The 57,054-nt window shown below is 73.3% G+C and carries 50 protein-coding genes and 1 tRNA gene (1 of these 51 cut by a window edge); 31 read left to right on the forward strand and 20 right to left on the reverse strand.

Annotation, left to right across the window (positions count from 1 at the left end; translation table 11 throughout):
* From ACWD4A_RS07935 to ACWD4A_RS07955, 5 genes are all read left to right on the forward strand, one after another.
* Window positions 1-34 carry the final stretch of a hypothetical protein gene (locus tag ACWD4A_RS07935; protein WP_451190764.1) on the forward strand. Its footprint begins 329 nt before the window's first position, so 34 of the gene's 363 nt are visible here — the last part of the coding sequence; its start codon lies off the left edge, out of view; its stop codon occupies window positions 32-34.
* Window positions 35-132: 98 nt separating this feature from the next.
* On the forward strand, window positions 133-675 hold the full coding sequence (locus ACWD4A_RS07940) for a PH domain-containing protein (RefSeq protein ID WP_451190938.1): 543 nt from the start codon (window positions 133-135) through the stop codon (window positions 673-675).
* The gene (locus ACWD4A_RS07945; RefSeq protein WP_451190767.1) at window positions 672-2,138 is read left to right on the forward strand and encodes a PH domain-containing protein; all 1,467 of its coding nucleotides are present in this window, start codon (window positions 672-674) and stop codon (window positions 2,136-2,138) included. The genes ACWD4A_RS07940 and ACWD4A_RS07945 overlap by 4 nt, the downstream gene beginning before the upstream one ends.
* Window positions 2,139-2,229: 91 nt before the next feature.
* Window positions 2,230-3,945, forward strand: a complete 1,716-nt coding sequence (locus ACWD4A_RS07950) for a sigma-70 family RNA polymerase sigma factor (protein ID WP_451190769.1) — start codon at window positions 2,230-2,232, stop codon at window positions 3,943-3,945.
* A gap of 92 nt (window positions 3,946-4,037) precedes the next feature.
* Entirely contained in the window at window positions 4,038-4,931 is an 894-nt protein-coding gene (locus ACWD4A_RS07955) for a LysR family transcriptional regulator (protein WP_451190772.1), read from the forward strand.
* Between the two features lie 12 nt (window positions 4,932-4,943).
* Here the strand turns inward: ACWD4A_RS07955 and crcB are convergent, their stop codons facing one another.
* The 4 genes from crcB to ACWD4A_RS07975 all read right to left on the reverse strand — a co-directional run bounded on the left by crcB (window position 4,944) and on the right by ACWD4A_RS07975 (window position 7,531).
* Entirely contained in the window at window positions 4,944-5,303 is a 360-nt protein-coding gene (gene crcB, locus ACWD4A_RS07960) for a fluoride efflux transporter CrcB (RefSeq protein ID WP_451190775.1), read from the reverse strand.
* The gene (locus ACWD4A_RS07965; protein ID WP_451190777.1) at window positions 5,300-5,662 is read right to left on the reverse strand and encodes a DUF190 domain-containing protein; all 363 of its coding nucleotides are present in this window, start codon (window positions 5,660-5,662) and stop codon (window positions 5,300-5,302) included. Before ACWD4A_RS07965 ends, crcB begins: the two co-directional genes overlap by 4 nt.
* Window positions 5,659-6,129 (reverse strand): fluoride efflux transporter FluC, encoded by a 471-nt coding sequence (locus ACWD4A_RS07970; RefSeq protein ID WP_451190781.1) that lies wholly within the window; start codon window positions 6,127-6,129, stop codon window positions 5,659-5,661. The genes ACWD4A_RS07965 and ACWD4A_RS07970 overlap by 4 nt, the downstream gene beginning before the upstream one ends.
* Before the next feature lie 151 nt (window positions 6,130-6,280).
* Complete coding sequence (locus tag ACWD4A_RS07975; protein WP_451190785.1) at window positions 6,281-7,531, reverse strand: styrene monooxygenase/indole monooxygenase family protein; 1,251 nt, start codon at window positions 7,529-7,531, stop codon at window positions 6,281-6,283.
* Window positions 7,532-7,883: 352 nt separating this feature from the next.
* Between ACWD4A_RS07975 and ACWD4A_RS07980 the strand changes: the two genes are divergently transcribed.
* From ACWD4A_RS07980 to ACWD4A_RS07990, 3 genes are all read left to right on the forward strand, one after another.
* Window positions 7,884-8,861, forward strand: a complete 978-nt coding sequence (locus ACWD4A_RS07980) for a polyprenyl synthetase family protein (protein WP_451190788.1) — start codon at window positions 7,884-7,886, stop codon at window positions 8,859-8,861.
* A 235-nt stretch (window positions 8,862-9,096) separates the two neighbouring features.
* Window positions 9,097-9,342 (forward strand): chaplin, encoded by a 246-nt coding sequence (locus tag ACWD4A_RS07985; RefSeq protein WP_451190791.1) that lies wholly within the window; start codon window positions 9,097-9,099, stop codon window positions 9,340-9,342.
* A 176-nt stretch (window positions 9,343-9,518) separates the two neighbouring features.
* Entirely contained in the window at window positions 9,519-11,861 is a 2,343-nt protein-coding gene (locus ACWD4A_RS07990) for an XRE family transcriptional regulator (protein ID WP_451190793.1), read from the forward strand.
* On the opposite strand, the gene ACWD4A_RS07995 is transcribed toward ACWD4A_RS07990, so the two are convergent.
* From ACWD4A_RS07995 to ACWD4A_RS08015, 5 genes are all read right to left on the reverse strand, one after another.
* Window positions 11,855-13,315, reverse strand: a complete 1,461-nt coding sequence (locus ACWD4A_RS07995; RefSeq protein ID WP_451190796.1) for a hypothetical protein — start codon at window positions 13,313-13,315, stop codon at window positions 11,855-11,857. The genes ACWD4A_RS07990 and ACWD4A_RS07995 overlap by 7 nt on opposite strands.
* Before the next feature lie 62 nt (window positions 13,316-13,377).
* On the reverse strand, window positions 13,378-13,911 hold the full coding sequence (locus ACWD4A_RS08000; RefSeq protein WP_451190798.1) for a hypothetical protein: 534 nt from the start codon (window positions 13,909-13,911) through the stop codon (window positions 13,378-13,380).
* Between the two features lie 29 nt (window positions 13,912-13,940).
* Entirely contained in the window at window positions 13,941-14,690 is a 750-nt protein-coding gene (locus ACWD4A_RS08005) for a succinate dehydrogenase/fumarate reductase iron-sulfur subunit (protein ID WP_451190801.1), read from the reverse strand.
* Window positions 14,687-16,633, reverse strand: coding sequence for a fumarate reductase/succinate dehydrogenase flavoprotein subunit (locus ACWD4A_RS08010; RefSeq protein ID WP_451190803.1), 1,947 nt, complete (start codon window positions 16,631-16,633; stop codon window positions 14,687-14,689). The genes ACWD4A_RS08005 and ACWD4A_RS08010 overlap by 4 nt, the downstream gene beginning before the upstream one ends.
* A 1-nt stretch (window position 16,634) precedes the next feature.
* Window positions 16,635-17,342 carry a succinate dehydrogenase gene (locus ACWD4A_RS08015; protein ID WP_451190806.1) on the reverse strand — a complete coding sequence of 236 codons (708 nt, stop codon included), beginning with the start codon at window positions 17,340-17,342 and terminating at the stop codon, window positions 16,635-16,637.
* 72 nt (window positions 17,343-17,414) lie between these two features.
* Here ACWD4A_RS08015 and ACWD4A_RS08020 point away from each other — a divergent pair, with 72 nt between their 5' ends.
* Window positions 17,415-18,380 (forward strand): ornithine cyclodeaminase family protein, encoded by a 966-nt coding sequence (locus tag ACWD4A_RS08020; protein WP_451190808.1) that lies wholly within the window; start codon window positions 17,415-17,417, stop codon window positions 18,378-18,380.
* 292 nt (window positions 18,381-18,672) lie between these two features.
* Here ACWD4A_RS08020 and ACWD4A_RS08025 read toward each other — a convergent pair whose 3' ends face one another.
* Window positions 18,673-19,161 carry a hypothetical protein gene (locus ACWD4A_RS08025; protein WP_451190811.1) on the reverse strand — a complete coding sequence of 163 codons (489 nt, stop codon included), beginning with the start codon at window positions 19,159-19,161 and terminating at the stop codon, window positions 18,673-18,675.
* 169 nt (window positions 19,162-19,330) lie between these two features.
* Here ACWD4A_RS08025 and ACWD4A_RS08030 point away from each other — a divergent pair, with 169 nt between their 5' ends.
* The 14 genes from ACWD4A_RS08030 (at window position 19,331) to ACWD4A_RS08095 (ending at window position 34,720) form a co-directional block, all read left to right on the forward strand.
* Window positions 19,331-21,163, forward strand: coding sequence for a type IV secretory system conjugative DNA transfer family protein (locus ACWD4A_RS08030; RefSeq protein ID WP_451190813.1), 1,833 nt, complete (start codon window positions 19,331-19,333; stop codon window positions 21,161-21,163).
* Between the two features lie 14 nt (window positions 21,164-21,177).
* Window positions 21,178-22,209 (forward strand): hypothetical protein, encoded by a 1,032-nt coding sequence (locus ACWD4A_RS08035; RefSeq protein ID WP_451190816.1) that lies wholly within the window; start codon window positions 21,178-21,180, stop codon window positions 22,207-22,209.
* On the forward strand, window positions 22,206-22,919 hold the full coding sequence (locus tag ACWD4A_RS08040; RefSeq protein ID WP_451190818.1) for a hypothetical protein: 714 nt from the start codon (window positions 22,206-22,208) through the stop codon (window positions 22,917-22,919). Before ACWD4A_RS08035 ends, ACWD4A_RS08040 begins: the two co-directional genes overlap by 4 nt.
* Window positions 22,919-23,413 (forward strand): hypothetical protein, encoded by a 495-nt coding sequence (locus ACWD4A_RS08045; RefSeq protein WP_451190820.1) that lies wholly within the window; start codon window positions 22,919-22,921, stop codon window positions 23,411-23,413. Before ACWD4A_RS08040 ends, ACWD4A_RS08045 begins: the two co-directional genes overlap by 1 nt.
* Window positions 23,410-24,372, forward strand: coding sequence for a hypothetical protein (locus ACWD4A_RS08050; protein WP_451190823.1), 963 nt, complete (start codon window positions 23,410-23,412; stop codon window positions 24,370-24,372). The genes ACWD4A_RS08045 and ACWD4A_RS08050 overlap by 4 nt, the downstream gene beginning before the upstream one ends.
* Window positions 24,373-24,626: 254 nt before the next feature.
* A complete protein-coding gene (locus ACWD4A_RS08055; RefSeq protein WP_451190826.1) occupies window positions 24,627-25,784 on the forward strand; it encodes a hypothetical protein in 1,158 nt (385 codons plus the stop codon).
* Between the two features lie 86 nt (window positions 25,785-25,870).
* Entirely contained in the window at window positions 25,871-26,104 is a 234-nt protein-coding gene (locus ACWD4A_RS08060) for a hypothetical protein (protein WP_451190828.1), read from the forward strand.
* A complete protein-coding gene (locus tag ACWD4A_RS08065; RefSeq protein WP_451190831.1) occupies window positions 26,101-26,754 on the forward strand; it encodes a hypothetical protein in 654 nt (217 codons plus the stop codon). Before ACWD4A_RS08060 ends, ACWD4A_RS08065 begins: the two co-directional genes overlap by 4 nt.
* Window positions 26,755-26,765: 11 nt before the next feature.
* Window positions 26,766-29,327: an ATP-binding protein gene (locus ACWD4A_RS08070; RefSeq protein WP_451190834.1), complete on the forward strand. Its 2,562-nt coding sequence runs from the start codon at window positions 26,766-26,768 to the stop codon at window positions 29,325-29,327.
* Window positions 29,324-29,854: a hypothetical protein gene (locus tag ACWD4A_RS08075; RefSeq protein ID WP_451190837.1), complete on the forward strand. Its 531-nt coding sequence runs from the start codon at window positions 29,324-29,326 to the stop codon at window positions 29,852-29,854. The genes ACWD4A_RS08070 and ACWD4A_RS08075 overlap by 4 nt, the downstream gene beginning before the upstream one ends.
* An 8-nt stretch (window positions 29,855-29,862) precedes the next feature.
* Window positions 29,863-31,929 (forward strand): hypothetical protein, encoded by a 2,067-nt coding sequence (locus ACWD4A_RS08080; protein WP_451190840.1) that lies wholly within the window; start codon window positions 29,863-29,865, stop codon window positions 31,927-31,929.
* Window positions 31,926-32,714, forward strand: coding sequence for a hypothetical protein (locus ACWD4A_RS08085; RefSeq protein WP_451190844.1), 789 nt, complete (start codon window positions 31,926-31,928; stop codon window positions 32,712-32,714). The genes ACWD4A_RS08080 and ACWD4A_RS08085 overlap by 4 nt, the downstream gene beginning before the upstream one ends.
* Window positions 32,715-32,718: 4 nt before the next feature.
* Window positions 32,719-33,951: a peptidase M23 gene (locus ACWD4A_RS08090; protein WP_451190847.1), complete on the forward strand. Its 1,233-nt coding sequence runs from the start codon at window positions 32,719-32,721 to the stop codon at window positions 33,949-33,951.
* Between the two features lie 55 nt (window positions 33,952-34,006).
* Window positions 34,007-34,720 carry a hypothetical protein gene (locus ACWD4A_RS08095; RefSeq protein ID WP_451190850.1) on the forward strand — a complete coding sequence of 238 codons (714 nt, stop codon included), beginning with the start codon at window positions 34,007-34,009 and terminating at the stop codon, window positions 34,718-34,720.
* On the opposite strand, the gene ACWD4A_RS08100 is transcribed toward ACWD4A_RS08095, so the two are convergent.
* Together ACWD4A_RS08100 and ACWD4A_RS08105 are read right to left on the reverse strand one after the other, a co-directional pair.
* Window positions 34,701-35,570, reverse strand: coding sequence for a class I SAM-dependent methyltransferase (locus ACWD4A_RS08100; RefSeq protein ID WP_451190853.1), 870 nt, complete (start codon window positions 35,568-35,570; stop codon window positions 34,701-34,703). The two genes, ACWD4A_RS08095 and ACWD4A_RS08100, sit on opposite strands and share 20 nt — an antisense overlap.
* 121 nt (window positions 35,571-35,691) lie before the next feature.
* Window positions 35,692-35,764: transfer RNA gene (locus ACWD4A_RS08105), tRNA-Arg, on the reverse strand.
* A 303-nt stretch (window positions 35,765-36,067) separates the two neighbouring features.
* Between ACWD4A_RS08105 and ACWD4A_RS08110 the strand changes: the two genes are divergently transcribed.
* The 7 genes from ACWD4A_RS08110 (at window position 36,068) to ACWD4A_RS08140 (ending at window position 45,283) form a co-directional block, all read left to right on the forward strand.
* On the forward strand, window positions 36,068-37,846 hold the full coding sequence (locus ACWD4A_RS08110; RefSeq protein ID WP_451190941.1) for a dynamin family protein: 1,779 nt from the start codon (window positions 36,068-36,070) through the stop codon (window positions 37,844-37,846).
* A complete protein-coding gene (locus tag ACWD4A_RS08115) occupies window positions 37,815-39,719 on the forward strand; it encodes a YfjP family GTPase (protein ID WP_451190856.1) in 1,905 nt (634 codons plus the stop codon). The genes ACWD4A_RS08110 and ACWD4A_RS08115 overlap by 32 nt, the downstream gene beginning before the upstream one ends.
* Window positions 39,720-40,069: 350 nt before the next feature.
* On the forward strand, window positions 40,070-40,531 hold the full coding sequence (locus ACWD4A_RS08120) for a single-stranded DNA-binding protein (protein WP_451190859.1): 462 nt from the start codon (window positions 40,070-40,072) through the stop codon (window positions 40,529-40,531).
* Between the two features lie 308 nt (window positions 40,532-40,839).
* The gene (locus ACWD4A_RS08125) at window positions 40,840-42,198 is read left to right on the forward strand and encodes a Cys-Gln thioester bond-forming surface protein (RefSeq protein WP_451190862.1); all 1,359 of its coding nucleotides are present in this window, start codon (window positions 40,840-40,842) and stop codon (window positions 42,196-42,198) included.
* A 189-nt stretch (window positions 42,199-42,387) separates the two neighbouring features.
* Window positions 42,388-44,052 (forward strand): energy-dependent translational throttle protein EttA, encoded by a 1,665-nt coding sequence (gene ettA / locus ACWD4A_RS08130; RefSeq protein ID WP_451190864.1) that lies wholly within the window; start codon window positions 42,388-42,390, stop codon window positions 44,050-44,052.
* 2 nt (window positions 44,053-44,054) lie between these two features.
* Window positions 44,055-44,510 (forward strand): acyl-CoA thioesterase, encoded by a 456-nt coding sequence (locus tag ACWD4A_RS08135; RefSeq protein ID WP_451190867.1) that lies wholly within the window; start codon window positions 44,055-44,057, stop codon window positions 44,508-44,510.
* Complete coding sequence (locus ACWD4A_RS08140) at window positions 44,507-45,283, forward strand: hypothetical protein (protein ID WP_451190871.1); 777 nt, start codon at window positions 44,507-44,509, stop codon at window positions 45,281-45,283. The genes ACWD4A_RS08135 and ACWD4A_RS08140 overlap by 4 nt, the downstream gene beginning before the upstream one ends.
* Before the next feature lie 33 nt (window positions 45,284-45,316).
* Here ACWD4A_RS08140 and ACWD4A_RS08145 read toward each other — a convergent pair whose 3' ends face one another.
* A complete protein-coding gene (locus tag ACWD4A_RS08145) occupies window positions 45,317-45,721 on the reverse strand; it encodes a globin (protein ID WP_451190874.1) in 405 nt (134 codons plus the stop codon).
* 92 nt (window positions 45,722-45,813) lie between these two features.
* On the opposite strand from ACWD4A_RS08145, the gene ACWD4A_RS08150 reads away from it, so the two are divergent.
* On the forward strand, window positions 45,814-46,824 hold the full coding sequence (locus ACWD4A_RS08150; protein WP_451190877.1) for a methyltransferase domain-containing protein: 1,011 nt from the start codon (window positions 45,814-45,816) through the stop codon (window positions 46,822-46,824).
* Here ACWD4A_RS08150 and ACWD4A_RS08155 read toward each other — a convergent pair.
* From ACWD4A_RS08155 to ACWD4A_RS08185, 7 genes are all read right to left on the reverse strand, one after another.
* Window positions 46,805-47,758, reverse strand: coding sequence for an FHA domain-containing protein (locus ACWD4A_RS08155; RefSeq protein ID WP_451190880.1), 954 nt, complete (start codon window positions 47,756-47,758; stop codon window positions 46,805-46,807). The two genes, ACWD4A_RS08150 and ACWD4A_RS08155, sit on opposite strands and share 20 nt — an antisense overlap.
* A gap of 171 nt (window positions 47,759-47,929) precedes the next feature.
* Window positions 47,930-49,282, reverse strand: a complete 1,353-nt coding sequence (locus ACWD4A_RS08160; protein ID WP_451190883.1) for a vWA domain-containing protein — start codon at window positions 49,280-49,282, stop codon at window positions 47,930-47,932.
* A gap of 108 nt (window positions 49,283-49,390) precedes the next feature.
* Window positions 49,391-50,620, reverse strand: coding sequence for a protein phosphatase 2C domain-containing protein (locus tag ACWD4A_RS08165; protein WP_451190886.1), 1,230 nt, complete (start codon window positions 50,618-50,620; stop codon window positions 49,391-49,393).
* Window positions 50,621-50,623: 3 nt separating this feature from the next.
* Window positions 50,624-53,185, reverse strand: coding sequence for a tetratricopeptide repeat protein (locus ACWD4A_RS08170; protein ID WP_451190889.1), 2,562 nt, complete (start codon window positions 53,183-53,185; stop codon window positions 50,624-50,626).
* Window positions 53,182-54,498, reverse strand: a complete 1,317-nt coding sequence (locus ACWD4A_RS08175; protein ID WP_451190892.1) for a hypothetical protein — start codon at window positions 54,496-54,498, stop codon at window positions 53,182-53,184. The genes ACWD4A_RS08170 and ACWD4A_RS08175 overlap by 4 nt, the downstream gene beginning before the upstream one ends.
* Before the next feature lie 78 nt (window positions 54,499-54,576).
* On the reverse strand, window positions 54,577-55,539 hold the full coding sequence (locus ACWD4A_RS08180; RefSeq protein WP_451190895.1) for a glutamate ABC transporter substrate-binding protein: 963 nt from the start codon (window positions 55,537-55,539) through the stop codon (window positions 54,577-54,579).
* 17 nt (window positions 55,540-55,556) lie between these two features.
* Entirely contained in the window at window positions 55,557-56,927 is a 1,371-nt protein-coding gene (locus tag ACWD4A_RS08185) for a hypothetical protein (protein ID WP_451190899.1), read from the reverse strand.
* Window positions 56,928-57,054 lie beyond the last annotated feature (127 nt).

Consider the following 57,054-nt stretch of genomic DNA (forward strand, 5'->3'; position numbering starts at 1 on the left):
GGCGGAGGCGGAGGCTGTAACCCGGAGGCCGTGAGCCGGTCCGGCCGGGGGTAACCGCCGCCGTTTTGGGCCCTCATCGCGTGGTCTGCGACCCTGGGAGTGGAATCGAACGGGGAGCGGACGGGGGCGGACATGGCCGGGCAGGGGCGTTCACAGGTGCGGCTGCGGCCGCCGCGGAACGGGGTCGATCCGCGGGCGCGGCGGTGGTGGGCGGTGCAGGCGGCGCTGACGGTCGGCGGGCCGATGGTCGCGGTGGCCGTCGTGCTGCTGGTGCTGTCCCTGCTGTTCTTTCCCGGGGCGCTGGCCTGGCTCGGGCCGCTGCTGCTGGTCGTGCTGGTGCTGCCCGCGCTCGGCTACCAGCTCGTCATGCCGCGCCTGCGCTACCGCGTCCACGCGTGGGAGGTGGGGGAGAACGCCGTCTACGCGGCGAGCGGCTGGCTGTGGCAGAAGCGGCGGATCGCCCCGCTGGCCCGGGTGCAGACCGTCGACACCACGCGCGGCCCCGTCCAGCGGGCCTTCGGCCTCGCCACGGTCACCGTCACCACCGCGTCCACGGCGGGCGACGTCCGGATCGCCGGGCTGTCCGACGCCGACGCCGCGCACCTCGCGGAGCGCATCGCCGACGCCGCCCGTCCGGTACCCGAGGGCCCCGAGGTCTCCGAGGACGCGGCATGAGCGGTCGGGAGTGGCGCACCCTCGACCCGCGCATGCTGGCCGTCCACTGCACCTGGATGGGCGCGCCGCTCGGCTCGCTCGCCCTCACCGCGCTCGCCACCGGCGGCCGCCTGGACACCCGGGCCTGGATCACCCTCGCCGTCGTCGGCACGGTCTTCGGCGTGATCACCACGGCCGGGCTGATCACCTGGCGGCGCACCCGGTTCCGGGTCACCGCCGACGCCCTGGAAGTGCACACGGGCCTGTTCACCCGGAGCGTCCGGGCGATACCGCTGCACCGCATCCGCAACGTCGACCTCACCGCCGGCCCCGTGCAGCGCGTCCTCGGGCTCGTCGTGCTGCGCGCCGGGACCGGCGGCAACGGCAAGGGCCTGTCACTGGAGGGCCTCTCCCGCGCCGAGGCCGTACGGCTGCGGGCCGAACTCCTCGCCCGCGCCGGGACGCGGACCACCACCGACCCCGTGCTCGCCACCGCCGACCCCCGCTGGCTGCGCTACGCGCCGCTGACGTTCTGGGTGTTCGGCGGGGTCTTCGCCGTCGCCGGGACCGTCTGGCGGGTGCTGGACGGGATCGGCGTGGAGCCGTGGCGCATCGGCTTCGTGCGGCACGCGTTCAAGGAGTTCGGCAACAGCGTCCTGTGGCTGACCGTCCCGCTGGCGCTCCTCGCCGTCACCGCCCTCGGCAGCGTGGGCGCGGTCGTGCTCTACGTCGAGAACTGGTGGAACTTCCGCCTGGAATGGACTGATTCGAGCACCTTGCGGGTGCGCCGCGGCCTGTTCACGACCCGCTCCGTCTCCATCGAGCGCGCCCGCCTGCGCGGTGTGACCCTGCGCGAACCCCTCCTGCTGCGCGCCGGCGGCGGCGCGACCGTACGGGCGGTCGCGGGCGGCCTCGGCTCCCGCGAGGAGAACCGCAAGCGCAGCGTCGTGCTGCCGCCCGCGCCGCGCGCCGAGGCGGTGCGCGTGTGCGCGGGCGTGCTGGGCGGGCCCGTGGACACGGACGGGCTGACGCCGCATCCGCGCGTGGCCCTCCGCAGGCGGGTCGTCCGGGCGTTCGTCTGCTGCGTCCTGCCCCCGGCGGTCGCACTGGCCGTGCTCGGGCTGCTGCTCACGCCGGTGCTGCTGTACTGCGCGGCGGGCTACGCGCTGGTGGCCGCGCCGCTCGCGTACGGGCTGGCCCGCGGCGCGTACGAGGGGCTGGGGCACGCCGTCCGCGGCCGCCATCTGGTGGTGCGGTCGGGCACGTTCGCCCGGGACACCACGGTGCTGGACCGGCGGGCCGTGCTGGCGTGGACGTTCACGGACACCCCGTTCTCGCGGCGGGCCGGGGTGGTCGCGGTGACCGCGGCCGTCGCGGCGGGCGAACCCGGCTACCGCGTCCGGGACATGGCGGCGGCGGAAGCGGCCGGCTTCGCGGAGGAGGCGGCTCCCGGCATCCTCACGGAGTTCCTGGAACACGGCTGAGAAATTCTTTCTTCTTTTCTGTTATCCCGAACGGCGCCCCGCGTCTCCTATGTGTCGGACCGAACGGAAAAGCGAGAAGGGGTGGCGCGGCGTGAAGAGTGACAGCGTGGCCGTGGTCGAGGCGGCGCGGGCCGGGGACGCGGCAGCACAGGACGAGCTCGTCGCCGACTGCCTGCCGCTCGTCTACAACATCGTCGGCCGGGCCCTCGACGGCCACGCCGACGTCGACGACGTGGTCCAGGAGACCATGCTCCGGGTCATCAACGGCCTGGACGAGCTCCGGGACCCGGCCCGCTTCCGCTCCTGGCTCGTCGCGATCACGACCAACCAGATACGGAGCCACTGGCGGGGCCGCCCCGAGGCGCCCGTCAGTGGCTTGCAGGAAGTCGCCGAAGTCCCCGACCCCCGCGCGGACTTCGTCGACCTGACCATCGTGCGGCTGGGCCTGGAGGGCCAGCGCAAGGAGGTCGCCGAGGCCACCCGCTGGCTCGACGAGGGCGAGCAGACCGTGCTCTCCCTGTGGTGGCTGGAGGCGGCCGGCGAGCTGACCCGCCCCGAGGTCGCCGCCGCCCTGGAGCTGACGCCCGCGCACACGGCCGTCCGCGTCCAGCGCACCAAGGAGCAGCTGGAGACGGCCCGGGGCGTCGTACGGGCCCTGGGCGCGGCCCCCCGCTGCCGGGAGCTCGCCGAACTCGTCGCCCCCTGGGACGGCGTCCCGTCCGCGCTGTGGCGCAAGCGGATCGCCCGGCACGCACGGGCCTGCGGCGCCTGCGGCGGCGCCTGGTCGGCGCTGGTCCCGGCGGAGCGGCTGCTCGTCGGCCTCGGGCTGGTGCCGGTGGCGGGCACGCTGCTCGGCTGGTGGGGCGGCGGCGCGGTGCTCGACACCCAGGCGGCGTCGGCGACGACGGCGACTCCCGGTTCCGCTCCGGCCGCCTCCCACGCGGCTCCTTCACACGCGGCTCCTTCACATGCTGCCTCTTCGCACGGTGCCTCTTCGCACGCCGCCCGGCACTGTGGCGGCGGCGGCCGCGCGTCGCACGGTCACCGCGCCGCCCGGCCCCGCGCCGTGAAGCGGGCCGCCGCCGGGGCCGCGGCCCTGGCCGTCGTCGCGGGCGGCGTCCTGGGCGGTCTCCACTTCTTCGCCGACTCCTCGGACGGTACGGACCGGCCCGTCTCGGCGGGCGAGGAGATACCCGCCAAGGTGAAGGCACTGGACGCCTCCACCGCCGCGCTGCCGCCGAGCGCCGCGCCGTCCTCCTCCCCCTCCCCGTCCGCTTCGGCGAGCACCTCGCCCAAGGCGAGCGCGTCCGCCTCGGCCTCCGCACCCGCGCCGAGCGGCAGCGGCGACGCACCGGAGCCGAAGCCGGACCCCACCGTCGCCCGCCCCGCCCCGAAGGCCCCCAAGGCACCCACCGGCTCCGGCGGCGGTTCGCTGGGCGCGCAGGTCACCGCCCTCGTCAACGCCGAGCGCGCGAAGGCGGGATGCTCACCCGTCACCGAGAACGCCACCCTGGACCGGGCCGCGCAGGGCCACTCCGACGACATGGCCGCCCGTAGCTTCTTCGACCACACCAACCCCGACGGCGCCGGCCCCGGCGAGCGCATCACCGCCGCCGGGTACCGGTGGAGCACCTACGGCGAGAACATCGCGTACGGGCAGCAGGACCCGGCCTCGGTCATGGACTCCTGGATGCACAGCGACGGCCACCGCAGGAACATCCTCAACTGCTCCTTCAAGGAGATCGGCGTCGGCGTGAACCACGCGCCGGGCGGCCCCCGGTGGACCCAGGTGTTCGGAGCCCGCTGAGGAAACCACCGGGGAGGAAGCCACCGGGCCCGGCCGGGGCGGGCCGGCCGACCGGCCCGCCCCGGCGGATCCCGGCTCTATACGATGCGCGGGTGCAGTTCCAGCAGCTCCGCTACTTCGCCGCCCTCGCCGAGATCCGCCACTTCACCCGGGCCGCGGACGCGCTGCACGTCGCCCAGCCGTCGCTCTCCCAGCAGATCCGCGCCCTCGAACGGGAGCTGGGCGCCGAGCTGTTCCACCGCGCCCGGGGCAACATCGGCCTCACCGACGCGGGCGAGGTGCTGCTGCCGCTGGCCCGGCAGATCCTCGCCGACATGGAGCGGGCGCGCCGCGAGGTCCAGGAAGTGGCCCAGCTGCGGCGCGGCCGGGTACGGCTCGGCGCGCCGCCCAGCCTCTGCGCGAGCCTCGTGCCCGACGTGCTGCACACCTACCACGCGCGCTACCCGGGCATCGAGCTCGTCATCGACGAGGGCGGCTCCCAGGACCTCGTCCGCACCCTCGCCGCCGGGGGCCTCGACCTCGCCCTGATCATCACCCCGCTGGCCGTGGGCGCGCCCGCGCTGGCCACCACCGAACTGCTCCGCGAGGACCTCGTCGTCGTCACCGCCCCCTCGGCGCCGCCGCCCACCGAGCGCCCCGCCCTCAAGGTCGCGGAGCTGGCGGACCGGCCGATGGTGATGTTCCGGCGCGGCTACGACCTGCGGGAGATCACCACCGCGGCGTGCCGGGCGGCGGGCTTCGAACCGTCCTTCACCGTCGAGGGCGGCGAGATGGACGCGGTCCTCGGCTTCGTCCGCGCGGGCCTCGGGCTGGCCGTGGTGCCCGGCATGGTCGCGGCCCGTTCGGGCCTGCGGGTCACGCCGTTCGAGGGCACGCGGATGCGGCGGACGATCGCGGTCGCCCACCGCAAGGACGTCGCCCCGCCGCGCGCCGCCCGCGAGTTGCGGGCGGTGCTGCTGGAGCACCTGGGCTCCCCGGAGGAATAGCCGGACGGCCGGTCAGCCGACCGCCTGCCCCAGCGCCACCCCCGCCCACGCCGCGCCCAGGCCGCACACCACGCTCCCGGCGGTGTTGGCCACCGCCTGGAGGGCCGCGCCCTCCTCAGCCAGCCGCAGGGTCTCGTACGAGAACGTCGAGTACGTGGTGAGGGCGCCGCACAGGCCCGTGCCCAGGAGGAGCTGCCAGTGCTGCGGCACGGCGGCGCCCGTGAGCAGGCCGAGGACCAGACATCCCGTCACGTTGACGGTGAACGTGCCCCACGGGAAGACGGAATCGTGCCGCGACTGCACGGCGCGGTCGGTGAGATAGCGCATCGGGGCGCCCACCATGGCGCCGGCGACGACGAGGAGCCAGTTCACGCCGTGGCCCCGTCTTCTCGGTCTTCCCGGTCTTCCCGCGGCGGCAGGACCTCGACCTCGTCCAGGAAGACGAGGCCCGAGCCGACGAGCTCGCGGACCTCCGCCGCGAAGGGCCGTACGCGCTCCTCGGCGTCGACGACGACCACGGCCACGGGCAGGTCCTCGCTCAGCGACAGCAGCCGGGCGGTGTGCACGACGGAGGACGAGCCGAAGCCCTCGACGCCGTGGAAGACACTGGCGCCCGCGAGCCCCGCCGCGTGGGCGCGGTGCACGATCTCGGAGTGCAGCGGCCGGTGGTGCCAGGTGTCGGACTCGCCGACGACGACCGTCAGCCGCAGCGCGTTCGTGTGGATGCTCATCGTGCCGCCTTCCGGCGCAGGACCAGCCGGGTCAGGCCCGCCGCCGCCCACACCGCCGCGAGCGCGGCGAGCAGCGTGCCCGCCAGGTAGGCGAGCGCGGTGGCCGTGTGCCCGTCGGCCACCAGCCGCCGGACGTCCACGGCGTACGTGGAGAACGTGGTGAAGCCGCCCAGCACACCGGTGCCGAGGAAGGGCCGCAGCAGCCGGTGCGGCGCCGCGAGATCGGCGATCACCACGAGCAGGGCGCCGATCAGGGCGCAGCCGGCCGTGTTGACCAGGAACGTGGTCCAGGGGAACGCGCCGTGCGCGGCGGGCCACAGCAGCCCGGCCCCGTAGCGCGCGGCGGCTCCGATGCCACCGCCGGCGGACACCGCGCAGACGACAGGCCACTGCCCGTGCCCGGCGGGCCGCCCGGCGACGGGTGCGCGGACGGGCGTGCTGTCCGCGACGGCTCGTGAAGAGCCCATGTGCTGATGCCTCCTACTCGCAGCGAGCCAGCGAATAGGGACCGTTGGCGGCGTCCGTGCCGCGGTTCGGGTACGGCGGGCCCCACCACCGCGCGGCGGCCGGTACGGGCTGCCACCGGAATCCAGGCTACCGCCCCCGTCCGGGCCCCGCTCAGGCGTCCGGCACCAGCCGCCCGGTCACGGCGGCCAGGTACGCGTCGGCGCGGTCCGCGTCCAGGAACCAGTCCTGGAGGCCGGCCGGGTCGGCGAAGCCGTTGGTGTAGCGGTGGGCGACCTCCGGGTGCTCCGCCGCCGCGGCCAGGACGCGGCGCACGTGCTCGGGCGGCTCCGCCAGCATCAGGTTGGTGAAGGCCACCGCGTGCCGGGCGTGCTCCCAGAACGCGGCGAAGGTCCGCAGCATCCACGTCCGGTCGAAGGGCCGGTCGCCGTGGTCGAGGACCGCGCGGAGGTAGGTGTCGGCGCAACGGGCCGCGCTGTTGGCGCCCTGGCCCGTCACCGGGTCGTTGAGGACGACGGCGTCGGCCATGCCGAGGACGTGGGCGCCGTCGGCCCCGACCCGTGCCACGGGGTGCCGGACGACGGGCGTGACGGCCCCGACGAGGGCGGCGCCCGCGTCGGTCGGCCGGGCGCCCGCGCACAGTTCGTACTCCCAGGGGAGGTGGGTCCGCAGCAGGTCCAGCGTGCGCGCGAGGACCTCGTCCGGCCCCGGCCGGTCCTGCCAGCGGTCGAGGGCGCCGCCGGGCACGGCCTCCCACAGCAGCATGCCGCAGGGCCCGTCGAGGGTGAGGCCCTCCATGGTGAAGAACTCGCCCTGGCCGGCCACGGGGTTGCCGCGCACCTGCGGACCGGGGGCGTCCGGCCGGGCCGCCATGCCGTGCACGTACAGCGCGGCCAGGGTGCGCCGCGGGCGGTCGTACGGGCTGTGCCGCTCGTCCCGGCCGAAGAGCTCCGCCAGCGGGCCGCGGCCGGCCGCGACCACCGTCAGGTCGTGCGCCGCGGCGATCCGCTCCACCTGCTCGGGCCCGACGCCGCCGTAGGCGACCCGGCCGCCCCGCTCCTCGAACAGCTCCAGCCAGCGCGCCGTCTTCACCCGCTGGTCGACGGAGTGCACGGGCTCGTCGAACGAGGCGGCGATGCCGCGCAGGGGCGAGCCCGCGGGGTCCGTGGGGATGACGCGCAGCGACGTCATCGCGGGTGTCTCCGCCTCCCACAGGGCGAGCCCGGCCGCGCGCTCCAGGGCATGGGCGGGGCCGTACAACAACTGGGTGGAGAGCACGGGCCCGCCGCGCACCTCGCCGGGCGTGCGGGCCGCGTGCACGGTGACGTCGTAGCCGTGCGCCCGAAGCCCGAGGGCCAGCTGCAGTCCGGCCTGCCCCGCGCCGACGATCGCGATCCTGCGCATCGGCCTCTCCCCGCCGTGTCCCACCGTCGTGTCCCGTCCGTCCCGATCCGTTCTAGCGGTGGCCGCGGGAGCTGTACAGACGGCCGGGCACCGGGCCGTGGCCGGATGCCGTACCCGGCGCGTTCGCGCAACAGCCCAATATGAGCCACTCGGACGCCCGTCCCGGCCGCGCCCGCACAACGGACACCGGCCGGAATCCAGGCCCATGGCGTGTTCCGGTATGGCAGGAAAACACCGCTTCCGACGCGCTCCGCTGGGAAGCCTTCTGGCCGGTCAGCCTCCGCCGGGGGCGGCGGGACACCCCCGCCGGCCCGGCCGGTCGCAGGCCGGAGCCGATCCAGGGAGGCACTTGATGACAGCGCAACCCAGGCTGCCGCGCTCGCCGGCGCCCCAGGAGGTGGCCCCCCAACTCCAGCGCGCGGGCATGCTCGACCGCGTCGAGGACCGCCTGCGCGGCCTCCTCAACGAGGAGCACCGGCGCTGGCGCAGCGCCGACACCCGGGGCGCGGGGCTGATCGAGTCCCTCGCCGAGCTCGTCGCCGTGGGCATCGACCGGATCCGTCCGGTCATCCTGCTCACCGGCTACCTCGCGGCGGGCGGCGACCCGGACGGCCCGTCGTCCGACCGGGCCGTCGACGCCTCGGCCGCCCTCGAACTCCTCGACACCTGCACCCTCATCCGCAGCGACGTCCGCGACAACGCCGCCCTGCGCCGCGGCATCCCCACCCTGCACATCAGCCGTGCCGCCGAGCACGAGCGCAACGGCTGGGCGGGGGACGCCGGGCGGTTCGGCGAGTCCACCGCGACCCTCGCAGGCGACCTCTCCCTCACCCTCGCCGACCGGCTCGCGGCGCGGCTGCCCGCCGCCGCCCGGCGGATCTGGGACGAGCTCCGTCTGGAGCGGGCCGTCGGCACCTACGCCCACGAGGCGATGACCGCGGAGTACTTGGACGACCCCTGGCCCGGTCGGTGCATAGCGGGATGCGACCGGGGCTGCACCGCCGGCTGGTACGCGATGCGGCACCCGCTGCGCCTGGGCGGCGCCCTCGCGGGCCGCCCCGACCTCGACATCACCTACGACGCCTACGCCCGCGCCCTGCACGCCGCCTGGCGGCTGCGCGGCTTCCTCGACGGCGGACCGGAGTACGACTGGGACGCCGAGCTGCTGCGGGAGATCCTCCTGGAGCGCGAGGAGCGCGGCATCGCCGAGCGCCACATCCGCGAACTGGTCGACCGGGCCGCCCGGATCGCCACGTCGACGCGGCTGGCGACGGGCTGGTCGGAGGAGCTCACGGCCTTCGCGGTGCGAATGGCGGCGGAGAAGGGGTGACGGGCAAGAGGTGACGGAGAAGGCGTGACGGACGGCTGAACGGGCCGGGCTGTGGGAGGCCCCGGGTTCAGCCGTCCGGCCCTATGCCGTGGATGTCCGGACAGAGGGTGGTAAGTCGTGGAGTCACCCGTCCGCTCCATGTACGAAACCTTTGTGACTAACAGCCGTTGATCCTCACCCCGGCTGTCACCGGTCGGGTGCCTCCCACAGTACGAGTGAACAAAGGTGTCTCCGCATGTCACGAATCGCCAAAACCGTCGCTCTCACCGCCACCTTCGGCGCCGCGCTCGCGGGCCTCACCGGAGGGGTGGCCGTGGCCGACTCCGACGCCAACGGCGTGGCTGCCCACTCGCCCGGCGTCATCTCCGGCAACGTCATCCAGATCCCGCTGCACGTGCCGATCAACCTGTGCGGCAACAGCATCGACATCGTCGGCCTGCTGAACGGTGCCTCGGGCAACACCTGCATCAACAAGTCGTGACCTCGTCCCACGAGGTATGACCGCGCCGGGGCCCCGCCCCGGACCCGGTTCCCGATCGCCGGACGGGCTCCGGTCTCGTGCCCCGAGACCGACGGCCCGTCCGGCGGCCGGAACCCGCCCTCTCGGCGCGATCTTCCCGATAGCGTGAGCGGATCGGCGAGCCGGGGAGGGCGTACGTGGATCCGTTCACGATGGCGGTGGTGGTGTCGGCCGTGAACACGGCCACGTCGGACATGCTGTCCGGCGCCGCGGGCGAGGTGGGGCGCCGCAGCACCGAACGCCTCGCGGCCTTCGCCCGCCGGCGGTGGAGCCGGGGTCGCACGGGCACCCCGCCCACCGTCCCCACCGACCCGGAAGCCCGCCGCACCCTCCTCGCCGAGCTCCTCGAACAGGCCGGGGAGGACGCGGACTTCTCCGCCGAGCTCGTCGCCTGGGCCCGCGAGACCGAGCTGCTGCGGGCCGCCGCCGCACCCGTGCCCGCCCTCGCCGGGGCGCACCGCCCCCGGCTGCTCCCGCCCGGCACGGCCGTCTTCACCGACCGCGAACCCGTACGGGACGCCCTCACCGCCCTGCTCGACGACCCGGCCCCGGCCGCCGGCGCCCCGCGCGTCGTCGTGCTCACCGGCCCCGGCGGTGTCGGGAAGACCGCCACGGCCGTGCACTTCGCCCGCGCCTTCGCCGACCGGTTCCCCGACGGCCAGCTCTACGCCGACCTCGGCGGTGACGGCCCGGCCCGCGCCGTCACCCCGTCCGGGGTGCTCGTACGGTTCCTGCACGGCCTCGGCGTGCCGGCCGACCGGGTGCCCGCCGACGAGCAGGGCCAGCTCGACCTCTACCGCGACCGCACCGCGGGCCTGCGCCTGGTCACCGTCCTCGACAACGCCCACACGGCGGCCCAGGTCGCCCCGCTGCTCGGCACGGGGCCCGGCTCGCTCACCCTCGTCACCAGCCGCCACGGGCTCCCGGAGCTGGTGGGCAACGGCGCCCGCCTCCTCCGCCTCGGTCCGCTGGGCGACGAGGACGCGCTGCTGCTGCTCACCCGGATCGTCGGACCGGAGCCGGTCGGTCCGCAGCGCGCGCACGCCGAGGCGGTCGTGGCGCGCTGCGGGGGCCTGCCGCTCGCGCTGTGCGAGACGGGCGCGCGGGCGGCAGGGCGGGACGAGGTGGACTGGGCCGCCCTGGAGCGGGAGTTCGCCACCCTGGACCCGGCGCCCTCCGAGGCCGCCCGGCACGCCACCGGCCTCGCCTACCGGGCCCTGACGCCCGCCGCCGCCCGCCTCTACCGGCTGCTCGGGACGTGGCCCTGGCCCACCGTCCCCGTCGGCGCGGCCGCGGCGGCCGCGGGCACCGGCACGGAGGAGGCCCGCCGACTGCTCCGGGACCTCGCCGCGGCCCGGCTCCTGGAGGAGGCCGCCGACGGGCGCCACCGCTTCCACGACCTCGTGCGCCACCACGCCGGGCGGCAGGCCCTGGAGGAGGAGGGCCGCGAGGGCGCGCGGGACGCCGTCCGGCGGGTGATCAGGTGGTACCTGGACTTCGCCGCGGCCGCCGACAAGCGTGTCATTCCCGCCCGTTGGCACCTCGGACCCGCCTACGCGGCGCTGGACGGGGCGCCCGTCGCCGACGACCCCGACGGCCGCCGCGCCGCCCTCGACGGGCTCCGGCGCGAGCGCGAGAACCTCGCCGAGGCCGTACGGGCCGCGGAGGAGCACGGATTCGACGGCCTCGCCTGGCAGTTGTGCGAGGCGATGTGGGCGCTGCACCTGCGCCTCGGCTTCCACGAGCAGTGGGTGGCCACCCACCTCCGGGGCCTGGCCGCCGCCCGCCGCCTCGGTGACCTCCGGGCGGAGGGCCGGATGCGGACCCAGCTCGCCTTCGCCTACCTGGGACTCCGTCAGTTCACCGATGCCGAGCGGGAATTGACGGCCGCCGCCGAGGCCGACCGGGCCGCCGGACACCGCCGGGGCCGGGCCACCGCCACCGAGGCACTCGGGCTGCTGTGCCTGCGGCAGTGGCGCTACGAGGACGCCGAGGAACACTTCCGGCACGCGCGGCTGATCCTGCGCGCGATCGGCCCGGAGGAGGAGGGCGCGGCCGACGTGCCGCGCGGCCTCGCCCTCCTGGAGCACCACATCGGCAGGGCCCTGGGCGGCAGCCGGCGGTTCGACGAGTCCGTACGGCAGTTGCGGCACGCCCTCGCCTGCTTCCAGGAGCTCGCCGAGCGCGACCGCTACAACGAGGGCCGTGTCCGGATGAGCCTGGGCGAGACCCTGCTCGCCGCCGGTGACCCGGCCGCCGCGTGCGCGGCACTCGACGACGCCCTCGCGACCATGGCGGCGGAGGGCGCGGAGGGGCAGCTCGCGGACGCGGCGGAGCTGCGCGCCCGGTGCGCCGCGGAGTCGGGCGACCGCGCGGGCGAGGCGGACTTCCTGCGGCAGGCGCGGGCGCTGTACGAGAAGGCGGGCGACGCGGGCGCGGTGGCCCGCGTCGACGCCCGGCTGGCGGCCGCCGGTCACTGACCCGGCTGTCGCCACTCCTCGACGGTCACCCGGTGGTGGGCCGTTCCCGTGACGACGGTGATGCCCGAGGCCATGGCCTCCTCCGCCGACTTGCCGGACGCCAGCCACGCGTGGAGCGCGGAAGCGTACGCCGCGGGGTCGCACAGGTCGGGCCGTCCGTCCGGGCCCGGCGCGGCGGACAGCCGCAGCGGCCCGCCGCCGCGGGCGCGCACCGCGCAGCGGTCCGGGCCGGTCACCCAGGCCGCCAGCGCGCACCCCGGGTGCCGGGCGAGTACCTCCGCCGTCCACGCGGCGGGCGGGCCGAGCCGGGGGTCCGCCGGGGGCCCGTACCGCACGATCACGTCGGCGATCCGCAGCCGTCCGGGGTCCCGGGTGTCCTCGTGCACCGCCGTGTGCGCGTCCCAGCCGATGCCGTCGTCCTCCGGCCCGTCCGCCCCGTCCGCGTGGCGGACGACGGCGATCTCCGGCGGCCCGGCGCCGAGCAGCCGGGTCAGGACCCTGACGGGCGCGGTGCGTTCGGCGGGCTCGTGGGCGGGCAGCGGCAGCCGGTCGAGCAGAGCGGGCCGGTCCGCGGGCTCGGGGATGCCGATCAGCCCGTAGAAGACCCGGCGCAGCAGCTCCGCCGACCGGCCCGGGTCCGAACTGACCTGCGCGGCGAGCTCCCGGTAGCGGCCCGGGTCGTGGGTGTCGACGGCCCGGTCGAGCTGGGCCCGCAGCCCGTCGTACGGCCGCAGGCGGGGCGCGGTCCGGCCCAGGGCGGCGACGGGCGAGTCCGGGTCGAGGGCGGTGTCCGGGAACGCGCCGAGCAGGACGGGCCTGCCGATGGCGGCGGCGTAATAGGTGACGGACCCGTGGTCGCCGAGCACGCAGTCGGCGGCGATCAGCGCCTGCCGCCAGCCCTCCAGCGGCGGTACGAGGACCAGACCCGCCCGGCGGGCCCGGTCCAGCCAGGCGCGGACCTGGCCGGGGCCGTGCCCGTGCCAGATGTTGGGGTGGAGGACGGCGGCCGTGCGGTACTCGTCGGCGGGGAGTTCGGCCGCGAGCCGGGGGAGCAGGGACGGCAGCAGGTCGCCCTCCTCGCCGTTGCCGTCGCCGTCGCCGAAGAGGGAGCCGGGGGACCAGGTCGAGTTGACCACGATCAGCCGCTGGCCCTCGGCGACGCCGAGGGCCCGGCGGAAGCGGTCGCGGTGGGGGAGCGCGGCGAGGATCCGGTCGAAGCAGGGATCGCCCGCGAGGCGCGCTGTCGGGACGGCCTCGGGGCAGGCGGCTTCCAGCCGGGCGAGCTGCTCGGGGTGGGAGAGGACGGTGGCGGTGGCGATGGGGTGGCCGCCATGGAGCAGCCAGTCGGGCGAGAGCCCGAATATCGGTGCGGGTTCGCTGGCGCCGGCTTGCGCGTTGCCGGGTGCGGCGCCGTTGCCGCCTGCGGCGGGAGCGCCCTTCGGGCGCGTCCTCAAACGCCGGACGGGCTGAAACGCCTGGGTCGGGCCCGCAGTTTCACTGCGACAGTCCGTGAAATTCAGCCCGTCCGGCGTTTGAGGACCGGGGTCCGGGGCGGAGCCCCGTGCAACGGCGGGTTCGACGGCAGCGGCGGACGCGCCCCGGGCACCGGGCCCGGCGGCTCCCGGCGGCTCCCGGCGGCTCCCGGCGGCTCCCGGCGGCTCCCGGCGGCTCCCGGCTTCGCCAATCTCTTATTGTAGCCAACCCCGTGCGAGAGCACGGCCAAGTCGCCCTGGAGAAGCTCCAGTTCGCCGCCGTAGCTCGCCGATATCGCGAGGTCCACCGGGGTCGCCTTCGCCTGTTCCCAGGGGAGGACGGGGAGGCCCGCCGCCGCCATCAGTTCCGGTACTCCCGCGAGGAAGGGCGACGATCCGGTGCAGGTGACCAGCAGTTGCAGGCGCAGGTCGTCGTCGAAGAGGGGCAGGACGTCGAGCAGCCGGGTGGCCGACGTGACGTTGTGCACCACGAAGAGCACCCGGCGGGTCCGCGAACGGGTCGTCCACCGCTCGGCGTCGCCGCCGAGCGGCACCCTCAGCCAGCCCTCGTCCGTCACTCCATGAACATAACAAGTCCGCCCCCGGGCTACCGCCGCCCCGCCCTCCGGGTGGCGCGCAGCCATTCCTTGTTCATGGCGGCGATGGAGGGCAGCGGGATGCCCTTCGGGCAGGCGGTGGCGCACTCGCCGGTGAGGGTGCAGCCGCCGAACCCCTCCTCGTCCATGGTGGCGACCATGTTCAGGACGCGGGACTCGCGCTCGGGCGCGCCCTGCGGCAGCACGTTGAGGTGGTTGATCTTCGCCGAGGTGAAGAGCATCGCCGAGCCGTTGGGGCAGGCCGCGACGCACGCGCCGCAGCCGATGCACTCGGCGTGCTCGAAGGCGAAGTCGGCGTCCGGCTTGGGCACGGGCGTCGAGTGCGCCTCGGGCGCGGAACCGGTGGGGGCGCTGATGTAGCCGCCCGACCCGATGATCCGGTCGAACGCGGACCGGTCCACGACGAGGTCCTTGACCACCGGGAAGGCCGTGGCGCGCCACGGCTCGATGTCGATGGTGTCGCCGTCCCGGAACGTCCGCATGTGGAGCTGGCACGTGGTGGTGCGCTCGGGGCCGTGCGCGTCGCCGTTGATGACCAGGCTGCACGCGCCGCAGATGCCCTCGCGGCAGTCGTGGTCGAAGGCGACGGGTTCCTCGCCCTCCAGGATGAGCTTCTCGTTGAGGGTGTCGAGCATCTCCAGGAACGACATGTCCTGGGAGATGCCGTCCACCTCGTAGGTGGCCATGGCGCCGGGGGCGTCGGCGTTCTTCTGCCGCCAGACGCGCAGGGTGAGCCTCATGCGTAGCTCCGCTGGGTGGGGTGGACGTACTCGAAGACGAGGTCTTCCTTGTGCAGGACGGGGGCGTCGCCGGTGGCCGTGAACTCCCAGGCGGCGGCGTACGAGAACTCCTCGTCCTTGCGGGCGGCCTCGCCGCCCTCGGTCCGGGACTCCTCGCGGAAGTGGCCGCCGCAGGACTCGGACCGGTGCAGCGCGTCGAGGCACATCAGCTCGGCGAGTTCCAGGTAGTCGACGATCCGGTTGGCCTTCTCCAGCGACTGGTTGAACTCCTCGCCGGTGCCGGGCACCTTGATCCGGCGCCAGAACTCCTCGCGGATCTGCGGGATCGTCTCCAGGGCCTTGCGCAGGCCCTCCTCGGTGCGGGCCATCCCGCAGTACTCCCACATCAGTTCGCCGATCTCCCGGTGGAAGGAGTCGGGCGTCCGGTCGCCGTCGACGGCGAGCAGCCGTTCCAGGCGCTCCGTCGTCTCGGTGACCGCGGCGACGGCCGCCGGGTGGGTGGCGTCGACCTCGTCGCGGTGCGGGTTGCGGGCGAGGTAGTCGTTGATGGTCGACGGCAGGACGAAGTAGCCGTCGGCCAGGCCCTGCATCAGCGCGGAGGCGCCGAGCCGGTTGGCCCCGTGGTCGGAGAAGTTGGCCTCGCCGACGGCGAACAGGCCCGGGATCGTGGTCTGGAGGTCGTAGTCGACCCAGAGCCCGCCCATCGTGTAGTGGATCGCGGGGTAGATGCGCATCGGCACCTCGTACGGGTTCTCCGCCGTGATGCGCTCGTACATGTCGAAGAGGTTGCCGTACTTCGCCTCGACGGCCTCGCGGCCCAGCCGCTGGATGGCGTCGGCGAAGTCGAGGTAGACGCCCTGCCCGCCGGGGCCGACGCCGCGGCCCTCGTCGCAGACGTTCTTCGCGGCGCGGGAGGCGATGTCGCGCGGCACGAGGTTGCCGAAGGACGGGTAGATGCGCTCCAGGTAGTAGTCGCGCTCGTCCTCGGGGATCTCGGCGGGCGGCCGGTCGTCGCCCTTCGCCCTGGGCACCCAGATGCGGCCGTCGTTGCGCAGCGACTCGCTCATCAGCGTCAGCTTGGACTGGTGGTCGCCGGAGCGCGGGATGCAGGTGGGGTGGATCTGGGTGAAGCAGGGGTTGGCGAAGTACGCGCCGCGCCGGTGGGCCCGCCAGGCGGCGGTGGCGTTGGAGTTCTTCGCGTTGGTGGAGAGGTAGAAGACGTTGCCGTAGCCGCCGGAGGCGAGCACGACCGCGTCGGCGAAGTAGCTGTCGATGCGGCCGGTGACCAGGTCGCGGGCGACGATGCCGCGGGCCTTGCCGTCGACGACGATCAGGTCGAGCATCTCGGTGCGCGGGTGCAACTCCACATTGCCCGCCGCGACCTGGCGGCTGAGCGCCTGGTAGGCGCCGAGCAGCAGTTGCTGGCCCGTCTGGCCGCGGGCGTAGAACGTGCGGGAGACCTGCACGCCGCCGAAGGAGCGGGTGTCGAGCAGACCGCCGTACTCCCGGGCGAACGGCACGCCCTGTGCCACGCACTGGTCGATGATCTCGACCGAGACCTGGGCGAGGCGGTGGACGTTGGACTCGCGGGCCCGGAAGTCGCCGCCCTTGACGGTGTCGTAGAACAGACGGTGGACGGAATCGCCGTCGTTGCGGTAGTTCTTGGCGGCGTTGATGCCGCCCTGCGCGGCGATCGAGTGGGCGCGCCGCGGGGAGTCCTGGTAGCAGAACTGGACGACGTGGTAGCCCTGTTCGCCCAGGGTCGCGCCGGCCGCGCCGCCCGCGAGCCCGGTGCCCACGACGATCACGGTCTGCTTGCGGCGGTTGGCCGGGTTGACCAGCTTCGCCTCGAAGCGGCGGCGGTCCCAGCGCTCGGCTATCGGCCCCTCGGGCGCCTTGGTGTCGACGACCGGCTCGCCGGTCGCGTACTCGCTGTAGCTCATGTCAGCTCACCACTCCGGTCATGACGCCCACGGGGACGGAGATGAAGGCCGCGGTCAGCAGCAGTGCCAGGACATTGGCGACGGTCTTGAGGATCCGGTCGCGGGTCGCGTTGCCGACGCCCAGCGTCTGCGCGGCGCTCCAGAAGCCGTGCCGGACGTGCATCCCGAGGGCGAGCATCGCGACGATGTAGATGACGTTGCCGTACCAGGTGGAGAAGGTGTCCACCACGTTCTGGTACGGGTGACCCTCCTGGAAGCCGCCCGCGTGCACGGTGCCGGTGGTCAGGTCGAGGATGTGCCAGACGATGAACAGGCCGAGGATGATCCCGCCCCAGCGCATCGTGCGGGTCGCGTAGCTCGCGCGGGGCCGCTTGTGCACGTATTGCGTGTTGCGGGCCCTGATGTCGCGGCGGCTCAGCTGGTACGCGGACACGGCGTGCAGGACCACGGCGACGACCAGCACGACCCGGGCGATCCACAGGCCCCACTGGCGGTGCAGCACCGGGGCGCCCATGACGCGCAGCCAGTGACCGTAGTCGTTGAAGTCGCCGGCCCCGAAGAAGATCTTGGTGTTGCCCAGCGCGTGGGCGGCCAGGTACGCCACCATGATCAGTCCGGTGACGGCCATCACCGTCTTCTTGCCGACGGTCGATCCCCAGAACGTACGCGTGATGGACGGCCGTCGGTCCGTCCGCGTTGCCAATGCCATGTCCACGACCCTAGGTCGGGCGTGGCTGAGAGGTCCAAGACATCGTTCGACTCATCTCCATAGGGGATAGCTATGAAGCTGCTCGACGCGCAGACCATCGACGGTCTGCTGACCGTGTCCGAACTCGCCGACAGGATCGGGGCCGCCTTCGGCCCGCCGGGCGGTGCCGCGCCGGGGTTCGCGCGGACCGCCGTGCCCGTCGACGGCGGTGAACTGCTGCTGATGCCCGCCGCGCACGGGGCGACGCTCACGGTCAAACTGCTCACGCTCTTCGACGCCGCGCCCGCGCACGGGCTGCCCGGCGTCCAGGGACTGGCCACCGTCTTCGACGCGGGGACGGGACGCCCGCTCGCCGTCCTCGACGCCACCGCGGTGACCCGGCTGCGCACGGCCGCGGTGACCGTGCTCGCCACCGGCCGGCTGGCCCGCCCGGACGCCCGCGTGCTCACCGTCGTCGGGGCCGGGGCGCAGGGGAGGGGGCACGTCGAGGGGCTCGCGCGCATCCGGCCCTGGGCCGCCGTCCGGCTGCACAGCCGCAGCGCGGACAAGGCCCGCGACCTCGCGGCCTGGGCCCGCGAACGGGGCATCGACGCCGAGGTCCACGAGGACATCGGCACGGCCGTCGCGGGGGCCGACGTGATCTGCACGGTCACCTCCGCCGCCGAGCCGCTGTTCGAGGACTCCGCGCTGCCCCGCGAAGGGCTGCACGTCAGCGCCGTCGGCGGTTACGGCCCGGCCCGCCGGGAGCTGCCCGCCGCGCTCGTCGCCCGCGCCTCACTCTTCGTCGAGTCCGCCGACGCCGCGCTGCGCGAGGCGGGGGACGTGCTCCTCGCCGTCGCGGACGGCGCCCTGCCGCCCCGGCCGCCCCTGACGGAACTGGGCGACATCCTGGCCGGGCACCACCCGGGCCGCCGGTCGGCGGCCGAGACCACGGTCTTCACGTCCGTGGGCCTGCCGGCCGAGGACGCGGTCACGTGCGACCTGCTCTACCGACGGGCCCTGGAACGCGGCGCGGGACAGGACGTCCCCTTCGACTGAGGAGACCGAGAAGGCGGCCGGGCACGGATGGCCTGCGGCCGCCGGATCCGTCGAACCCGCCGCTCCACGGGGCTCCGCCCCGGACCCCGGTCCTCGAACTCCCCCAGCTACCTCCCCCAGACTCCGTCCGGGGGGACCCCCAGGAGGTGCCCCCAGGACGGGCTGAATTTCACGGGCCGTGGCAGTGAAACCGCGGGCCCGGCCACGGCGGTTCAGCCCGTCCGGCGAATGGGGACGCCACGGCCCCGGACGAGCACGGTTCCAGCCCCGCTCCAGAGGCCAAGGGCACCGTTCACGCATGGCAAGCCGGAATCCCGTCGTGGAACTCGATCATCTCGCCGAACAGCGCCGTCATGCCGACCGGGCTGCCCGGAGCGGCCCCCCGCTCCTCGGCGGTCGCACGGTGCGGATCTGGTACGAGGTACTCGGGGTCGAGCCGGCCGCCATACGGCCCGAGGTCCGCCCGCCGGGGGATGCCGACCGGTGCGAGCCCGGCCTCCACGCCCTCCCGGGCGAGCCGGCGCACGTACCGGAGGTGCTCCTCGGCGTCGTCCGCGAACAGCACCCGCTGCCCCGGCAGCCGGACCACGGTGTCGCTGCCGGTGTATACGGGCCCCAGGTGCGGGAGTTCGGCGCGTACGTCCCCCACGTGGAGGGCGAGCCGGTCCGTGAAGGTGAGCCCGGGCGGCACCGGTTCGATGTCTCCCCGGCCGCCGTCGGGCCGGACATGGCCGAACGCCCCCTCGGCGACCTCCTCCAGCACGTCGTCGATCTGGCACACGGCCGGCTGGCGGGGTGGAGTCCCGGTGGGGCCCAGAGGGAGGTCAACGGAGAGGTCAACCCGGCGTAACAATGCTGCCCCAGATCCCTGACCTGGGGTTTTCGCCCGATTCACGGGTGTTACCGTCGCTGCGATCTGGCAGAACGCAGGCGAGGGACGGGGGCCGCGCGTGGCGAACGCACGGGAATCGGGACGCAAGAAGGAAAAGGGCGGTGGACCCCAGGGCGAGATAGCCCTGGCGAAGGGCGTCGCCGCCGTGGCGGGGCTCTTCGCCGGCTGGCACCTGGCCCTGGTGGCCACCGCCGACGGCATGGCCCTGACGGACGTCGTCCCGACGCTCAAGGCCCTGGCCCTGCACCGGCCGCTGGAAGGGCTGCGCGACGAGGGCATCCAGCCCGCCTCGCCCACCGTCACGGTCTGCGTCTGGCTCGTCCTCCTCGCCGTCCCCGTCGCCCTGGTCCTGCTGGCCGTACGGGCCCGCGCGCGGCGCACCCGCGGGGCCGGCGGCGAGGGCCTGGCCTCCGCCGTCGAGGCGCGCCACAACCTCGGCGAGGCCCGCGCACGGGCCGCCGCCGCGCAGACCCGGGCCACGACCTTCTCCGGCAAGGACGGCCGCCACGACCCCAAGGCCGTCGCCCGCGCTGAACTGCGCGAGTTCGGCTGGCGGATGGGCCACCAGCTCGGCAGCGGGCAGCCGCTCGTCGCGACGCCGGAGGACTCGATCGCCGTCATCGCCCCGTCCGGCGGCGGCAAGTCCCGCAACGTCGTCATCCCCGCCTGCCTCGACGCGCCCGGCCCGCTCGTCGTCACCTCCACGCGCGCGGACGTCCTCGACGTCATCGCCCGGCCCCGCTCCCTGCAGGGCAAAGTGTGGGTCTTCGACCCGCTCGACACGGTCGGCTGGCCGGAGCGCATGGTGTGGGACCCGGTCGCCGGCTGCCAGGACGGCGAGACCGCGACCTCGCGCGCCCTGTCCTTCTCGGTCGGCATGGGCGCCGACGACGGCTCGTCCACCAACGCCGGCTTCTTCCAGCAGACCGCCTCCTCGGCCCTGACCCGGCTGCTGCACGCGGCCGCGCTCGAAGGCCGCACCATCGAGCACGTCATGCGCTGGGCCACCAACCTGGAGAAGGCGAGCGAACCACGCGCCATCCTCACCGACCACCCGGACGCCGAGCCCGGCTGGGACGTCCTGCTGCGCTCCGTCTCGACGGGCGCCGACGAGACCGTCGCCTCCACCCGGCAGACCCTCGCCGCCCAGATCGAACCCCTCGCACTGCGCAAGGTCCTGCGCTGCGTGACACCCCAGGAAGGCGTACCGGTCTTCGACGCGGACCGGTTCGTCGCCTCCCGCGACACGCTCGTGCTCATCAGCGACTCCAACGCCTCGACCAACGTCTCCCCGCTGACCACCATGCTGCTCGGCGAGGTCGTCGACGCGGCCAAGCGCCGGGCGCCCCGGATGCCCTCCGGCCGGCTCGACCCCTTCCTCCGCCTGGTCCTGGACGAGGTCGCCAACGTCGCCCCGCTCCCCAAGCTCCCCGCGCTCGCCTCCGACGCGCGCGGCTACGGCATCCACCTCGTCTACGCCCTCCAGTCCCTGGCCCAGGCCGGGCTGCGCTGGGGCGACAAGGAGGCGGCCACCCTCCTCGACAACGCCGCCGCGACGCTGGTGATGGGCGGCCTCAAGGACATCGAGGCCCTGCGCCGCTTCTCCGAGCTCATCGGCGAGACCGAGCTGCCCGAGCTGTCCACCTCCCGGGACACCGCCCGCCTCTTCGGCCACACCACCTCCGAGGTGAAGCGGGAGCGCCGCATCCTGCGCCCCGAGGAGATCCGCCAACTCCCGCACGGCCAGGCGCTGCTCCTCTTCCGGGGCGCGCCGGGCGTCATCGTCGAGCTGGAGCCGTGGGACCGGCGGAGCGACGGCCAGACGCTGCGGGCGGGCGAGCACGCCACCCGTGCGGCGCGCATCGGCGAGTCGTCGGCCCAGTGGCTGTAGGGGCGGGACGGACCATGGACGACGCGCTGAAGACCTCGGACTTCGCCGCCTACCGGGCGGAACTCGAGGAGCACATCAAGAAGTTCGCCCTGGGCGTCAAGCGCGAACAGGGCCAGGTCGAGGAGATCCTGGGGGAGATCCTCGACCGCCTGAACGCCCTGGAGGCCGGAACCTCCGGAGCCGCCGGGGCCCCCGACCCTCTCCCGTGGTCGCTGCGGGCCACGGAGCAGGACTGGCAGGACCTGGCCGACTGGCTCGACTGGTTCGGCCGCCACTACGCGCCCCAGCTCCATCTGCGCATCTGGCCGTGCTGGCCGGCGCACGGCGGGGTCGTCGAGGAGCTCGCGGCCCTGCGGGCCGCCTGGTGCGCGGCCGTCGAGGCCGACGCCGACCCGGCGCGGAGCGGGTCCGAACTCGCCTACTGGCATCAGATGTGGCTGTGGCCGACGGTCGAGCGCGTCCGGCAGAACTACATGTTCGGCGAGTGCGAGACCGACCACTCCCCGGACCGCCCCGGCCGCCCCACCGACACGGCCGCCCTCCGCACCCGGGTCGCCGAGGCGGAGGCCGAGCGGCGGCGACTGGAGAACGCCCGCTACGAGTTCTTCGCCGAGGTCCCGCAGGGCTGGACCCCGGACCGGCCGGACGGCCTGTGGCGCCGCGCGGACGGGGCGTGGGAATACCTCTCGCTGCTCGACTGGGCCTGGCACGCCGTGGAGAAGCCACCGGTCACGCCCGACGTCCTGCACCCGCTGCCGGCCGGACGCGCGCTGGAACTGGCGGCGGACCGGCAGTCCTGGGTCACGTACTGGGCCCACTACACCGACGAGGCCGACCGGCGGGCGGGCGCCCCGCCCACCACGGTGGTCCGGCGCCGGCGGAGCCCGGAGCGCGTCTACGACGAGGCGTACGGCCCGGACGGCGCCTGGGAACCGACCGAGGCCGTCCAGGACTTCCTCAGCGCCCGGCCGTCGGACCCCCCGCACCTGGTCGAGATCGCCGCGACGGACGCGGCGCGGCTGGCGAACGGAGACATCGAGCTGTGACCACGCCCATGACCACGCCCATGACCGCGCCGGACGGGCCGGGCGCCACCGTCACCGCCGGCGCCTGGCAGGACGACCGGCCCGGCGACGCACGGCCCCTGGCTCTGACGGCGGAGGAGAACCGCCTCGTCACGGCCCGCTGGGAAGAGGCCCGCGCGGTCCACAAGGACCTCGACGCACTCGTGGAGGCCCTCGCCGCCCGGCTGGCCGAGCCCTGTGCGGCCCGGCTGGAGGGAAAGCAGTACCGGCTGAAGGGCCTTGTCGCCTTCCGCCGTCAGGCGGCGGCGCGGAAACGACTGCGGGTGGACGTCGCGGCATTCGCGCGCAAGGTGAGTGATCTCAATCGCTACACCCTCGTCCTCGCAACCGACCACTACACGGCGGGCGTCCAGCAGGCGTACGCCCTCCTGCACGAGCGGGGCTTCCAGCCCGTACCCGGCTCGGAACGGAACAGCTGGGAGGACCCCCTCTACAAGGGATTCCGGGCGGCTTGGCAGCGCGCGGACGGGGGGACGCGGTTCGAGATCCGATTCCATACGGCCGAGAGTTATTCGGTCCAGTCGGAGAACCATCTCCTTTACGATCTCTATCGCTCCAGCCGGGTACGAGGCGACGCCGATGGCGTCGATATCTCCAAGGCGCGGGAACAGGCGGCGGAGCTGGTGCAGAGCGGGCGGTACGGCAGGAATATGGTAAAGGAGAGTTACTGATGACCGATCAGGGCACGTACGAGTATTTCGTCAAGGCGACTCCGCCTTACACCGAGGAGCGGCCGTCCAGCCTTTGGCGCCGGTCGGGCGACGAGTGGGAGTTCCTGTCGCTGCTCGACTGGGAATGGCACCAGGTCGAGAACACGATCAAGTACCGGCCCATGCCGGAAGCCCTCTTCGCGGTGACCGCCGAGCGCGCCGCGGAGCTCGAGGCCGACCGGCAGGGCTGGGTCCAGTACTGGGCCTACTACTCCAGTGAGCGCAGGTGGAAGTCGGGCAAGGGCCCGACGACGGTCGTGCGCCGCCGCAGGAGCCCGGAGCGCATCTACGACGAGACGTTCATGCGAAACAATGCCTGGGAGCCGGACAGCGCCGTCTTCGAATTCTTCGACGCGCGTCAGACCAATCCCCCGCATCTGGAGGAGATCACCGTCGAAGGGGCCGAGCGGCTTCTTCAGGAGATTCGTGGCGTGATGGGGGCCACCGAACTGTGAGCAGCTTCGATGTCGGTGCGTGGCAGGGTTCCAAGGAGAAGTCCGAGGACCACCTGACACTTACGGCCGACCAGAACCGTCAGGTGACGGCCCGCTGGGAGGCCGCCGAGAAGGCGCGGGGGCGTCTCGACGGCATCATGAGCGGTATCGAACAGAGGTCGGCCTCGCACGGAGGCAGACTGGAGGGCCTGGAGTACTCCCTCAAGGGCGTGGACTCCTTCCGGCGCAAGGCCGCGGTGGCGGCGAAGCGTGACGGTGACGTCGAGGACATCTGCGAGAACGTCGACGACCTCAACCGTTACACCCTGACCTTCGATGCCGACAATTACACGCAGGGTACGCAGCAGACATACGCCGAACTCCGGGCGAGGGGCTTCGAGCCCGTATCCGAGCAGAACACCTGGGAAGACCCCGTCTACAAGGGCATCAACACCGCCTGGGAGCACCCCGAGACAAAGGAGAAGTTCGAGCTCCAATTCCATACGCCTGAGGGCTTCAAGGCGAAATCGGACAATCACGAGCTCTACGAACTGGCTCGCTCGGGGAAGTTCGAGCAGTTCAACACCGAAAAGGAACCGAAGCGTTCGGAGGCCTACCAGGAGGCCTCGGACCTGCTGCAGAACGAGCGGTACGAGAACGTCCGCACCCCGTCGGGTGTGGAAGAACTGGGCGACCGCAAGGTCCGGGCCACCCTCAATCCGGGGCTCGATCCCGAGGTCATCGAGCATGTCCGCCGGATGGAAACGGACCTCAAGGCCACGCACGCCGCCGCGGCGGCCAAGGCCCGGCAGGGGAACAGCCTCGGCAGCGACTTGGGCGAGTCCTTGCAGGCCGACGGCCCCGATCTTCGCAACAGATTGGCTACAAAGACGGAGCCGGTCCAACGCTCCAACACTCCGTCGCCCGTTGTCGATCCTCTCCCCACGCAGTCGCGTGGGCGCGGACCGGCACTGAAGTAGGGCGGGCGTTTCCGACACGGCTCGCATTGTCGGGAACTTCGGGCCAGTTGGTACGGCCGGTACGGTCACTCATCGACTACTCGTTGTCAAATGAAGCAATTTGACGATCAGTAATCGGCCAACGTACTGTCCTGCCACTCAGGCCTAGTACGGGGGAAGGGTCGCCAGGGTTGAGCACATTCAAGACGGTCGCGCGGCGAATACTGAATCTGCCGGAGCCGCGCGAAAAGCCCGCGGCGACGCCGACTGCTGACATGCTCGTGACACAAGCCCCGGTGGCCCGGCCCGCCGCCGCGGCCGCGGCCGCACCCGCCGGGCTGCAGCAGTGGACGGACGCCGCGGCGCGGCTCCAGGCACAGACGCCCGGGCCCGCCCGGACCGAGGCGGAGCCGGGGACGGCCGGTGGCCGGACTTCGCCGGACAGCCGGCTCCCCTGGCAGATCGAGGACGAGAAGAGCGGCGCCAAGTTCGCCGTGAAGGCCGGCCGCGGTGTGCTCTGGGGCGTCGTGGCCCTCGCCGCGATCACCGGCGTCCGGTCGTGGATCTGGGCTCCCGCGCCCGCCAAGCCCGCTCCGGCCAAGGCCGACAGCGGGCCGCGGTACCCGGTCGAGGAGGCACAGGCGGTCGCCGCGCGGTTCGCGCGCTCGTACCTGACCTGGGACGAGAGCGACCCGCAGGCACGTGCCACGGCTCTGGCGCGGGACACGCCGAGAGGCACCGACACCACCGCCGGCTGGAACTCCAAGGGGCGCCAGCAGGTGCTCGTCGTCCAGCCCAGCACCGTCTCGGTGCTGGAGGAGAAGCGGGCGCGGGTGCGCGTTGACGTCCTCGTGGACGGCCCCGCCGCGGACCCGTCGTCCGCCGACAAGAAGGACGACCCGAAGAAGGACGACGGGAAGAAAGACGACCCGAAGAAGGACGACACCAAGAAGGACGACAAGAAGGACACCAAGCCCGCCGCGTCCGCCGCCCGGTGGATGGGTCTGGAAGTCCCCGTCGTCCAGGCGTCCGGCCGTATCGTCGTCACCGGCCAGCCCGGAATCGTCGGAGTCCCCGGTGGCGGCCCGTCCGTTCCGGGAATCAGCAACAAGAGCAACGACATGGAATTCAGCGACAAGACCCGTGGCGTCGTGGAGGAATTCTTCGCGAAGTACGCCACGGGCGAGTCCGACGTGGTCGCCGCGCCCGGGGCTTTCATTCCCGCGCTGCCGTCCGGGATGACGCTGGGCGCGGTCCGTAATTGGACCGTGGACGAGGGAAGCGGCACCGACCGCGTCGGTACGGCCGTCGTCAACTGGAATGTCGGCGGTGCCGAGATCGAGCAGACCTACCGGGTCAAGGTGACCCGTGTGTCGTCCGCGCAGGCCGAGCGCTGGCAGGTCGCCGAGATCCACGGCGGACTCACGCCGTAACCGGGCACCGTCGCCCTGACACCTTTTCGCCGGCCGCGTCCGCCGGCACCTATCAGCCTGCCCACATCACCGTAAGGGGAATTCCGATGCAACTCGCGCTGACCAGTGGCGCCGAACTCAAGTCCTGGGTCATCATGATCGCCGGGAATATCTTCCTGATCGTCCTCGCGGTCAGGGCCATCGGCCACTACGCGAAGCGCGAATGGGGCGAGCTTCTCGGCCACTTCCTGGCCGGTGTGGTCGTGGCCGGTTTCGTCTTCGAGTCGGATGTCACGATCCAAATGCTGAAAGACATCTGGACCAAAGTGGCCGGCTCATGAGGGTGGGGCACACCTTCACCCGCCACTTCGACCTGGAGACGCGGCAGCACGAGCTGCTCGGCATGGACCTCGGCGAGGGCCCGTCCCGCCGCGTCCTGATGACCGGTGCCGCGATCTACGCGGTCTGGGTGGGCGGACTGCTGCTCGTCTTCGGCCTCCCGTCGAGGTACCTCTTCACCCTCTACTTCGCCCCGCCCGCGCTCATCACCTTCTACGGCGCGCAGCGTTCGCGCCGTAACGAGCGGCGCTGGAACCTGACCCAGTGGGCGCTGGCCCTCCGCTATCTGACGGTGGGTCACCGACCCGTCGTCAACGGCGGGCGCCGCGCGGCCGATCGCAGCGAGTGGCTGCCGCTCCGGGCCCGGCTGGGCGAGAAGACCGACGAGTTCCTGGCCCTGCCGGGCATGGGCGTGTTCGAGGGGGCGCTCGGCGGCGAGGAGCCCAAGGCCATGGCAGGCCGCCCGGCGAAGCTCGACGCCCGCCCCCGGCTCTACGGGCCGGACCACGTCTACCGCGCCCGGATGCGCGGCCTCTCCGGCAAGGAGCGCAAGGCCGCCGAGCAGGCGGCGGCCGGGCGGCCGGCGCAGCACGCCGCCCAGCAGGTATGGACGGGCGGGGCGGGGCACACGCCCGGCCCGAAAGGCACGTAAGGGACCCGACTGTGAAGCTGTTCAAGGGCATCGCCCGCTTTCTCGGCGTCGAGGGTGATCGTTCCGCCCCGCCGCCCCGCTATGTCGCCCTCGCGGACGGGCTCGTCGTCACGGAGACGCACGCCGAGGCGTGGTTCGTCCTCTCGGGCTCCAACACCGACCTGATGTCGGAGAGCGCCCGGGACGCCGAGCACGACCAGGCGAGCAGCGCGCTGGCCCGTACGCTCTCCGGCTACGACTGCCATCTGAAGGTGCTCTGGGCGCCGTTGAACGCCGGCGAGTACCGGAACGAGGCGGACACCCTCTTCTCGGCCGGCAACTACGCGGAGTGGGCCGACATCCGTGTCGACCGCCTCGACGACCTGGAGCTGCCGACCCGGCTGCTGCTGCTCGGCGTGCGCATCTCCGAGCGGTCCACGCAGGCCAAGGCCCGGGGCAGCAGGGGTGTGCAGGATGCCCTGGGCATCGGCTCGACCTCCGTCTCCCACAAGGAGATCGCCCGTCTGGACGCGCTCACCCGGCGCCTGGGACGGCAGTTGGAGACCACGCCGTGGAAGGCGCAGCCGGCCACGGTGGAGATGCTGGCCTGGATGATCGCCCGTGAGCAGCGCCGCGGCACGGTGCTGCCGACGCCGGACGGCGAGGGAATGATCTCCGGCGCCAAGCTGGCCCAGCTCACCCGCGGCCGCGTCCTGCCCTACCCCGACCACCTGCGCTTCGTCGACCAGCACGGCGGGACCACGTCCTGGACCGCGATCCTCACCATGGACGGCTTCCCGGAGGAGATGGAGTCCCCGGGCGCGGGGGAGTGGCTGCGGGCCGTCGCGGAGATCACCTACGTACCCGAGTACGGGGACGACGACCACGACACCGACATCCAGGTCAAGCCGGTCAACCCCGAGCCCTCCGTCCGCTTCAAGGTCCTGCACAAGCGGGACGCCCTGAAGGCGATCGACGAGGTGCGCAGGCTCGCCAAGGAGCAGCGGCAGAGCGCCGCCAAGCACTCCGCCGGCGAGACCGCGCAGGAGATCGAGGAGACCGAGGAGACGATGACGAGCCTCTCGCGCGACATGAAGCGCGAGGACGTCACGCTGATGGAGGACCACCCGCGCCTGATCGTCAGCAGTGACGTCTCCCTGGACGATCTGCGCGCCCGCTGCGACGCCGTCATCGGCTTCTACGGCGGTCTGGGCATCGAGGTCAGCGTCGCCGCCGAGGAACAGCGCGAGCTGTGGCTGGAGTCCCAGCCCGGCGACATGCTGCGGGTGCCGGACCTGGTGCACACGCGCACGGTCGGCGCGTTCGCCGGCTCCTGGTTCTGGGGCGGCGCGTCGGTCGGTGACGACACGGGCCCGGCGATCGGCTACCTGACCGGCTCGACGCCCGGTGTCGTGCGCAACGACCTGACCGGCGGCTCCGAGCGCGGCGACGCCACGACCACGGCGTTCATCGGCCGAAGCGGCCGCGGCAAGACGACCGCGATGATGCTGTCCCTGCTGGACTCCGGTTTCCGCGGTTCCTTCGTGCTGGCCCTGGACTTCAAGGGCGACATGGGCGGCCTCGTCTCGGCCGGGCAGCGCTTCGGGCTCAACGCCCATCTCATCGAGACCGGCGCGCAGTTCGCGGGCGTCGCCGACCTCTTCACCCTGCTCTCCGGCGAGAGCGCCGAGCGCGCGCAGACCGAAGTGCCGGCGCAGCTCGGCATCTCCCTGCCGCAGCACCTGCGGATGCGCGGCGCGGAGACCCCGATCCAGAGCGCGGTCAACGAGACCATCGCCGCGGGCGACCCGGCGACCTGGAAGGTCATCGAGCGGCTGCGGCGGTCCGAGGACGAGCTGTCGCGCGAGGCGGGCAACGCCCTGTACGAGCTGTCGCTGACCGGCCTCGGCGCGCCCTTCATGGGCAAGCCGGACGGCTCCGCGCTGCTCACGCCCACGCCGGGCATCTGGGTCGTCCAGGTCCCCGGTATCACGCTGCCGTCCCCCGACGACGACCGCGACGACTGGTCGGTCCACCAGCGGCTCTCGGTCGCGCTCGTCCACTCGCTGCTGGCGTACGGCATCAGCATGGCCGGCCGGAAGGACCTGCGCGGTCTGCGGAAGGTCGTGGCGGTGCCCGAGGTGCACGTCCTGACGGCCACCCGCGAGGGCAGCTCGTTCCTCCAGTACATCGCCCGGGTCGGCCGCGCGCTGCACACCGCCCTGGTCGTCGACACGCAGGACCCGGAGTCACTGGCCAGCCTCACCGGCCTGGTCGAGCAGATGACGACGGTCTTCGGCTTCCAGCTCACGACGGCCGAACAGCAGGACGCCATGGCGGCCCTGCTCGACCTGCCGAAGGGCGACCACACGCGCCAGCTCATCCAGGCGATCGGCGTCGACGTGACACAGGAGATCCGGCACGGCCACTGCATCATGCGCGACCGCCGCTTCAACAGCGCGACCGTGCAGTTCGACGTGCCGTCGCTGGAGGTGCTGGAACTGCTGAGCACGACACCGAAGACGACCGGCGCGGGGGCGGGGCCGGGCCCGGTGCCGATGAGCAAGTCCGAGCCCGAGGGAGTAAACGCATGAAGCGCATAGCGGCCGCGGCCGCGGTGGTGGCGTCGGTCCTGGTGGTGACCGGGTGCTCGTCGTCGGACGGCGCCAAGGGTGACAGGAAGCCGGGCGCCGGGGCGTCCAGGACACCGGACGCCTTCGGGCAGGACGAAGCGGCGATGAAGGCCGTGGCGGTCAAGTTCCGGGAGGCCACCGTGCATCAGGACTGGCGGCAGATGTGTGCGTTGGAGACGCGACAGAACAGGCAAGGCAAGTCGGTCGACGAGTGCGTGGCGTCCTACGGCGAGAGCCACCCCGGCAGCCCGTCCTCCGTGACGGTCGAAGGAAGCCCTGTCACCATTCCGGCGTCGGGTGACTACATCGCGGGAACCGGACTCATGGTCGCCACGACGACCGACGGCAATGACGGTCGGAACGTCGACCGAGTCGCCCTGCGCATGGTCAAGGAGAACGACAAATGGCTGGTCGAGCAGGACGCGGACGTCTATGACACGGACATGAGGCACGGGGCCCCCGTGCGCGACGCCCTCATGAGGTCGTAGGGATGGGGATGCCTCGTTTCCGTACCCTCGCCATTCCGCTCGTCGGGGCGCTCACCACGCTGATGGTGACGGGCGGTGCCGCTGTCGCGAAGGACACGTCGAAGTACAACCCCGCCGGGATGGGGGCTCTGCTGCCCTCGCCCAACACCGTTCCCGCCGGGCAGGCCGGGACGCTCTTCGAGCGTTACAGCAACAGCGGCCTCTACCAGCTGGACAGTCAGCTGGGCTGGGACGAGATCGGCTATCAGATCCAGAACGGCATCGCCGTCATCTTCATGGGCCTGACGGTCCTGGTCGGCCTGGCAGCTGTGGTCGTCGTGCAGTGGGCCATCAAGTTCACCTCCGTAAAGGAGCTCCAGGACTCGATCGCCCACGCCATCTCCGGTGCCGCTGGAACCGTCTCCGAGACACTGCTTCCCTCGGCCCTGGCAGTGGGGGCCCTGGTGGCGTGGGCCAAGCACAGAAAGGCCGGCGGAAGTGCCATCAGTCAACTGGGCTGGGTAGCCGCATCCGGAATCCTCTCGGTGTCATTGCTGACCACACCCCAGGCATGGGTGGACGGAATCGACTCCGCGCGCAGCGTCGGCAGCTCCGTGGCCATGGAGGCCGCCAGCGCCGGTATGGGCACCGAGACGAAAGAACCCATCGACATCAAGGGCGATGTGTCTTTCAGCGGGTCGACCCAGGACAACATGCTGCGCAAGTCGGCCGACGCGATCTGGCGGTCGTACGTCGTGACGCCTTGGTGCGTCGCCGAGTTCGGCAATCTCAATGTGTGCAAGGAATACGCGCAGAAGCTCTGGGATACGAAGGGGGACGACACAAAAGGCCGCGAGAGCTGGCTGTCGGACGAAGTCTGCGACAAGTGTGTGGGCAAGGCCGCCGTCAACTGGCGCAAGGGCAAGAACGCCGGTCGCGTCCCCGTCGCCATCGCCGCCTTCGTCTGCGTCACCCTCTTCGCCGCCCTGGCCATCGCCCTTGCCTTCGCCTCCCTCGCCTCCCTCATCGGCGCGCTGATGCTGCTCCTGGCGGGAGTGGTCTTCGCCTGCATGTGGGTCATCCCGGGCAGGCCGAGACAGTGGGGGATGCGCTGGTTCGACATGCTGCTGGGCTTCACGCTCCAGTCGTTCGTCAGCACGATGGTTCTCGGCTGTGTGCTGATCCTGAACACCGCGAGCGTTTCCATGATCGGCAAGTACGGCTGGTTCGCCTCGGCCGGTATCAGCATCACCAGCGCGCTCGTGGCGTTCAAGTTCCGTGGCGTCATGGAGAGCATCGTCGGTGTCACCGGCGCCATGAGCCCGGGTGCCTCCGCGGCCGGCATGGCACTCTCCCGGGGAGCCGGACGGATGGCCGGACGGGCCGGCGGCTGGACGGCGGGGAAGGCCCTGCGCGGTACCGGATGGGCCGGTAAGCAGGCCGGCCGGTTCGCGGCCGGGGGCGCGCGCAAGGGCGCGAAGGCGTTCGACGAGAAGGTCTCCCACGTCGGCAAGGCCATGGCCATGAGTTCCTGGGCCGCCACCAACACCACTGTCCCGCTCGGTGTACGCGGAGGCGGCAAGGCCAAGTCCAGGGCCGGATCGGGTCCGGACGACGATCCGCCGCCCCCCGGTGGCGGCGGGGCGCTCCCTGCGGGCCCGCGCCGCGGCGGTGCGGGCAAGACCGTGGACCTGCCGGAGCGTCGTACCACCACAGTGGCCAATGTGCGCCCGGGGGCCGTGAACGTGGCCGCGCAGCGGGGGGGAGCCCGTACCACCCAGAACGCCCAGAAGGGCTCTGTGCAGAACGGCTCTGCCCAGAAGGGCTCCATCCAGAAGGGCTCCGTCCAGAACGGCTCCCCGCAGGCGGGACGCGCGCAGGCCGCGAGCAGCCGCCGGAACCCTTCGCCCTCGAAGCCCGGCAACGGTCAGGACGGCTACGCCTTCCGCCAGGCGCCGAAGCTGCACAGCGTGCCCCGGCAGCAGCGCATCAGTGACAGCCGCAAGGCGGCGGCGACCCCCGCGAACCGCAACGGCTCCGCCACCGCGGCCCGGACGCCGGCACCCGGCCGCCGCCGCAGGAGGAACGGCTCATGAGCAAAGCGGACAGGCCCAAGAACTCCGCCGAGTGGCGCGAGCTCCTCAAGGCCGGATACGAGTACCCCGAGGAGATCGAGCAGGCCCCGAAGCGCTCCCTGCGCCGCCGGGCCCGCAAGATCTACCGACAGGATCAGCGGGGCGAACTCAAGAGGAGCCTCGCCGAGGAGCGGCGCCGCGAGCCCGTCACCGCAGGCGGCGCGGTCGTGATGGTCGTCTGCCTGCTGCTCGTCGGCCTGGCCGCCAACCACTGGTGGCCCGACCACGCCGGGGCACCGTCGACGGTGGTGCAGGCGGGCGGAGGAAACGCTCCGGTCACGGAGTCCGCGCAGGACCGGGGCGCGAGCCCCGGCTCCGCGCCCTCCTCCTCTCCGTCCGCTCCTCCGCAGGCCGACCGCAGCACCCCGGAGAAGACCGCCGAGGGCTGGGCACGTGCCTACTGGTCCCGTAACCCGCCGGTGGACAAGGACCACACGGCGCCGGTGCTGCGGGCGGCGCCGTGGATGACCGACGCGCTGGCGCGGAACCTCGAGCAGTTCGACGACAAGGCCTGGTACGAACTGGTCTCCAACGGCGGCGTGTCCACGGTGGACAAGGTCACCGTCGGACCGGCCGACGACGACCGGGTGCGCATGCAGGCGAACACCCCCACGCGCGTGTGGCGCAAGGTGACCGTGGACACCACCGTCGCCGGCTACCGGAAGTACGCCGACACCAAGGTCTTGCTGACCGAGATCACGCTCGGCGACGACGGCTGGCGCGTGGGCAGGGTCCTGGGGGTCTGAGTCGTTGGACGGACGAGAAGCCCTCGCCCTCGCGGCGGGGGGAGCCCGCCGTGCCCTGATGGTCAAGCTGGGCATACCGGTCGCGGCCCTGTTCATGGCCTTTCTGGTGCTGCTCGGGGCGTTCGCCGGCATCGGCGGCGGTGGCGGCGCGTACGCCGCGGGCTGCGGCAAGCCCGGCCAGCCCGCCGACGACGGTCCGTCGGGCAACGGCCGGGGTGGGGACCGGACGGGCGGGGCGGGCAAGGAACTGCGTGCGCGTCAGGTGGCGAACGCGAAGATCATCGACCAGGTCGCCCAGGACGGGAAGCTGCCCGGCCGGGCCACGCTCATCGCGCTGATGACGGCGCTCGCCGAGTCGGAACTGGACAACATCAACTACGGGGACCGGGACTCCCTCGGCCTCTTCCAGCAGCGCCCGTCGTCGGGCTGGGGCACGAAAGACCAGATCCTGGACCCCAAGTACGCGGCCCACATGTTCCTCTTCGGCGGCGACAGCGGCGACCCGCCGGGCCTGACGAGCTATGCGTGGGAGAACATGTCGCTCAACGACGCCGCCCAGAAGGTGCAGCGTTCCGGTTTCCCCGACGCGTACGGGCCGAAGGAGACCCAGGCCCGCAGCATCGCCAAGGAAGCCGGCATCGATCTGGAGCGCTCGGGCGACAACCACCCCAACCAGCCGGGGAAGTCCGGGAACACGGGGGCCGACGGCAAGCCGTCGCAGGGTGACAGCGGCAGCAAGAAGCCCGATGCTCCGAAGGACTGCAACACGTCCGGCACGAGCCAGCCCGGCAAGCCGGGCGAGCCGTTCCACGACGGCTCCGCGGGCTGGCCCGCCAAGGTCGTGAACCGCCGCTCGACGGCGGACGCGATCAACTGGGCCAAGGCCGAGGCCGACAGCCACCGCGCGAACTGGTACCAGAAGTGTCTGGCCTTCACCTCGATCGCGTACGGCTGGAATTCCTCCGGCACCAATTACGCCATCGACCACTACCAGGACGTCATGCCCAAGGACTGGCGGCACGACGGCGACCGCAACCCGCCGCCGGGCGCCCTCATGTTCTGGGACACCGGGCACCGGGCCGGCCACGTCGCGATCTACGTCGGCGACGGCAAGATCGCGTCCAACGACATCGTGACGCCGGGCGAGATATCCATCGTCCCCGCCACCGACATCGAGACGAAGTGGGGCGCCAAGTACCTGGGCTGGTCACCCCCCTACTACCCCAACGCGGGATGACCCGGATGATGGTGCGGCGGAACCGAAGGGGACCGGCGGTGAGTAAGGATTGGCCATGCCTGTTGTGACGGACCTCGAATCGGTGCCCCTGACGCCCGTGTACACCATCGTCATCAGCGTGACGGGAGAAGCGAGCATCGACGGGGAGCAGGTCGAGAACCTGCCCGGCCAGGACGCGCGTACGTCGGCGCTCGCCGACATCGCCGTCCGGGCCGCCCGCCGCGGGCATCCGGTGCGGATCAACGCGAAGGAGCCGGACGGCGCGGTCTGGCCCCTGATCGTCGACCACGACGGCGCGGTGACGCCACTGGACGCGCCACACCCCGTGGCGCCGCCGCCACCGGCGCCCCGGCCGCTGCCATTGGAACCGGAATCGGAGTCGGCCGTCCCGCTCGCGCCGCGGCACGCCGCCGTGCTCGGCCGGGTCGTCGCCGCGGAACTCCGCGGCGACCTGGCCGAGGCGGCCCGGACCGCCGGGGAACTGGAGCAGATCCTGGCCACCGAGCTGGGCCCCCTCCACCCGCACACGCTCGGCGCGCTGGGCACCCGCGCCTGGCTGTCCCTGCTGCTGCGGAACGACTGGGTGTCCGCCACCCGGCTGCACCTGCTGACGGCGGTGCGCCGTCACGAAGCCGGCGCACCGGAGACGGAGACCCGGCGCGCGGCGCGCAACGCCCACGCCGCCTGGGACCGCCTGCGCGCCGTCGACCCGGCGGCGGCGGAGGCGCTCCGCCCCGAGCTCGGACGGGTCACGCACCTGACGGACTGATCCGGGTCGCGCCCAGCGCGAACATCAGCGGGACCCTCGGCGCGTCCTCCGGCAGCCGCCACCAGCCGCCCTCCCCCCGCACCATGTCGGGGAAGCGCGGCCACGGCAGAAGCTCCGTCTCGCGCAGCACGTCCACCCGCAGACCCGCGCCCGCGACCGCTCCCACCACGTCCCCCATGCCGTGGCGCCACTCGTAGCTCACCGTCGCACCCCGCAGGGGCGGCCCGTCGGTGTACGTACGGGTGTTGTCGATCCGGAGCGGCCCCCTGCCGCTCAAGTAGTCGTGCCGCAGCCGCAGGACGCCCCGCTCCTCGTCCGGGTGAGGAACAGGGCCGAGGGAGTTGAACAGCGGATGGAACTCCACCACGTACAGCAGGCCGCCCGGCCGCAGCAGTGCGTGCGCGATACGCGCCCACCGGTCCAGGTCCGGCAGATAACACAGCGCCCCCTTGCCGGTGTAGACGACGTCGAAGCGCCGCCCGCCGAGCGCGGCGACGGCGTCGTGCACATCGGCCCGCACGAACTCCACGTCCTGCCCCGCGTCATGGGCCAGCTCCCGGGCCTGCTCGACGGCCGCCGCGGAGAAGTCGAGCCCCACCGTGCGCGCCGCGCCCCGCTCGGCGAAGGCGCGGGTCTCCGTCCCCAGATGGCACTGCAGATGCAGCACACTGCGCCCGTCCAGGGGCCCGACGTCCTCCCACTCGAAGGGCGCGAACCAGTCACCGGGCGCGCGGGAACCGTCCAGCCCGTAGAACGCGCTGCCCACGTGCACCGGCGTCCTGGCATCCCAGTTCCGCTCATTGGCCCGCAGCATCTCCTGAACGGTCGGCTCACGGCCTGCCTGCGTCATACCGGCGCTTCTACCCGCTCCACCGGCGCGGCGACACGTCACACCACAGGGCGGCCGACACCCCACTCCGCCCAGCAAAAACGCCCCTCTCGCAGGGGAGGGGCGCGTATCACAAACGGAGCGCCCCCGGCAGGACTCGAACCTGCGGCCAAGCGCTTAGAAGGCGCCTGCTCTATCCACTGAGCTACGGGGGCCGGTGTACGGCGGTCGCGGACGGGTGAACCCCCGGGCTCGGTGGTGCCGTGACCTTGCCGGGGACAAGGATAGGGCTCCGCTTGCCCCGTCCCGGTTGCTTCACCTCCGTGGCACGATGTGCAGGTTTGGTGAAGCGGTCCTGATAATCGCAGGCAGGTACGAATCTTGCACCGTTTTTCACGCCCCGCGCGCCGGGTGTTGTGTACTCGTTATGCCTGAGCCCCATCCGCCACGCCTCGCGCGCCATGGGCTATACGCTTCAAAATCACCCCAGAATTGGGCATTCTGCACACGTGGCGACCTTGGACGTACGGCCCCGACTGCTCGATGCGCTGTCCGCACTGCGTGACCGTGTCGACGCCGCACGCTTCCCGCTCCCCCTTCCCGGCGCCGCCCGCGCCCGGCAGAACCGTGCCGAGCTCCTGGCCCAGCTCGACGACTACTTGGTGCCCCGCCTGTGCGCCCCCGAAGCGCCGCTCCTGGCGGTCGTCGGGGGGTCCACCGGAGCGGGCAAGTCCACTCTGGTCAACTCCCTGGTGGGCCGTCGGGTCACTGCGGCCGGGGTCCTGCGGCCGACGACCCGTACGCCAGTGCTGGTCTGCCACCCGGACGACCACCACTGGTTCGCCGGGCAGCGGGTGCTCCCGGGGCTGCGCAGGGTGTGGGTCCCGGCCCAGGAGATTGCCGCGTACGAGCCGCACGACCTGCGGCAGATGCACGAGCTGCTCGGGAGCCAGGAGCTGCTCGACCCGCGCGAGCTGCCGGCCTCCCACGACGCGCCTCGTGGCGTGCCCGAGGGGGTACCAGACGACGCGCCCCGCGATGCGCCCCCGCCCCACGGCACGCGGAAGCCGGAGGACGACGACGCGGGCGAGCTCACCACCCTCCGGATCGAGACCGACCGCACCCTCCCGCGCGGGCTCGCGCTGCTCGACGCCCCGGACATCGACTCCCTCGTCGCCCGCAACCGCGACCTCGCCGCCGAATTGATCTGCGCGGCCGACATCTGGGTACTCGTCACCACCGCCACGCGGTACGCCGACGCGGTCCCGTGGCACCTGTTGCGCACGGCCAAGGAGTACGACGTCACGCTCGTCACCGTGCTGGACCGGGTGCCGCACCAGGTCGCCGTCGAGGTGTCCCGGCACTACGCCGCGCTGCTGGCGGCGGCGGGGCTCGGGGACGTGCCGCGGTTCACCATCCCGGAACTCCCCGAATCCGCGGGCGGCGGAAGCGGGTTGCTGCCCTCCACCGCGGTCGCGGAGCTGCGCGCCTGGTTCGAACAGTGCGCGCAGGACCCGGCGGCCCACGCCGTCGCCGCGGCCCGTACCGTCACCGGGCTGCTGGCCTCGATGCGGTCGCGGCTGCCCGGACTCGCCGGCGCGGCGGCCCTCCAGCACGCCGCGGCCGTACGGCTGCTGCAGCGGGTCGAGGACGCGTACGGGCGGGCGGCGGAGCGGGTGCGGAACGGGGTCGCCGCGGGCGAGGCGCTCGCCGGGGACGCGCTCACCCACTGGCGCGGCCACCCGCACGACAGCACCGCCGACGAACTGCTCACCGCCCTCACCAGCTCCCTGGCGGCACTGCTGAGCTGCGCCGTCGCGGCCGCCGACGAAGAGATCGCCGCGGCGGTCGCGGGCGACCCCGCGGCGGGCGACGTGCTCGCGCCGCGCGACCCGGACGGGGCCGTCGGCCGCATCGGGGTGGCCGTGCGCCGCTGGCGCCGCTGCCTGGAGGAGATCGCGGAGGAGGCCGTGCGGGCCGCCGAGCGCGGTACGGGCCTCGACGCCGACCGCGCCGGGGTGCTGCTCGCCGTGGCGCTCCTCGGCGGCCGCCGGGCCCACGCGGCGGGGGAGAGCCTCGCCGAGATGCTCGGCGCGCAGGGCGTGCTGCGGCTGCGCGACCGCGGCGAACAACTGCTCACCGACTGTCTGGAGCGGGTGCTCGAAGCGGAGCGCGACCGCCGCACCGCCCCGCTCGAAGCCCTCGAAGTCACCCCCGACCACCAGGTCGAACTCATCGCCGCGCTGTCCGTACTGCAGAGGGAGGGTGGCGACTTTGGCCACGTCAGACAGTCGTGACGAAAACGGCGGGAAGTCCGCCCCCGGTGCCCCACGCGGCACTTGGGACGACGGGCTGATCGCGCGCCGTGCCCGCCCGGGACGCGTGCCCCGTACCCACTTCATCCTCGAAAAGGCGAGCACCGGGACTCCGGAACAGCGCGTGACGATTCCTCCGCGCCCCCTGCATGCTCCTGATCCCGCGCGCGCGCCGTCCGTCGGCTCCGTGCTGCGCCCCCGTCTGGATGCGCTGCGCGAGCTCGTGGGGCTGTCGCAGGCGCGGCTGGACCGGCGGACGCTCGCGGAGGCGGGGCGGGTGCTGGAGGAGGCCGCGGCGCGTCAGCGGCACTCGCTGGACCTGACGGTCGTGGCAATCGCCGGGGCGACGGGCAGTGGCAAGTCGACCCTGTTCAACGCCCTCGCCCGGACACAGCTCTCGGAGGCCGGGGTGCGGCGGCCGACCACCTCCGTACCGATCGCGTGCGCCTGGACGGACCGGACCGATCAGGCGGAGGGGCTGCTGGACCGGCTCGGCATCCCGGCCCGCGCGCGCAGGCAGCCGGTCCGGCCGTACGACCAGGGTCTGCACGGGCTCGTCCTGCTGGACCTGCCCGACCACGACTCGGCGACGGTCGGCCACCGCGAGCAGGTGGACCGGCTGCTGGGACTGGTGGACGCGGTGATCTGGGTGGTGGACCCGGAGAAGTACGCGGACGCGGTGCTGCACGAGCGCTATCTGCGGCCGCTCGCGGGGTACGCCGAGGTCACGTTCGTCGTGCTCAACCAGGTGGACCGGCTCGCCGGCGACGCCGCGGACCAAGTGCTCGACGACCTCCGGCGGCTGCTGGACGAGGACGGGCTGGCCCTCGGCGAGCACGGGGAACCGGGCGCCGTCGTGCTGGCCCTGTCGGCGCTGACGGGCGAGGGCGTCGGTGAACTGCGGGAGACCCTCGCACAGTTCACGGCGGGCAGGAACGTTCCGGAACGCCGGCTGGTCGCCGACGTGGACGGGGTCTCGGCGCGGCTGCGGCCCGCCTATGTGGCCGAAGGGACCCCGGGGCTCACCGAGGCGGCACGGCACGAGTTCGACGACCGGCTGGCGGAGGCGGTGGGTGCCCAGGCGGCCGGGCTCGCCGCCGAACGCGCGTGGCTGCGCGATGCCGAGCGCGGCTGCGGGACGTCCTGGGCGCGGCTGCGCCGCTGGTACGGACGGAAGCGCGGGGCGCGGGGCAAGGGGAGCACGAGCGGGAGCGTGGCCGACACCCCCGCGCCCCCGACTGCCGGCACCTCGGTCGAGACCGCTCCCGTCCCGTGCCGCACGGCCTCCCGGCCCCTGGTGGAACAGGCCGTACGGGCCCTGGCGTACGAGGCGTCCGCGGGCCTGCCCGACCCATGGGCCCAGGCGGTGCGGGAAGCGGCGGGGCGCGGTGCGCAGGGGCTGGCGGACGCCTTGGACGAGGCGGCTTCCGCGGCGGCGGCCGCGGCGAGCGGCTGGACGGGACGGACCGGCGTGGGGGGCAGCACGGGTACGGGACGGCGCGGGCGCCCCAGGTGGTGGGCGGTGGCCGCGGCCGTCCAGGGCGCGCTCTCGGTACTGCAACTGGCGGGCTCGGCATGGCTGCTGGTGATGGCGGCGAGCGTGCTCGGCGGCGAATGGTGGGCGCCCGGCCTGCTGTTGACGGGCGGCGGGGTGGGCGGACCGGTGCTCGCCTGGTGCTGCCGGGCACTGTCGCGCGGACCGGCACGGCGGTACGGGCTGGAGACGGAACGCCGCCTGCGGGCCGCTGCCGCGGGCTGCGGCCGGCAACGTGTCCTGGAGCCGGTGGCGGCGGAACTGCTGCGCTACCGCGAGGTGCGGGCGCAATTCGTGATCGCCTCGGGCGAGGCCCTTTGATGTGCCTGTACGTGGCGCCCCGCCGTTCCCGCCTGCGGCGAGGGCGGCCTGCGGCCGCGTCCTCAAACGCCGGACGGGCTGGATGTGCTGGCGTTGTCCCGTAGCCTGCGGGCCGCATGCCGAAGAGCCGCGGTCCGGAAAATCAGCCCGTTCGGCGATTGAGGACAACGCGGCGAAGCCGTGTTGCGGGGTCCGGGGCGGAGCCCCGGTTTCGGGAAGGCCCGGAGCCCCGCACGGGTGACGGGGTTGTCCACAAGCGGGCGCCCGTCCACAGGTCTCAGCAGGATCGCGCAACCCGCCGCACCATGAAACCCGAGCGGAGCGAAAACGCAACGGGGGAGGCGGCTCGGATGAACGAGACATTGGTGACGGTCGTGGGCAACGTCGCGACTCGGCCGGACTACAGGGAGGCGGCGAACGGATCGGCCGTCTCACGGTTCCGGCTCGCGGTGACGGTCCGCCGCTGGGACCGGGGCAAGGAGGAGTGGACGGACGCCTGCACCAGCTTCTACACGGTGCGGGCCTGGCGGACGCTGGCCGCGAACGTGGTGGCCTCGGTCACGGTCGGCGAACCGGTCATCGTGCAGGGCAAGTTGCGGATCCAGGATCAGGAGCGCGACGGAAAGCGCTGGCTGTCGGCGGATATTGACGCCGTGTCGATCGGGCACGACCTCGCGCGCGGCACATCGGCGTTCCGGAGGGTCTCCCCGGCCAAGCCGCTGCCGATCGAGCCGGTGCGGATGGCGGGGGCGGGGGCGGGAGCAGGGGCGGGGGTCGTGGCGAGTGCCGCGGTCGGGGCAACACCACCGTGAAATGGGCTTTTTGTCCCGACGATTTATCGATAATGCCAGGTCAGACCGCATTCCCCGGTAACGATTCCGATTCGGATCGGTTGGGGGGAGCCCTCGGTGGGGATGCTGCCGCGCTCGCTCCTTAAGATCACGTTCGCAGCATGTGGCAACGGGGGCTTCTGAGTTTTGAGTTCGCTGGCGAGGCGCGGCGACTGGATCTGCGATCGCCCGGAAGGAAATCGATGACTTCTGTCATGAGGCGGGGAACTGCCCGCCTTGCCGCAGGGGCCCTGGTGTCGGGCCTGGCTGCGGTAGGCACGATAGTCGTGGTGGGCCCCGCCGCCGCGTACGACGCGCCGCAGAACCCGGGCGGCGTCAGCGCCACCCTCGGCAGGATCACGGCCGGCTCGGGGGCCGTCGTCCACGACCGGCGCAGGACCGGCGACATGCAGGCCGGGCTGTTCGAGATGAAGGTCGACGGCGGCGGCACGCTGCAGACGTACTGCGTCGACATCCTCACCAACACCGTGGACGGCGCGAAGTACAAGGAGGCGGGCTGGGGTGAGTCGCCGCTGCACGCCAACAGGAACGCGGGGAAGATCCGCTGGATCCTCCAGCATTCCTACCCGCAGGTGAACGACCTGGCCGCGCTCGCCAAGGACGCCGACTCGGGCCCGCTCGACGCGAACACCGCCGCCGCGGGCACCCAGGTCGCGATCTGGCGCTACTCGGACGGCATCGACGTGACCGCCAAGGACGGCGCGGCGGGGAAGCTCGCCGACTACCTCTACAAGAACGCCCAGGACGCGGAGGAGCCCGCCGCCTCCCTGGTCCTGACCCCGTCGGCGGTCTCCGGCAGGTCCGGCGGGCGGATCGGTCCCGTCACGGTCCACACCGGCGCGAGCAGCGTCACGGTCGCCCCCGCCGGTGACGCCGAGGCCAAGGGCGTCAGGATCGTCGACAAGGAGGGGAAGCCGGTCGGCTCCACCGGCGACGGCGGCGAGCTCTACTTCGACGTGCGGCGCGGTGCCCGGGACGGGTCCCTGTCGCTGAAGGCCACGGCGGCGACCAAGGCGCCGGTCGGCCGGGTCCTCATCGGCGACCGCACCACCACACAGAGCCAGATCCTGGCCGGTTCGAGCGAGAGCACGGTGTCCGCGACGGCCACCGCGACCTGGGCGGAGAAGGGCGCCATACCGGCCGTGTCCGCGAGGAAGAACTGCACCAAGGGCGGCGTGGAGATCACCACGGACAACAAGGGCGACGCCCCGTTCGTCTTCGACCTCGGTGGGGCCAGGCACACCGTCCCCGCGGGCCGGTCGGAGACGACCCTGGTCAAGGTGGGCGAGGACCAGGCGTACCGGATCACGGTCAAGGGTCCGAACGGCTTCTCCAGGACGTTCTCGGGCATCCTCGACTGCGCGACCGTGGAGAGCGGGGCCACCGTCGTCGGCGACGGGGGCGGAGCGGGCACCGGCACCAAGGCGGAGCGGGCCTCCCGTATGCGCCCGGCCTCCGCGGGCGGCACCGGCAAGGGCGTGGTCAGCGCCTCCGCGGACGGCGACCTCGCCGAGACGGGCGGCAGCCGGACCACCCCCACGATCGCGGCGATGGCGATCGCCCTGATCGTCGTCGGCGGCGGTTCGGTCTACCTCCTCCGCCGTGAGAAGGCGGCCTCCGGGGAGTGATCCCGCGCGGTGGTGCGCGGGCGGGCACGGTCCGCCTGCGCACCACCGGCTCCGACGCCGGAAGCCCGGCTCGCGGCGCTGTGACCAACCCGTTTCCGCCGAGGGCTACCGGTCCGGCATGATGGGGTGTATCTGCCCTCACGCGGCGGAGCCGCACATTGGCCCTTCTCGATTGCCGGACGGTTTCTCTTGGCTGAGTACATCTACACCATGCGCAAGACGCGCAAGGCGCACGGCGACAAGGTCATCCTCGATGACGTGACGCTGAGCTTCCTGCCCGGTGCGAAGATCGGTGTGGTCGGCCCCAACGGCGCCGGTAAGTCCACCGTCCTCAAGATCATGGCAGGGCTGGAGCACCCGTCCAACGGTGACGCCTTCCTGTCGCCGGGCTACTCGGTCGGCATCCTGATGCAGGAGCCGAAGCTCGACGAGTCCAAGACGGTCCTGGAGAACGTCGAGGACGGCGTCGCGGAGATCAAGGGGAAGCTCAACCGCTTCAACGAGATCGCCGAGCTGATGGCGACCGACTACTCCGACGCGCTGCTGGAGGAGATGGGCAAGCTCCAGGAGGACCTGGACCACGCCAACGCCTGGGACCTCGACGCCCAGCTGGAGCAGGCCATGGACGCGCTGGGCTGCCCGCCCGGCGACTGGCCGGTCGTCAACCTCTCCGGTGGCGAGAAGCGCCGCGTCGCGCTCTGCAAGCTGCTGCTGGAGGCCCCCGACCTGCTGCTGCTCGACGAGCCCACCAACCACCTCGACGCCGAGTCGGTGAACTGGCTGGAGCAGCACCTGGCCAAGTACGCCGGCACCGTCGTGGCGATCACCCACGACCGCTACTTCCTCGACAACGTCGCCGAGTGGATCCTGGAGCTCGACCGCGGCCGCGCCATCCCCTACGAGGGCAACTACTCCACCTACCTGGAGAACAAGGCCTCCCGCCTCAAGGTCGAGGGCCAGAAGGACGCCAAGCGCGCCAAGCGGCTCAAGGAAGAGCTGGAGTGGGTCCGCTCCAACGCCAAGGGCCGTCAGGCCAAGTCCAAGGCGCGCCTCGCCCGTTACGAGGAGATGGCCGCCGAGGCCGACAAGATGCGGAAGCTGGACTTCGAGGAGATCCAGATCCCGCCGGGCCCGCGCCTGGGCTCCGTCGTCGTCGAGGTCAACAACCTCTCCAAGGCCTTCGGCGACAAGGTCCTGATCGACGACCTGTCGTTCACCCTGCCGCGCAACGGCATCGTCGGTGTCATCGGCCCGAACGGCGCCGGCAAGACGACGCTGTTCAAGATGATCCAGGGCCTGGAGACCCCGGACTCCGGCGAGATCAAGGTCGGCGAGACCGTCAAGATCTCCTACGTCGACCAGTCCCGCGCCAACATCGACCCCAAGAAGACGCTGTGGGCCGTCGTCTCCGACGAGCTGGACTACATCAACGTCGGCCAGGTCGAGATGCCGTCCCGCGCGTACGTCTCCGCGTTCGGCTTCAAGGGCCCGGACCAGCAGAAGCCGGCCGGTGTGCTCTCCGGTGGTGAGCGCAACCGTCTGAACCTCGCGCTCACCCTCAAGCAGGGCGGCAACCTGCTGCTCCTCGACGAGCCGACCAACGACCTCGACGTCGAGACCCTGTCCTCGCTCGAGAACGCCCTGCTGGACTTCCCCGGTGCCGCGGTGGTCGTCTCCCACGACCGCTGGTTCCTGGACCGGGTGGCCACGCACATCCTGGCGTACGAGGGCAACTCCAAGTGGTTCTGGTTCGAGGGCAACTTCGAGTCGTACGAGAAGAACAAGATCGAGCGCCTCGGCCCGGACGCGGCCCGTCCGCACCGCGCCACCTACAAGAAGCTCACCCGGGGCTGAGCGTGGCACGCCACCTGTACTCCTGCCCCATGCGCTGGTCGGACATGGACGCCTTCGGCCATGTGAACAACGTGGTCTTCATCCGCTACCTCGAAGAGGCGCGGATCGACTTCATGTTCCGGCTGGCGCCGGGGGAGGGGAGCGCGTCGTTCTCCGGCGGCTCCGTCGTGGCCCGGCACGAGATCGACTACCTGCGCCCCCTGGTGCACCGGCATGCCCCGGTGACCGTCGAGACGTGGGTGACGAAGGTGGGCGCGGCCTCGCTGACGGTCGCCTACGAGGTCAAGGACGAGGACCAGGTGTATGTGAGGGCCAGCACCGTCATCGTGCCGTTCGACTTCGAGGCGGGCCGCCCGCGGCGGATCACCGCCGAGGAACGGTCCTTCCTGGGGGAGTACCTGGAGGACGCCGGGCAGCCGGCCGGCCGGTCCGCCGCCAAGGGGGCCGTCGCCGCATGACGGCAGACCCGGCCCCGTACGGGCAGCGGCTGTGCTTCGCCGATGCCGGGGAGGCGGCCGACCTGGCCGCCTTCCTGGCCCGGCTGATCCACTACGACCGCGCCGCCGCGGTCCGGCTCCAGGCGAGCGGCGGTGTGGTCGGGGTCTTCGGCCGCCCGCCGTCCTTCGAGGTCCTCGCCATCCGCACCGCGCGGCTGGCCGGGCCCGCGCCGGGCGCGGTGCCCGCCGTGCTGGACGTGACGGTGTCGGCGGGGCAGCTCGCCGACGCCCTGGACGCGGCGGGCGCCGCCGCGGCCTCCTCCGGCACCGGCCCCGTGATCACCGTTCCCGAGGCCGTCACCGGTCCTCCGTGGGCCGGGGTGCTGCCGCCGCGCAGTGGCTGGCAGCGCGTCGAGGGCCTGCCCGACGTAGCCGCCGCGCGGGATGCCGTGGCCGCCGCGGTCATGGAGTTCCGGGCCCGGGACGAGGCCCTGCCCGAGCAGCGGCGCACCCGCGCCGAGCGCGACCGCATGGGCCGGGAGATCTGGTCCCGCACCCTCGGTGGCACCGGGCTGCCGCTGCGCGCGGTGCACGCCGCGCAGTCGCTGGGCTTCCTGCGGCCCGTACGGACCGCGGCCGTCCCGGCGGGCGCGCGCGCCGGTGCCGCGCTCGCCCTCGGCCCCGAGCCGCTGGTGCTCTTCGCCGCGGGCGGCTGGCTGCGGCTGCGCACGCCGTACGGCTCGATCGCGGTCCGCACGGGCGGGCTGCCGGGTCTGACGGTCACGCCCGCCTGACCCCCGGCCGGGGCGCCGGTGACGGCGCCCCGCTCACCCCGGGGTGTTGACCATCGAGGCGGCGGCGTAGGTCAGGTACCGCCACAGCTGCTCGCTGTGCTCGGGCGCGAGTTCCAGCTCGTCCACCGCGTCCCGCATGTGCTTCAGCCAGGCGTCGTGCGCGGCCCGGTCGACCTCGAACGGCGCGTGCCGCATCCGCAGCCGCGGGTGGCCGCGGTTGTCGCTGTACGTGCGGGGGCCGCCCCAGTACTGGATCAGGAACAGCACCAGGCGCTCCTCGGCGGGCCCGAGGTCCTCCTCCGGGTACATCGGACGCAGCAGGGGATCCTCCGCCACCCCCTGGTAGAAGCGGTGGACCAGGCGCCGGAAGGTCTCCTCGCCGCCCACCTGCTCGTAAAACGTCTGCTCCTGCAGCGTGCCGCGCGGAATCTCATTCACCTCTCCATGGTCTCAGACCGCACGGCCGAGGGCCGGGGCCTCGGGACCGCCGGGGCCTCGCCCCCGGCCCGGCCGTGGCGCACAGTGGAGGCATGGCCGACGCGCACCGCGGCGGAGCCCCGTCCGGGCACGGACCGGCGGCGGTCCCCGGCGAGGAGCCCGGCGCCGTCCTCCGCGCCGGGCTGGTCCGCGAGCTGCGGGCCCGCGGGGAGCTCGCCGATCCCCGCTGGCGGGCCGCCTTCGCGGAGGTGCCGCGCGAGCTGTTCGTGCCGCACTACTACGTGGGCGCCACCGGCGGCCACCGGCGGCTGTCCCGCGACGACAGCGCCCCCCGGCGTCACGACGAGTGGCTGACCGGCGTCTACGTGGACGAGCCGCTGGCCACGTACGTCAAGGACGGCGAGCTGATCTCCTCCAGCAGCCAGCCGTCCCTGATGGCCAAGATGCTCGCCGCCCTCGACCTCCGGGACGGGCACACCGTCCTGGAGATCGGCGCGGGCACCGGCTACAACGCCGCCCTGCTCGCGCACCGGCTCGGCGACGGCGCCGTGACGACCGTCGACCTCGACCCGGAGATCGCCGACGCCGCCCGCGCGCACCTCGCCGCGGCCGGGTTCCACCCCACGGTCGTCACCGGCGACGGGGCGCTCGGCTGTCCCTCGCGCGCCCCCTTCGACCGGACCGTGGCGACCTGCGCGCTGTCGTCCGTACCGCCCGCCTGGATCGCGCAGAGCAGGCCGGGCGGGCTGGTCCTCGCGCCGCTCGCCACGGGTCTCATCGCGCTGCGGGTCACGGACGCCGGCCACGCGGAGGGCCGGTTCCTGCGGACGGCCGCCTACTTCGTACCGCTGCGGGGCGCGGCCGAGCGGCCGCCGCCGCCCGACCGGGGCGGCCTGCCCCCGCGCCTGCTCCGGAACGACCAGTTCCAATTCCTGCTGGCGCTGAGCCGGGCGGCACCGGTGGACGCCCTCGCCCTGTGGCAGGACGAGGGCCACCCGACGCGGGAGCGCTACGGCGTGACCGTGGCCGGGGACCGCCAGTGGGCCTGGCTGGACGCCCCGGACGGACCCTGGCGCTGGGAGCTCAGCCCCGGCGGACCGTGATCGTGGTCCAGGCGCCCACGTGCACCCGGTCGCCGTCGTGGAGCGGCACCGGCACATACGGCTGGATCGGCTCCTCCGAGCCGTTGATCGTGGTGCCGTTGGTGGAGTCCTGGTCGACGACCGCCCAACTGCCGTCCGGCTGCCGCACCAGCATGGCGTGCTGGTGCGAGACGCCCGGGTCCTCCGGCGGGCGGGACAGGTCGATGTCCGGGGACTCCCCGGTGCTGTGCCGCCTGCGGCCGATGGTCACCTGCGGGCCGCCGAGCGGGAGCTGGAGCTCGGGGGAGTACGCGGGCAGGTTGAGCCCGGCGGCCTCCGGGCCGCTGCGGTTCATCATCGCCATGAAGTAGTCGCGGTCGGGCGCGACGACGGCGATCCAGCCCGTCGGCGGCGCGGGCGGCCCCGGCTGCATCGGCACGCCCTGCGACCCGCCGTCCGCCGAGTTCTCCTCGTACGGGAACGGCGTCGCGGGCGCCGGGCCCGGCGGCGGCAGCATCCAGTCGCCGTCGTCACCGAAGCCCTGACTGTCCGGAGTGAGCGGCTCCGCCGGGCGGTTGATCCGGGACGGCCGCGAACCGTAGTACTCGTACGACTGCGGCGGCTGAGTGTGCTGCGGCGGCGGGGGCGGCGCCGACTGGAGGCCCTGCGCCTGCGGCGGTGGCGGACCGAACGACGGACCGCTGTGCGTCAGGAAGTTGTAGCGGCACTCCTCGCAGAACGGCGCCTGCGCCTCGCGCGGCGTACGGCACCGCGGGCACAGCTCCGCCTGGACGGTCGTCTCCCCGTAGTAGCCCGCCGGACCGGCCGGTGGCGGAACGGAGGGCGGGGGCGGCGGAGGGACGGTACCCGCGGGGGCGGCCGCCGACATCCGGTGGCCGCACACCTCGCACCAGTCCTCGGCCGCCGACTGATGGCCGTTCGGGCAGGTCGGCATGTCGGTTGATTCCCCCTCGTGTGCCGTTCGTCGCCGGTCTCTTCACCGGACGTCGCATCACCGGACGTCGCACCGGATCGTCTCACCGGCGCGCGCACCGGCCGTCGCCGGGCCACCCCGCCGCTCCCGCGGCCGTCGCGCGCCCCCGCGCCGCTCCTCGCTGCTGCTGCGCTACTTCTTCACTCGTACGGTCTTGGTCGAGCGCGTTTCGAGCGTCATCTGAGCCTCGGCCGTGACCTTCGCCTTCAGCCGCACAGTACCCGTCGCGGCATCCACGACGTCCACCACTTTCGCGAGGAGCTTCGCGGTGTCCTCGTTGCCCGACCGGCTGGCCAGCTGCACCGCCCTGCCGAGCTTCGCCGTCGCCCCGTCGACGTCCCCCGACTTCCGCAGGTCCAGGCCCTGTTGGATGACCTGCGCCAGCTCGGCCTGGCCCGTGTAGTGGGCGACCTGGGGGTTGATGGACGTCGACGCCGCCAGGTCGTCCGTCCAGACCGCCCGGACGAGCCCCTGCGAGAGCACCTGCGGCGGGGAACCGTCCGGCGCGGGCAGCACCAGGGAGACGCGGGCGGCCAGCATCTCCTCGCCCACCGCGGCGCTCGGCACCCGTACGCACACGTGGTAGTCGCGGGACTCGTCGCCCCACGAACCGGTCGGGTAGTCGCCCGTGCGCGGCCCCGCCTCGGCCCGCCGGCCGGTCAGCTCCTCCACCGACGGCGCGACCTGCTTGACGAACTGCACCTCGGCGCCCTGCGGGGTCCACAGCCGCAGCGCGACGTCCGCGACCTCCTTGCCCATCGCGGCCTCCATCATCCGCGTGAAGTCCGCGGCCAGCCCGGCCGGATCGGGCACGATGTCGGCGGTGCCCAGCAGCGCCGAGGCGATCCCGGTGACCTCCTTGACCTCCCAGTCCGTCCCCACGCCCCGCGCGTCACAGGTGAACCGGCCCGCGCACGCGTCCAGCGTGGCCCGCAGCGCCTCCGGCTCCTCGTGCTCGTTACGGCCGTCGGTGAGCAGGATGCCGTGCCGTATCGCGGTGTCGGACGCGGCCAGCAGCCGGTCGGCCAGGCGCAGCCAGGTGCCGATGGCGGTGCCGCCGCCCGGGGCGAGCTTGCGCAGCGCCTCCTTGGCCTGCTGCCGGGTCATGGGATCGGCCACCGCGAGGCGGCCGTTGCCGGGATACGCCTCCTTCGCCTGGTGCGTCCCGGCGACCACGGCGAACGCCACGCCGTCGCGCAGGGTGTCGATGGCGGCGGCGGTGGCGTCCCGGGCGTTGCGCATCTTGGTGGGCGGGTAGTCCATCGAGCCGGAGCAGTCGACCATGATGACGACGGCCGCGTCCGGGGTGGACGCGCCCGCTGTCGGCGGCAGTTGGGCCGGGATGCGGGTCTCCGCCGTGGTGCCGCCGCCGGTGGCGGTGACCGTCACGATCGCGTTGACCTCACGGCCGCCCTCGGGGAGGTGCGCGTTCTGGTACACCTCGACCGCGAAGCGCGGCACGCTCGGTTTGGAGAAGTTGGCCATCTGATCCGCTCCTCGGAACTCAAAAAGCAACAAGTGGGCGGGGGTGGCCGGGCGCACGGCACCGTGCTCCGGCGCCGCGGCGTGCGTCCCCCCGTGAACACGTGCGCGTCAGGCCGATCCTGCCCCTTCGAGGGGAAGGGGGAACGGGAGGACCGCCACCGTTACGTTGTCGTGGCCGCCGCCGTCGAGCGCGTGGGCCACCAGCCGCCGCGCGCACTCCAGCGGCCGCTGCCGCGCGTCGGGCGGGGTGACCGAGGCCAAGTGCTCGGCGGACTCGGCGTAGTTCCACAGCCCGTCGGTGCACACGATGACGACGCCCTCCCGGTCGGGGTGGAACGACGCGGTGTGCGGCTCGATCTCGTACGCGTCCGCGCCGAGCCAGCCGGTGATCGCGTGCGCGCGCTCGTCCGCGTACGCCTCGGACTCGGACAGCAGGCCCGCCGCGACCATCTGGGCGGCCCACGAGTCGTCCTCGGTGAGCCGCGCGGGCTGGGTGCCGCGGTCCTCCGGCACCCAGTAGGCGCGGCTGTCGCCGATCCAGCCGACGGTCAGCAGGTCGCCCGTGATGACCGCGCTGACGATGGTGCAGGCGGGGGCGTTCTCGTGGCGGTGCGGATCGGCCGGGCGCGTGGCGAGCGCGGTGACGGCATCGGCGGCCCGCATGATCGCGTCATGGGTGGCCTGCCGGGGGTCCGCGCCCGCCGGCAGGGCGGCGACGAGGGCCTCCCGCGCGGCCGCGCAGGCGGCCGCCGACGCCTCGTCGGGGCGGGTCGCGGACGACACGCCGTCACTGACCACGGCGACGGTGGCGGGGCCGCCGTCCGCGAGTGCCACGGTGGACACGGCGTACGCGTCCTCGTTCCGGTGGTGGCGCAGTCCGCGGTCGCTGACCGCCGCGACGCCTGGCAACTGGTGCTCCATGTGATCCCGTTCGCGCGGCTGTGCATGCCCGCAGTGTTCGCAGTACCCGTCCTTGTCGATCATGCCGGATCGGCAGGACCCGCAGGTCCGGCCGGCGCCGTCCGCGCCGGGGTGCGCGGCGCCCGGCTCCGGCGGCACCCCCGAGATCCCGTGCGCCGCCTGCGCGGGCACTCCCAGGGACACCCGGGGGTCGGGCCCGGGGCCCGGCGCGGCGGAGGCGTCGGTGCCCGGTGGCGGCCCGGCGGCGGCCCGCGCGGCCGTACGCCCCTCAGGCGCCAGGAGCCAGTCGGCCGGCGGCCCGGCCGGCGGCGCCGACAGGTCGGCCCCGCAGCCGCCGCAGAAATTGTCGGCCGGCTCCAGCGGCTCGTGGCAGGAGGGGCACGCCGTCAGCTGTGGGGGGCGCGGCAGTTGCGACATCGATCACACCCATGTCCTGGGGCGGAAACGGTTGGCCCGCTCCACCAGTTCGATCCGTTCCTCGCCACGCTGGGCGAGGCGCGCGAGCACACGGTACGAGCGCTCCAGCCCGAAGCGCAGCCCGCGCTCGTCCAGGCCGCTGCCGAGCAGCCCGGTGACGCGGTCCGGGCCCGCCGCCGCGCCCGGGGTGCCGGACAGCACCCAGTCGAGCGCGGTGCCGAGCACCTCCGTGCAGAGCCGTTCGCGCCGTACCGCGTCCAGCCCGAAGTCCGCGAGCCGCTCCACCTGCCCGGCGGCGGCCGACAGGTCGGCCAGCAGCGGCTCCTGGGGCCGGCGCCCGCGCAGCCGGGCCCGCACCGCCGCGACCCGTGCCGCCGTGTAGTGGATGGACGCCTCCGGGATGGCCTCCAGGGCGCGCACCCCGCCCGCGCGGTCCCCGGCGGCGAGCCGCACCCGGGCCAGCCCGAACGCGGCGCTGACGAAGCTCGGATCCGTCGCCCACACCAGGCGGTAGTACTCGGCGGCGTTGTCGAGCTGCCCCAGCACCTCCGCGCACACCCCCAGCGCCAGCTTCGGCGCCGGCTCGCCGGGGAACGCGTCGTAGACGGCGTCGAAGGACAGCGCGGCCGTCTCGTTGTCCCCGAAGGCCAGCGCGTGCAGGCCGCGGTACCAGACGATCCGCCAGTCCTCGGGGTGCGCCGCCTCCAGGGCCTCGATCGCCTTCGCCGCCACCTCCGCCTCGCCGAGCTCCAACTGGGCCCGTACGCGCCGCAGCCGCAGCTCCAGCGACTCGGCGGGCGCGGCCTGGAGCGCCGCGAACAGCTCGGCGGGCCCGGCGGCCAGCAGGCCCGCGAGGAAACCGGCGTTGGGGTCCCCCGGGTCGACGAGCGGCACCGGCAGGGCCAGGGCCAGGGCCTTGGTGTCCAGCGGGGCCACGACCGGACCCGGGCCCCCGGGCAGCGCGCCGGGGGCGGACGGCTGGGCGGGAATCCGGGCGGTGAGCGCCGTGCGGCCCGTCACCCGGGCGCCCAGCACCGACGTCTCGCACACCGTCTCCTCGAACAACTGCGAGTCCACCACCCGCAGCTCCGGACCGAACAGCGTCGACAGCGCGGGCCGCGGCCGCCCCGTCTGGAGCGCCACCACCTCCCGCAGCACGCCCGTCAGCTGGTCCGCCATCTCCTGCGCCGACGCGAACCGCCGCCCCGGATCGGGGTCGGTCGCCCGGACGAGCAGCCGGTAGAACGACTCGTAGCGGGTGAAGACCTCGATGTTGTCCGGGTCCGGGAGGCTGTCCGCGAAGACGCTCGTGTAGCCCTGGAAGTCGAACGTGAGCACCGCCAGGGTGCGCGCCACCGTGTACAGGTCGGAGGCGACGGACGGGCCCCGCTCCGCGACCTCCGGTGCCTGGTAGCCCACCGTGCCGTAGATCGCGCTGTCGTGGTCGTCCACGCGCCGGACGGCGCCCATGTCGATCAGCTTCAACTGGTCCTGCTGCTGTATCGCGTTGTCGACCTTGAAGTCGCAGTACAGCAGGTTCCTGCTGTGCAGGTGGCCCAGCGCCTCCAGCGCTTCGATGCCGTACGCGCACGCCTGCTCGACCGGCAGCGGATCGCGCCGCCCGTCCGGCAGCCGCCGCTCGTTGGCGATCTCCTTGAGGGACTTGCCGCCCACGTACTCCATGACGATGTAGCCGTCGAGGCTGCCGGTCCGCTGGTCGAGGTGTTCGACGAAGTTGTAGATGCGGACGATGTTGGCGTGCTCGATCTCCGCGAGGAAGCGCCGCTCCGAGACGGCCACCGCCAGCGCGTCCTCGTCGCCCGTGTCGAGCAGGCCCTTGAGGACCACCCAGCGGTCCGCCACCGCGCGGTCCACCGCCAGATAGATCCAGCCCAGCCCGCCGTGCGCGAGACAGCCCGCGACCTCGTACTGCCCGTGCACCACGTCGCCCGCCCGCAGCTTCGGGACGAAGGAGTACGGGTGCCCGCACTTGGTGCAGAAGCCCTCCGTGCGCCCCGGTCGGTCACCGCGCGAACGCCCCACCGGGGCACCGCAGTCGCTCTTGCTGCAGAACCGCTTGCGCTCGGGCACCTCCGGGTTCTCCAGCACCGCCGCCCGCGGGTCCGGGCGCGGCACCTCCGGCACGCTGACCAGACCGGCGCCCAGCTTGCCCCGCCCCGACGCGGCGGCCGTCGAGGAACGCGAACTGCGCACCGACACCGACCGGCCGCCCGAGCCCGCGCCGCTCCCCGAACCACCCGACAGGGAACGCGAGAGCCGCCCCGACACCGAGCGGCGCGACGACGAGGACCCCGACGAAGCGGATGTCCCCGACGACTTCGACGACGATCTCGACGACGACCCCGAAGCGGGCCCCGAGGACGACCCCGCCGCCGCGCCCCGCGCCGAGCCGTGCCCGCCGCCCGTCATGCCGGTGGCCGACGAGGCCAGCATCCCGCTCGGCGACACCACCGGCGCCAGCCCGCACGTGTCGCAGTACAGCTCGCCGCCGCCCACGTCCTCATAGGCCCCGGCGCAGCCCGGCCGCTGGCAGGCTCCGTTCATGATTTCCCCCTACGGTCGACGGGCGCCGAAGCCCCGGTCGTCGGTGACGCCAGCGCGTCGGCCAGCGCCTGTTGATAGCGCAGCACCGCCATTTCGGCGGCCACCAGATCACAGGGTGCGCTCCACAGCATGCGCCGCGCCGCGTCGTGCCGCTCGATGAGGAAGGCGTCCTCCGCCAGGCCGTGCCGGGCGGCCTTCGCCCGGTACGCGTCCAGCCTGCCGCGCAGTTCGGCGCGCACGGCCAGCGGGGCGGTCACCGCCGTCAGCGATTCGCGGGCCCGCAGCAACTCGTCCTCGGCGCGCTGCTCCAGGCCGTCCAGCAGGGGCGACAGCCGGTGCCAGCGCGCGTGTCTGCGGTGGTCGGACGCCGCGGACAGCTGCTCGTACAGCGCGGTCGGCGGGCCGGACACGGCGGGCACCTCGAACGCGGCGATCTTGGACAGGACCTCGGCGCGGGCCTGCCGGGCCTCGGTCAGCGTGCGGTCCGCGCGCGAGAGGACGTCCCGCACCCGCGACAGCCGCTGCTCGGCGTCCTGCCGGACGTCCAGCACGGCCTCGACCTCGCGCCGGACGTCCTCCAGGGCGCGGGCGGCGCGGTCGTAGCGGCCGGTGTCGGGACGGCCGCCGCCGGGCGCGGAGCTGGGCGGGGCGCTCGTCCAGAAGGCCAGCGGGTCCGTCACCACCTCGGACCGCAGCACCGTCAGCTCGTGGGCGATCTGCTCCAGGTCGTCGCCGGAGGGGTGCTCGCCGGGCCGCACGCCCACCGAGTGGGCCAGGGCGCGGACGCGGCGCAGCTCGGCGGCCAGCAGGTCGATCCGGGCGGGCAGCGCGGACCACACGGTGTCGGCGGCGACGACCACGTCGAGCGCCTGGGCGTACCAGCCGTTCATCCGCTCCAGGAGCTCCTGGAGGCTCAGTTGCTCGCTGAGGCGGGCGGCGGTGCCCATGGAGGCGAAGGCCAGGGTGGCGTCGCCGGGCAGGGTGACCCCGGAGCCGCGCAGCAGCTCGGTGAGTTCGGACAGCTCCGCCTGGCCGGGCCAGCGGCGCCGGGCCCGCACCTCGCGGGCGGCCGCCAGGGCCGCGGTGTAGGCGTCGAAGCACAGCCACAGCCGGCCGATGAGCTGTTCGGCGGCCGCCCACCGGCTCTTGGTGGCGCCGGTGAGCTCCGCCCCCTCCAGGAGGCGGCGCCCGGCGTGGTCCTGGAGGGCGAGCAGCGAGGTCTCGACGGCCTCGTGCTCGGCGCCGAGCCTCGCCAGCGCACGGTCCACCTCCTCGCGGGTCAAGGCAGGCCCGGTGGGCCCCGCGACCGCCATCGATCCCCTCTCCTGTCCGCGGCCCTGCCGCCGACGTGTCCGTAACGGTGGTGCTCGTATCCTCGCGCCGCTCCGCCGTCAGTCCTTGTACTTCGGCACCGGCGGAGCGTCGATCCCCTTGAGGTCGGAGGCGAGCCAGTGGTGGTACGCCTGCATCCACGGACTGTTGGCGCCGCCGCTGCGGTAGTCCTCCAGCACCTTGTTGACCCGGCGTACCAGGTCCGTGTCGCCGAGGTTCATCGCCACGCCGTACGGTTCGGTGGTGAACGGCTTTCCGACCAGCTCCACCCACGGGTCCTGAGCCGCCTGCCCGGCCGCCAGGGCGTTGTCGTTGACCACCGCGTCCACCTGTCCGAGCTGGAGCCGCACGAGGCAGTCGAGCTGGTTGGGGACGGTCAGCAGGGTCGAACCGTGCGGCGCCTTCCGCACCACCGCCTCCGCCGTGGATCCTTCCGCCGTGCAGACCCGCTTCCCCTTCAGCGTGTCGTCGAAGCCCTTGACCGACGATCCCTTGGGGACCAGCACCTGCTGGCCGGCCTGGAAGTACGCCGTGGAGAAGGCGACTTGTCCGATCCGGTCGCAGTTGATGGTCATGGCGCGCGCGATGATGTCCACCTTGCCCGAGCGCAGGGCGGGGATGCGCTGGTTGGTGGGGATCGTCAGGAAGATGACCTTGTCGGGGTCGCCCAGGATGTCCTTGGCGATGGCGTGCACCAGGTCGATGTCGAAGCCTTCCAGATCACCGGTGGCGGGGTCGCGGTAGCCCCAGCGGTAGCTGTTCTGGTCGACGCCCGCGCGCAGCTTGCCGTTGGACTTGATCCGCTGCACGGCCGGGCCGTCCAGCCCGCCGTTCGGCCGCAGGCTCGCCTCCGGGTCGGTGCACGTGGCCGTGGTTGCCTCCTGCGCCGGCCGGGCGGCCGCCACCGGCCGCTCCGCGGGCCGCGGTTGTCCGTGGCCGGGCAGCAGCACCGCGGCCGTGGCCGCCAGCGCGCACACGAGCGCGGACGCCAGCGCCGTGAACGGTTTCCTCCGTGCGCTCATCTCCCCGCTTCCCCCCGTCACCGGTACTCCGACAGTCTGCGCCCGATGCCCAGTACGGCGCCCGCCGCCCCCAGCACCGCCAGCACGGCGGCGCCCGCCGCCAGCCCGGACAGCGCCCCGCGCCCGTCGTCGGCCGCCTGCCGGAACTCGTTCTGCTCGTGGACCAGCGCCTGCCGCAGTTCCTCGTCGACCCGGTCGAAGGACTTGCCGGTGCCGTTCTCGCCGTTCACCCGGAGCAGGGCCTCGGCGTAGTTACCGCCGTCGTCGGCGGCGCGGGCCGCGTCGTGCCGCTGCTGCCACTCCCGCACGTCCTTGACCGCCGCGTCCAGGGGGGCGCGGCCCGCGGTGTCGTCGGCGAGGGCGCGGGCGCGTTCCAGGACGCTGCCCGGCGCCGGGTCCCCCCGGCCGTCGCCGATGAGTTCGCCCATCCCTCTGCGGAAGCTCGCCTCGTAGGCGTCCTTGTTGTCCGGGGTGAGGACGGCGCCGCGCGCCACCAGCGTGAGGTTCTCGTCGCCGCGGGCCTGGAGGGAGCCGATGCGGGCCTCGTTGAGGACCTGGAGGGAGTGCGCTCCGTGGGTGTAGGAGGTGTCCAGGCCGGAGCGGGCCACTCCGTGGCCGACGGCCAGCCAGAGCAGCACCACCGTGGTGGCGCCGGTCGCGGCCAGCAGGCCGCGGTTGAGGACCCGGTTGGTGCGGAGGAAGGTGCGCCGCTGCGCCCGGCCGAGGGCGGCGAGGGTCAGCACGCCGAGGCCCAGGGTGGCCCACGGCCAGGACTTCGCGTCGCCGTAGTCGGAGCCGAGGCGGTCGGTCTCCGCCTTGTACAGCTCGTCGGCGGCGGGCAGCAGGTCCTTGCGCATCCGGTCGCCCGCGTAGCGCAGATAGGCGCCGCCGAGGGGGAGCCCCTGGCGGTTGTCGGCGCGGGCGGCCTCCACCAGGCCGGTGTACTGCGGGAGTCTCGCGTTGAGCTCCGCTATGCGGCTTCGGGCGGCGTCCGTGCCGTCGGTGTCGGCGGCGGCCTTCGCCAGCAACCGGGACGCGACGGCGATGTCGTTGTCGTAGCGCTCCCGGACCTTGGGGGGCTCCTGGCCGCCCGCGAGGAAGCCGCTCGCGGCCGTGGTGTCGGCGTCGGCGAGGGAGCGGTAGATGTCGGCGGCGTCGGCGCTCAGCGGCTGGCTGCGGTGCACGACGGCGTCGGCGGCCGCGGCCCGTGCGGCGACCTGCCAGGTGGTGACCGCCCCGAACGCCACCAACAGGGCGGCCAGCACGGCCCCGATGATGCGCAGCCGGCCCGGCTCGGTCGTCGCCGAGGCGCGCAGCCGGTCGAGGGCCTCGCGCCAGGCGGCGGTCCGCGCGGGCGGCGGCGCGGGCGCGGCAGGCGGCGTGGCCATGGGTACGGGTGGTGCCGGCGCGGCGACTCCGGCCGCCTGCGGATGTGACACGAGACCTCCCCCTCGGTCGCTGAGGGCGGCCCGTCGTCCGGTGCGGTGGGAGGACAGGTGCCCGGCCAGTCAGTAT

This window comes from Streptomyces sp. NPDC002537 (genome assembly GCF_053594975.1).

Bases quoted from the DNA above. Each gene is read 5' to 3' on its own strand.
- ACWD4A_RS08035 (WP_451190816.1), top strand. From the start codon at position 21,178: ATGGACGACGCGCTGAAGACCTCGGACTTCGCCGCCTACCGGGCGGAA.
- ACWD4A_RS07970 (WP_451190781.1), bottom strand. From the start codon at position 6,129: ATGGGCTCTTCACGAGCCGTCGCGGACAGCACGCCCGTCCGCGCACCC.
- ACWD4A_RS08065 (WP_451190831.1), top strand. From the start codon at position 26,101: ATGAGGGTGGGGCACACCTTCACCCGCCACTTCGACCTGGAGACGCGG.
- ACWD4A_RS08120 (WP_451190859.1), top strand. From the start codon at position 40,070: ATGAACGAGACATTGGTGACGGTCGTGGGCAACGTCGCGACTCGGCCG.
- ACWD4A_RS07975 (WP_451190785.1), bottom strand. From the start codon at position 7,531: ATGCGCAGGATCGCGATCGTCGGCGCGGGGCAGGCCGGACTGCAGCTG.
- ACWD4A_RS08160 (WP_451190883.1), bottom strand. From the start codon at position 49,282: ATGGCCAACTTCTCCAAACCGAGCGTGCCGCGCTTCGCGGTCGAGGTG.
- ACWD4A_RS08155 (WP_451190880.1), bottom strand. From the start codon at position 47,758: ATGCCGACCTGCCCGAACGGCCATCAGTCGGCGGCCGAGGACTGGTGC.
- ACWD4A_RS08080 (WP_451190840.1), top strand. From the start codon at position 29,863: ATGCCTCGTTTCCGTACCCTCGCCATTCCGCTCGTCGGGGCGCTCACC.
- ACWD4A_RS08020 (WP_451190808.1), top strand. From the start codon at position 17,415: ATGAAGCTGCTCGACGCGCAGACCATCGACGGTCTGCTGACCGTGTCC.
- ACWD4A_RS08140 (WP_451190871.1), top strand. From the start codon at position 44,507: ATGACGGCAGACCCGGCCCCGTACGGGCAGCGGCTGTGCTTCGCCGAT.
- ACWD4A_RS08095 (WP_451190850.1), top strand. From the start codon at position 34,007: ATGCCTGTTGTGACGGACCTCGAATCGGTGCCCCTGACGCCCGTGTAC.
- ACWD4A_RS08045 (WP_451190820.1), top strand. From the start codon at position 22,919: ATGACCGATCAGGGCACGTACGAGTATTTCGTCAAGGCGACTCCGCCT.
- ACWD4A_RS08015 (WP_451190806.1), bottom strand. From the start codon at position 17,342: ATGGCATTGGCAACGCGGACGGACCGACGGCCGTCCATCACGCGTACG.
- ACWD4A_RS08075 (WP_451190837.1), top strand. From the start codon at position 29,324: ATGAAGCGCATAGCGGCCGCGGCCGCGGTGGTGGCGTCGGTCCTGGTG.
- ACWD4A_RS08170 (WP_451190889.1), bottom strand. From the start codon at position 53,185: ATGAACGGAGCCTGCCAGCGGCCGGGCTGCGCCGGGGCCTATGAGGAC.
- ACWD4A_RS07965 (WP_451190777.1), bottom strand. From the start codon at position 5,662: ATGAGCATCCACACGAACGCGCTGCGGCTGACGGTCGTCGTCGGCGAG.
- ACWD4A_RS08010 (WP_451190803.1), bottom strand. From the start codon at position 16,633: ATGAGCTACAGCGAGTACGCGACCGGCGAGCCGGTCGTCGACACCAAG.
- ACWD4A_RS08005 (WP_451190801.1), bottom strand. From the start codon at position 14,690: ATGAGGCTCACCCTGCGCGTCTGGCGGCAGAAGAACGCCGACGCCCCC.
- ACWD4A_RS07980 (WP_451190788.1), top strand. From the start codon at position 7,884: ATGACAGCGCAACCCAGGCTGCCGCGCTCGCCGGCGCCCCAGGAGGTG.
- ACWD4A_RS08165 (WP_451190886.1), bottom strand. From the start codon at position 50,620: ATGTCGCAACTGCCGCGCCCCCCACAGCTGACGGCGTGCCCCTCCTGC.
- ACWD4A_RS08055 (WP_451190826.1), top strand. From the start codon at position 24,627: ATGCTCGTGACACAAGCCCCGGTGGCCCGGCCCGCCGCCGCGGCCGCG.
- ACWD4A_RS08175 (WP_451190892.1), bottom strand. From the start codon at position 54,498: ATGGCGGTCGCGGGGCCCACCGGGCCTGCCTTGACCCGCGAGGAGGTG.
- ACWD4A_RS08100 (WP_451190853.1), bottom strand. From the start codon at position 35,570: ATGACGCAGGCAGGCCGTGAGCCGACCGTTCAGGAGATGCTGCGGGCC.
- ACWD4A_RS08185 (WP_451190899.1), bottom strand. From the start codon at position 56,927: ATGGCCACGCCGCCTGCCGCGCCCGCGCCGCCGCCCGCGCGGACCGCC.
- ACWD4A_RS07940 (WP_451190938.1), top strand. From the start codon at position 133: ATGGCCGGGCAGGGGCGTTCACAGGTGCGGCTGCGGCCGCCGCGGAAC.
- ACWD4A_RS07985 (WP_451190791.1), top strand. From the start codon at position 9,097: ATGTCACGAATCGCCAAAACCGTCGCTCTCACCGCCACCTTCGGCGCC.
- ACWD4A_RS07945 (WP_451190767.1), top strand. From the start codon at position 672: ATGAGCGGTCGGGAGTGGCGCACCCTCGACCCGCGCATGCTGGCCGTC.
- ACWD4A_RS08180 (WP_451190895.1), bottom strand. From the start codon at position 55,539: ATGAGCGCACGGAGGAAACCGTTCACGGCGCTGGCGTCCGCGCTCGTG.
- ACWD4A_RS08060 (WP_451190828.1), top strand. From the start codon at position 25,871: ATGCAACTCGCGCTGACCAGTGGCGCCGAACTCAAGTCCTGGGTCATC.
- ACWD4A_RS08150 (WP_451190877.1), top strand. From the start codon at position 45,814: ATGGCCGACGCGCACCGCGGCGGAGCCCCGTCCGGGCACGGACCGGCG.
- ACWD4A_RS08085 (WP_451190844.1), top strand. From the start codon at position 31,926: ATGAGCAAAGCGGACAGGCCCAAGAACTCCGCCGAGTGGCGCGAGCTC.